At 64.5% G+C, this 56,905-nt stretch carries 54 protein-coding genes (2 of these 54 only partly in view); 30 read left to right on the top strand and 24 right to left on the bottom strand.

Annotation, left to right across the window (positions count from 1 at the left end; genetic code table 11):
* Both BM222_RS06450 and BM222_RS06445 read right to left on the bottom strand, forming a co-directional pair.
* Window positions 1-77, bottom strand: the 5' end (the start) of a protein-coding gene (locus BM222_RS06450) for a tRNA1(Val) (adenine(37)-N6)-methyltransferase (RefSeq protein WP_092227451.1). Its footprint begins 691 nt before the window's first position; the window shows 77 of its 768 coding nt (coding positions 1-77); it begins with the start codon at window positions 75-77; the stop codon falls past the left edge of the window.
* On the bottom strand, window positions 70-297 hold the full coding sequence (locus BM222_RS06445; RefSeq protein ID WP_092227450.1) for a putative signal transducing protein: 228 nt from the start codon (window positions 295-297) through the stop codon (window positions 70-72). The genes BM222_RS06450 and BM222_RS06445 overlap by 8 nt, the downstream gene beginning before the upstream one ends.
* A 131-nt stretch (window positions 298-428) precedes the next feature.
* Here BM222_RS06445 and BM222_RS06440 point away from each other — a divergent pair, with 131 nt between their 5' ends.
* The 5 genes from BM222_RS06440 (at window position 429) to BM222_RS06420 (ending at window position 5,104) form a co-directional block, all read left to right on the top strand.
* Window positions 429-1,436 carry a polyprenyl synthetase family protein gene (locus BM222_RS06440; protein ID WP_028175606.1) on the top strand — a complete coding sequence of 336 codons (1,008 nt, stop codon included), beginning with the start codon at window positions 429-431 and terminating at the stop codon, window positions 1,434-1,436.
* Window positions 1,437-1,777: 341 nt separating this feature from the next.
* Entirely contained in the window at window positions 1,778-2,293 is a 516-nt protein-coding gene (locus BM222_RS06435) for a winged helix-turn-helix transcriptional regulator (RefSeq protein ID WP_092227449.1), read from the top strand.
* Window position 2,294: 1 nt separating this feature from the next.
* Window positions 2,295-3,557 carry a beta-ketoacyl-ACP synthase II gene (fabF, locus tag BM222_RS06430; RefSeq protein ID WP_092227448.1) on the top strand — a complete coding sequence of 421 codons (1,263 nt, stop codon included), beginning with the start codon at window positions 2,295-2,297 and terminating at the stop codon, window positions 3,555-3,557.
* A gap of 43 nt (window positions 3,558-3,600) precedes the next feature.
* A complete protein-coding gene (locus BM222_RS06425; protein WP_092227447.1) occupies window positions 3,601-4,233 on the top strand; it encodes a LysE family translocator in 633 nt (210 codons plus the stop codon).
* Window positions 4,226-5,104, top strand: a complete 879-nt coding sequence (locus BM222_RS06420) for an alpha/beta fold hydrolase (protein ID WP_092227446.1) — start codon at window positions 4,226-4,228, stop codon at window positions 5,102-5,104. Before BM222_RS06425 ends, BM222_RS06420 begins: the two co-directional genes overlap by 8 nt.
* On the opposite strand, the gene BM222_RS06415 is transcribed toward BM222_RS06420, so the two are convergent.
* The 3 genes from BM222_RS06415 to BM222_RS06405 all read right to left on the bottom strand — a co-directional run bounded on the left by BM222_RS06415 (window position 5,101) and on the right by BM222_RS06405 (window position 9,799).
* Window positions 5,101-5,985, bottom strand: coding sequence for a 4-(cytidine 5'-diphospho)-2-C-methyl-D-erythritol kinase (locus tag BM222_RS06415; RefSeq protein WP_092227445.1), 885 nt, complete (start codon window positions 5,983-5,985; stop codon window positions 5,101-5,103). The two genes, BM222_RS06420 and BM222_RS06415, sit on opposite strands and share 4 nt — an antisense overlap.
* Before the next feature lie 38 nt (window positions 5,986-6,023).
* Window positions 6,024-7,820 carry a tetratricopeptide repeat protein gene (locus tag BM222_RS06410; protein WP_092227444.1) on the bottom strand — a complete coding sequence of 599 codons (1,797 nt, stop codon included), beginning with the start codon at window positions 7,818-7,820 and terminating at the stop codon, window positions 6,024-6,026.
* A gap of 317 nt (window positions 7,821-8,137) precedes the next feature.
* A complete protein-coding gene (locus BM222_RS06405; RefSeq protein WP_092227443.1) occupies window positions 8,138-9,799 on the bottom strand; it encodes an electron transfer flavoprotein-ubiquinone oxidoreductase in 1,662 nt (553 codons plus the stop codon).
* Between the two features lie 136 nt (window positions 9,800-9,935).
* Here BM222_RS06405 and BM222_RS06400 point away from each other — a divergent pair, with 136 nt between their 5' ends.
* A complete protein-coding gene (locus BM222_RS06400) occupies window positions 9,936-10,739 on the top strand; it encodes a uracil-DNA glycosylase (RefSeq protein WP_092227442.1) in 804 nt (267 codons plus the stop codon).
* 13 nt (window positions 10,740-10,752) lie between these two features.
* Here the strand turns inward: BM222_RS06400 and BM222_RS06395 are convergent, their stop codons facing one another.
* The 4 genes from BM222_RS06395 to BM222_RS06380 form a co-directional block, all read right to left on the bottom strand.
* Entirely contained in the window at window positions 10,753-12,261 is a 1,509-nt protein-coding gene (locus tag BM222_RS06395) for a glycosyltransferase family 39 protein (protein ID WP_092227441.1), read from the bottom strand.
* A 100-nt stretch (window positions 12,262-12,361) separates the two neighbouring features.
* Window positions 12,362-13,156 (bottom strand): ribonuclease HII, encoded by a 795-nt coding sequence (gene rnhB, locus BM222_RS06390; RefSeq protein WP_092227743.1) that lies wholly within the window; start codon window positions 13,154-13,156, stop codon window positions 12,362-12,364.
* Between the two features lie 77 nt (window positions 13,157-13,233).
* Entirely contained in the window at window positions 13,234-13,689 is a 456-nt protein-coding gene (locus BM222_RS06385) for a VOC family protein (RefSeq protein ID WP_092227440.1), read from the bottom strand.
* A 21-nt stretch (window positions 13,690-13,710) separates the two neighbouring features.
* On the bottom strand, window positions 13,711-14,874 hold the full coding sequence (locus tag BM222_RS06380) for a PA0069 family radical SAM protein (RefSeq protein WP_092227439.1): 1,164 nt from the start codon (window positions 14,872-14,874) through the stop codon (window positions 13,711-13,713).
* 211 nt (window positions 14,875-15,085) lie between these two features.
* Here BM222_RS06380 and BM222_RS06375 point away from each other — a divergent pair, with 211 nt between their 5' ends.
* A complete protein-coding gene (locus BM222_RS06375) occupies window positions 15,086-17,500 on the top strand; it encodes a phosphoketolase family protein (RefSeq protein ID WP_177243040.1) in 2,415 nt (804 codons plus the stop codon).
* A 5-nt stretch (window positions 17,501-17,505) separates the two neighbouring features.
* A complete protein-coding gene (locus tag BM222_RS06370) occupies window positions 17,506-18,705 on the top strand; it encodes an acetate/propionate family kinase (protein ID WP_092227437.1) in 1,200 nt (399 codons plus the stop codon).
* A gap of 204 nt (window positions 18,706-18,909) precedes the next feature.
* On the opposite strand, the gene BM222_RS06365 is transcribed toward BM222_RS06370, so the two are convergent.
* Window positions 18,910-19,749 carry an RMD1 family protein gene (locus BM222_RS06365; protein WP_092227436.1) on the bottom strand — a complete coding sequence of 280 codons (840 nt, stop codon included), beginning with the start codon at window positions 19,747-19,749 and terminating at the stop codon, window positions 18,910-18,912.
* Window positions 19,750-19,985: 236 nt separating this feature from the next.
* On the opposite strand from BM222_RS06365, the gene BM222_RS06360 reads away from it, so the two are divergent.
* Window positions 19,986-20,561 (top strand): glycosyltransferase family protein, encoded by a 576-nt coding sequence (locus BM222_RS06360; RefSeq protein WP_092227435.1) that lies wholly within the window; start codon window positions 19,986-19,988, stop codon window positions 20,559-20,561.
* Window positions 20,562-20,623: 62 nt separating this feature from the next.
* Window positions 20,624-21,553, top strand: a complete 930-nt coding sequence (locus BM222_RS06355; protein WP_092227434.1) for a bifunctional helix-turn-helix transcriptional regulator/GNAT family N-acetyltransferase — start codon at window positions 20,624-20,626, stop codon at window positions 21,551-21,553.
* Window positions 21,554-22,000: 447 nt separating this feature from the next.
* Here the strand turns inward: BM222_RS06355 and moaB are convergent, their stop codons facing one another.
* Window positions 22,001-22,564, bottom strand: coding sequence for a molybdenum cofactor biosynthesis protein B (gene moaB, locus BM222_RS06350; RefSeq protein ID WP_092227433.1), 564 nt, complete (start codon window positions 22,562-22,564; stop codon window positions 22,001-22,003).
* A gap of 99 nt (window positions 22,565-22,663) precedes the next feature.
* Complete coding sequence (gene ypfJ / locus BM222_RS06345) at window positions 22,664-23,605, bottom strand: KPN_02809 family neutral zinc metallopeptidase (RefSeq protein WP_092227432.1); 942 nt, start codon at window positions 23,603-23,605, stop codon at window positions 22,664-22,666.
* Between the two features lie 415 nt (window positions 23,606-24,020).
* Here ypfJ and BM222_RS06340 point away from each other — a divergent pair, with 415 nt between their 5' ends.
* Complete coding sequence (locus tag BM222_RS06340; RefSeq protein WP_092227431.1) at window positions 24,021-25,151, top strand: site-specific DNA-methyltransferase; 1,131 nt, start codon at window positions 24,021-24,023, stop codon at window positions 25,149-25,151.
* Window positions 25,152-25,271: 120 nt separating this feature from the next.
* On the opposite strand, the gene BM222_RS06335 is transcribed toward BM222_RS06340, so the two are convergent.
* A complete protein-coding gene (locus BM222_RS06335; RefSeq protein ID WP_092227742.1) occupies window positions 25,272-27,281 on the bottom strand; it encodes a HAMP domain-containing methyl-accepting chemotaxis protein in 2,010 nt (669 codons plus the stop codon).
* 82 nt (window positions 27,282-27,363) lie between these two features.
* The gene (locus BM222_RS06330; RefSeq protein ID WP_092227430.1) at window positions 27,364-27,813 is read right to left on the bottom strand and encodes a nuclear transport factor 2 family protein; all 450 of its coding nucleotides are present in this window, start codon (window positions 27,811-27,813) and stop codon (window positions 27,364-27,366) included.
* 92 nt (window positions 27,814-27,905) lie between these two features.
* Here BM222_RS06330 and BM222_RS06325 point away from each other — a divergent pair, with 92 nt between their 5' ends.
* Complete coding sequence (locus BM222_RS06325; protein WP_092227429.1) at window positions 27,906-28,820, top strand: LysR family transcriptional regulator; 915 nt, start codon at window positions 27,906-27,908, stop codon at window positions 28,818-28,820.
* Window positions 28,821-28,968: 148 nt separating this feature from the next.
* Here BM222_RS06325 and BM222_RS06320 read toward each other — a convergent pair whose 3' ends face one another.
* On the bottom strand, window positions 28,969-29,589 hold the full coding sequence (locus tag BM222_RS06320) for a glutathione S-transferase family protein (protein ID WP_092227741.1): 621 nt from the start codon (window positions 29,587-29,589) through the stop codon (window positions 28,969-28,971).
* A gap of 174 nt (window positions 29,590-29,763) precedes the next feature.
* On the opposite strand from BM222_RS06320, the gene BM222_RS06315 reads away from it, so the two are divergent.
* On the top strand, window positions 29,764-31,041 hold the full coding sequence (locus BM222_RS06315) for a flavin-dependent oxidoreductase (protein WP_092227428.1): 1,278 nt from the start codon (window positions 29,764-29,766) through the stop codon (window positions 31,039-31,041).
* A 265-nt stretch (window positions 31,042-31,306) separates the two neighbouring features.
* Here BM222_RS06315 and BM222_RS06310 read toward each other — a convergent pair whose 3' ends face one another.
* A complete protein-coding gene (locus tag BM222_RS06310) occupies window positions 31,307-32,329 on the bottom strand; it encodes a PIN domain-containing protein (RefSeq protein ID WP_092227427.1) in 1,023 nt (340 codons plus the stop codon).
* 246 nt (window positions 32,330-32,575) lie between these two features.
* Here BM222_RS06310 and BM222_RS06305 point away from each other — a divergent pair, with 246 nt between their 5' ends.
* From BM222_RS06305 to BM222_RS06295, 3 genes are all read left to right on the top strand, one after another.
* Window positions 32,576-33,409: a hypothetical protein gene (locus BM222_RS06305; RefSeq protein ID WP_092227426.1), complete on the top strand. Its 834-nt coding sequence runs from the start codon at window positions 32,576-32,578 to the stop codon at window positions 33,407-33,409.
* A 5-nt stretch (window positions 33,410-33,414) separates the two neighbouring features.
* The gene (locus tag BM222_RS06300; RefSeq protein WP_092227425.1) at window positions 33,415-33,825 is read left to right on the top strand and encodes a hypothetical protein; all 411 of its coding nucleotides are present in this window, start codon (window positions 33,415-33,417) and stop codon (window positions 33,823-33,825) included.
* 169 nt (window positions 33,826-33,994) lie between these two features.
* Window positions 33,995-34,501, top strand: coding sequence for a hypothetical protein (locus BM222_RS06295; RefSeq protein ID WP_092227424.1), 507 nt, complete (start codon window positions 33,995-33,997; stop codon window positions 34,499-34,501).
* A 125-nt stretch (window positions 34,502-34,626) separates the two neighbouring features.
* Here the strand turns inward: BM222_RS06295 and BM222_RS06290 are convergent, their stop codons facing one another.
* Window positions 34,627-35,046 (bottom strand): PaaI family thioesterase, encoded by a 420-nt coding sequence (locus BM222_RS06290; protein ID WP_092227423.1) that lies wholly within the window; start codon window positions 35,044-35,046, stop codon window positions 34,627-34,629.
* A 52-nt stretch (window positions 35,047-35,098) separates the two neighbouring features.
* Window positions 35,099-36,211: an A/G-specific adenine glycosylase gene (gene mutY, locus BM222_RS06285; RefSeq protein WP_092227740.1), complete on the bottom strand. Its 1,113-nt coding sequence runs from the start codon at window positions 36,209-36,211 to the stop codon at window positions 35,099-35,101.
* A 140-nt stretch (window positions 36,212-36,351) separates the two neighbouring features.
* Between mutY and BM222_RS06280 the strand changes: the two genes are divergently transcribed.
* The 8 genes from BM222_RS06280 (at window position 36,352) to BM222_RS06245 (ending at window position 46,090) form a co-directional block, all read left to right on the top strand.
* Window positions 36,352-36,849, top strand: coding sequence for a DUF721 domain-containing protein (locus BM222_RS06280; RefSeq protein WP_092227422.1), 498 nt, complete (start codon window positions 36,352-36,354; stop codon window positions 36,847-36,849).
* 127 nt (window positions 36,850-36,976) lie between these two features.
* A complete protein-coding gene (locus BM222_RS06275; RefSeq protein WP_177243039.1) occupies window positions 36,977-37,633 on the top strand; it encodes a DsbA family protein in 657 nt (218 codons plus the stop codon).
* Between the two features lie 216 nt (window positions 37,634-37,849).
* On the top strand, window positions 37,850-41,314 hold the full coding sequence (gene smc / locus BM222_RS06270; RefSeq protein WP_092227420.1) for a chromosome segregation protein SMC: 3,465 nt from the start codon (window positions 37,850-37,852) through the stop codon (window positions 41,312-41,314).
* Window positions 41,315-41,444: 130 nt separating this feature from the next.
* Window positions 41,445-42,425, top strand: coding sequence for a small ribosomal subunit Rsm22 family protein (locus tag BM222_RS06265; RefSeq protein ID WP_092227419.1), 981 nt, complete (start codon window positions 41,445-41,447; stop codon window positions 42,423-42,425).
* 134 nt (window positions 42,426-42,559) lie between these two features.
* Window positions 42,560-43,120: a LemA family protein gene (locus BM222_RS06260; RefSeq protein WP_092227418.1), complete on the top strand. Its 561-nt coding sequence runs from the start codon at window positions 42,560-42,562 to the stop codon at window positions 43,118-43,120.
* Between the two features lie 32 nt (window positions 43,121-43,152).
* Entirely contained in the window at window positions 43,153-44,388 is a 1,236-nt protein-coding gene (locus BM222_RS06255; protein ID WP_092227417.1) for a M48 family metallopeptidase, read from the top strand.
* Window positions 44,389-44,608: 220 nt separating this feature from the next.
* The gene (locus BM222_RS06250) at window positions 44,609-45,361 is read left to right on the top strand and encodes a P-loop NTPase family protein (RefSeq protein WP_092227416.1); all 753 of its coding nucleotides are present in this window, start codon (window positions 44,609-44,611) and stop codon (window positions 45,359-45,361) included.
* A gap of 60 nt (window positions 45,362-45,421) precedes the next feature.
* Window positions 45,422-46,090 carry a hypothetical protein gene (locus tag BM222_RS06245; RefSeq protein ID WP_092227415.1) on the top strand — a complete coding sequence of 223 codons (669 nt, stop codon included), beginning with the start codon at window positions 45,422-45,424 and terminating at the stop codon, window positions 46,088-46,090.
* A 95-nt stretch (window positions 46,091-46,185) separates the two neighbouring features.
* Here the strand turns inward: BM222_RS06245 and BM222_RS06240 are convergent, their stop codons facing one another.
* The 5 genes from BM222_RS06240 to petA form a co-directional block, all read right to left on the bottom strand.
* Window positions 46,186-46,725, bottom strand: coding sequence for an adenine phosphoribosyltransferase (locus BM222_RS06240; RefSeq protein ID WP_092227414.1), 540 nt, complete (start codon window positions 46,723-46,725; stop codon window positions 46,186-46,188).
* Window positions 46,726-46,734: 9 nt separating this feature from the next.
* Window positions 46,735-48,900: an anthranilate synthase component I gene (locus BM222_RS06235; RefSeq protein ID WP_092227413.1), complete on the bottom strand. Its 2,166-nt coding sequence runs from the start codon at window positions 48,898-48,900 to the stop codon at window positions 46,735-46,737.
* A gap of 226 nt (window positions 48,901-49,126) precedes the next feature.
* The gene (locus BM222_RS06230) at window positions 49,127-49,801 is read right to left on the bottom strand and encodes a dienelactone hydrolase family protein (RefSeq protein WP_092227412.1); all 675 of its coding nucleotides are present in this window, start codon (window positions 49,799-49,801) and stop codon (window positions 49,127-49,129) included.
* A gap of 149 nt (window positions 49,802-49,950) precedes the next feature.
* Complete coding sequence (gene fbcH, locus BM222_RS06225) at window positions 49,951-52,014, bottom strand: cytochrome b/c1 (RefSeq protein ID WP_092227411.1); 2,064 nt, start codon at window positions 52,012-52,014, stop codon at window positions 49,951-49,953.
* Window positions 52,015-52,076: 62 nt separating this feature from the next.
* On the bottom strand, window positions 52,077-52,607 hold the full coding sequence (petA, locus tag BM222_RS06220) for a ubiquinol-cytochrome c reductase iron-sulfur subunit (protein WP_092227410.1): 531 nt from the start codon (window positions 52,605-52,607) through the stop codon (window positions 52,077-52,079).
* 278 nt (window positions 52,608-52,885) lie between these two features.
* Between petA and BM222_RS06215 the strand changes: the two genes are divergently transcribed.
* From BM222_RS06215 to BM222_RS06185, 6 genes are all read left to right on the top strand, one after another.
* Complete coding sequence (locus BM222_RS06215; RefSeq protein WP_092227409.1) at window positions 52,886-53,344, top strand: tRNA (cytidine(34)-2'-O)-methyltransferase; 459 nt, start codon at window positions 52,886-52,888, stop codon at window positions 53,342-53,344.
* A gap of 19 nt (window positions 53,345-53,363) precedes the next feature.
* Window positions 53,364-53,996, top strand: coding sequence for a 7-carboxy-7-deazaguanine synthase (queE, locus tag BM222_RS06210; RefSeq protein ID WP_092227408.1), 633 nt, complete (start codon window positions 53,364-53,366; stop codon window positions 53,994-53,996).
* A gap of 14 nt (window positions 53,997-54,010) precedes the next feature.
* Entirely contained in the window at window positions 54,011-54,376 is a 366-nt protein-coding gene (locus tag BM222_RS06205) for a 6-pyruvoyl trahydropterin synthase family protein (protein ID WP_092227407.1), read from the top strand.
* A 4-nt stretch (window positions 54,377-54,380) separates the two neighbouring features.
* Window positions 54,381-55,280, top strand: a complete 900-nt coding sequence (hemF, locus tag BM222_RS06200) for an oxygen-dependent coproporphyrinogen oxidase (protein ID WP_092227406.1) — start codon at window positions 54,381-54,383, stop codon at window positions 55,278-55,280.
* The gene (locus tag BM222_RS06195) at window positions 55,271-56,011 is read left to right on the top strand and encodes an HAD family hydrolase (protein WP_092227405.1); all 741 of its coding nucleotides are present in this window, start codon (window positions 55,271-55,273) and stop codon (window positions 56,009-56,011) included. The genes hemF and BM222_RS06195 overlap by 10 nt, the downstream gene beginning before the upstream one ends.
* 251 nt (window positions 56,012-56,262) lie before the next feature.
* Window positions 56,263-56,460, top strand: a complete 198-nt coding sequence (locus BM222_RS06185) for a DUF2158 domain-containing protein (protein WP_092227403.1) — start codon at window positions 56,263-56,265, stop codon at window positions 56,458-56,460.
* A gap of 146 nt (window positions 56,461-56,606) precedes the next feature.
* Here BM222_RS06185 and BM222_RS06180 read toward each other — a convergent pair whose 3' ends face one another.
* A protein-coding gene (locus tag BM222_RS06180) for a hypothetical protein (RefSeq protein ID WP_177243038.1) crosses the window boundary here: on the bottom strand, window positions 56,607-56,905 show its end. Its footprint extends 313 nt past the window's final position; the window shows 299 of its 612 coding nt (coding positions 314-612); its start codon lies beyond the right edge, outside the window; the stop codon is at window positions 56,607-56,609.

The following is a 56,905-nucleotide window of genomic DNA, read 5'->3' as shown; positions in this document are numbered from 1 at the left end:
CCGGATCGCTTCTGCTTGAGGCGCAGTTGCCCGCCGAGAAAGGCGTCCTCGGTGAGATCTGTGACGACGTCAATCATCGCCGCGCAGTTCGTGGCTGAGCCCGGCCTCGGTCAGGAGTTGCCGGGCTTCGCTGGCGTCGTCCTCATGGACCAGGATTCGGCGCGGCAGGACGCCGAGCGAGCCCTCGATGATGCTCATGTTCTGGTCCAGCACCAGATGGTGGATGTTGGCGCCGTCGAGCAGCGCGCCGATCGCCGACACCAGCACGATATCATTGGTCCGAACCAGTTCACGCAAAACGAGCCTCCTGGGCTGAAAGGGGTTGAGCGGCAAATGTCAATGGTTCCACAGGCCTTGCCGCATCCCCGTCCAGTTTCTATTGTCTTTCCATCAGAATAGCCCCTCCGGGGCAAATATTGGAGACCGGCGTGGCCGTCATCGTACCTTTCGAAACCCCCGGCGCGTCGATCGAAGAGCTGGTTGCCCTTGTCGCCGGTGACATGGAGCGCGTCAACGCCACGATCCTCTCGCGGACCGGGTCAGACGTGACCATGATCCCGGAGGTCGCCAACCATCTGATCTCCTCGGGCGGCAAGCGGCTGCGGCCGATGCTGACACTCGCCATGGCCAACCTCGCCGGCTACACCGGCGACGGTCACATCAAGCTCGCTGCCTCGGTCGAGTTCATGCACACGGCCACGCTGCTCCACGACGACGTCGTCGACGAGAGCGAAATGCGCCGCGGCAAGCTCTCGGCACGCATGCTCTGGGGCAACGAGGCCAGCGTGCTGGTCGGCGACTTCCTGCTCGGACAAGCCTTCCGCATGATGGTCGAGGTCGGCTCGCTGCGCGCGCTCGACATCCTCTCCGCCGCCGCCGCCACCATCGCCGAGGGCGAGGTGATGCAGCTCGCCGCCGCCAAGAACACCGCCACCACCGAAGACGAATATCTCGCCGTGATCCGCGGCAAGACCGCCGAACTGTTCGCCGCGGCCTGCGAGGTCGGCCCTGTGATTGCCAACCGCCCGAAGGCGGAGCAGACCGCCTGCCGCTCCGTCGGCATGAATCTCGGCATCGCCTTCCAGCTCGTCGACGACGTGCTCGACTACGGCGGCAAGAGTGCAAAACTCGGCAAGAACACCGGCGACGATTTCCGCGAGGGCAAGATCACCCTTCCCGTCGTGCTCGCCTTCCGGCGTGGCAATGACACCGAACGCGCGTTCTGGATCAAGGCGCTGGAGCGCGGCGAAATCGGCGACAGCGATCTCGACCACGCCATCGGCCTGATGAACAAGCACCGCGCCCTCGAGGACACGCTCAGCCGCGCGCAGCACTACGGCGCCATGGCGGTCGATGCGCTGGCGCTGTTCCCGTCCTCGCCGATGAAGAGCGCGCTGGAGCAGGTGGTGGCGTTCTGCCTGGCACGATCGCATTAGGCTTTCGCGCTCAGGCGCGACTGCCGGGCAAACACTCTCCCGGGGTTCGCCGGGACGACGCCGTTGAGACAGGCACGACGGCATCAGCACCGTCATTGCGAGCGCAGCGACGCAATCCAGAATCCCACCACGGAAAGACTCTGGATTGCTTCGCTCCGCTCGCAATGACGGCGTATGTCGCGGCTCGCTCACGAGTGTGCATCTGAACGCAGCCACAGCTCTGATCACGGCAGCGGCTCTCGCCAGAGCAACAGCCTCACAGTCGCGGCCCCTTCAACCCGCAGCCGACCGCTGCCCAGCAGTAACTTGCTTTTTGCAAGCCACTCACCTACCTTTCCCTGATGCAACCCAAGTCCCCCTCGATCCTGGAATGCCCGGTCGGCCGTGCCGTGGAGACGGTTGGCGAGTGGTGGAGTATCTTGATCCTGCGGGACGCGTTTCAGGGTTCGACGCGGTTTGACGAGTTCGAGCGCAATCTCTCCATTGCGCCGAACATCCTGTCGCGGCGCCTGGCCCATCTCACCAAAGCAGGCATGTTCGTCCGCCGCCGCTATCACGAGCGGCCGCCACGTTACGAATATGTGCTGACGGACAAGGCGCGGGATTTCTTCCCCGTCATCGCCACGCTGCTCGCCTGGGGCAACAAGCATCTCGCGCCGAAGGGCGAATCCATCCTGCTGGCGAACCGGGACGATCGTCGGCCGCTCGATCCGATCGTGGTCGACGCCGCCGACAGGCAACCGATCACGCTCGCCAATTCGGTGGTGATCGCAGGGCCCCACGCAAGCCGCCTGATGCGGCGTCGGCTCACCTCGCTGAAAGCCATGAACCCGGCGGTCGCGCCGGCTGGAGACTGACATGCGTCGTATCGTCGTCACGGGAATGGGCGCGGTGTCGCCGCTCGGCTGTGGTGTGGAGACATCCTGGCGCCGGCTGCTTGCCGGACAGAGCGGACTGCGTCCGCTGCCCCAATGGTCGGAGGCGCTGCCGGCCCGCATTGCCGGACTCGTGCCCGACAAGGCCCAGGATGCGGTCGGCGGCTTCGACGCAGCGCAGGCCGCCGCGCCGAAAGATCAGCGCAAGATGGACCGCTTCATCCTGTTCGCATTGCTCGCCACCGCAGAAGCGGTCGCCCAGGCTCAATGGACGCCACAGGATGCGTCATCGCTGCAGCGGACCGCGACGGTCATCGGTTCCGGTGTCGGTGGCTTTCCGGCCATGGCGGAGGCCGTGCGCATCACCGAGCAGCGCGGCCCGCGTCGGCTGTCGCCGTTCACGATTCCCTCGTTCCTCGCCAACCTCGCGGCTGGCCATGTCTCGATCAAATACGGCTACAAGGGCGCGCTGGGCACGCCTGTTACGGCGTGTGCCGCCGGCGTGCAGGCAATCGGCGATGCCGCGCGCATGATCCGATCAGGCGAAGCCGATGTCGCGATCTGCGGCGGCGCGGAAGCCTGCATCGATATCGTCAGTCTCGGCGGCTTCGCGGCGGCACGTGCGCTGTCCAGCGCGTTCAACGACACCCCCGCTCGCGCCTCGCGCCCGTTCGATCGCGATCGCGATGGCTTTGTCATGGGCGAAGGCGCCGGCATTCTGGTGATCGAGGAGCTGGAACATGCGCTTGCGCGCGGCGCCACGCCGATCGCGGAGATCGTCGGATATGGCACCACCGCGGACGCCTATCACATGACGTCGGGCCCACCTGATGGCGACGGTGCCCGCCGCGCCATGGAGATCGCACTGCGCCAGGCGCAGCTCGCACCTTCCGATTTGCAGCACCTCAACGCGCATGCGACCTCGACGCCGGCCGGCGATGAGAGCGAACTCGGCGCCATCGCTGCGCTGTTCGGCCGCAACCGCAGCATCGCTGTCAGCGCGACCAAATCGGCCACCGGCCATCTGCTCGGCGCGGCCGGCGGGCTCGAGGCGATCTTTACCGTGCTGGCCTTGCGCGACCAGATCGCGCCGCCGACGCTCAATTTCGAGAACCCGGATCCCGGCGCGGACGGTATCGACATCGTGGCAGGCAGCGCGCGGCCGACGCCGATGCAGCATGCGATCTCGAACGGATTCGGCTTCGGCGGGGTGAACGCCAGCGCGATCTTCCGCCGCATAGGCTAGCGGGCAGGCTTGCAATCACGCTGGCCATTGCTACGACAGCAGGATGAGCGATACGAACTTCTGGCTATTCCTGGGCGCCGCCCTCATCATTGCCGCCATTCCCGGGCCCGGCATCTTCTACGTCGCGGCGCGAGCCTTGTCGCAGGGGCGCGCCAGCGGGTTTGCCTCGACAGCCGGCACCGCGCTGGGCGGACTGGTTCATGTCGTCGCCGGCAGCCTCGGCATCTCCGCCATCATCCTGGCCAGCGCCGAGCTGTTTGCCGCCGTCAAATTCGTCGGCGCGCTCTATCTGGTCTGGCTCGGCATCAAGACCTTTCGCAGCGGCGGCCGAGTGCTGCCGCTCGCGAGCGAGCCCGTCGGCGACACCAGGGCGTTCCGCGACGGCATGCTGGTCGAGGCGCTGAACCCGAAGACCGCGGCGTTCTTTCTTGCTTTCATTCCGCAATTCCTGGATCCCGCGGGAGCGAGTCCCACGCTGCAATTCATCATGCTCGGCGCCATCTCGGTGACGCTGAACACGCTCGCCGATATCATCGTGGTGCTCATGGCATCGGCGACCCGCACGCAATTGATCGGACGGCCGCTTCTGATGCGCCGTCTCACCCAAGGCTCCGGCGTCTTCATTGCAGGCCTTGGCCTGTCTCTTGCGCTGGCGCGGAGGCCGGCGAATGGCTGACACCCCGCAAAGCCGCTTCTACGAGTCCCACGGCCTGCGCTTGCATTATGCCGACTGGGGCAATGTGGAGGCACCGCCGCTGATCCTGATCCATGGCGGCCGCGATCATTGCCGGAGCTGGGACGCCATTGCCCGCTCGCTGCAGCCGAATTTTCATGTGATCGCGCCCGACCTGCGCGGCCACGGCGATTCCGACTGGACCAAAGGCGGCAGCTACGCGCTGACCGAGTATGTTTACGATCTCGCCCAGCTCGTCCGCAGCATCGCGGCACCCCAGGTGACGCTCATCGGCCATTCGATGGGCGGCATGGTGAGCCTGATCTTCTCTGGATCATTCCCCGAACTGGTCTCGAAGCTCGTCGTGCTCGACGGTGTGACGATGCTGCCGGATTCACCCAAGCCGCCGGCGCATGAACGCATCGGCAGATGGGTCGGCCAGCTCGACAGACTGCACGACCGCACACCGCGCCGCTATGCGACGCTCGACGACGCGGCCGCGCAGATGGTCTTGCACAACAAGCGCCTCAGCCGCGACCTCGCGCTTCACCTCGCAACGCACGGCGCGCGGCAGAACGAGGACGGCACCTATAGCTGGAAGTTCGACCCCTACCAGCGCGCCTCGGCGCCGCACCGGCTCTGGCCGGACGACCATGTCGCATTGTGGTCGCGCATCGCCTGCCCGACGCTGCTGCTCAAAGCCGGCGAAAGCTTTCTCGCCGGCGCAAAGGTGGCTGGCCTGGAGCAATATTTCCAGCGGGCCCGCATCGCAACCGTCGCGGGTGCCGGACACTGGCTGCAGCATGACAAGCCGGAGGAGGTGCTGGGCGAGATCAGGCGGTTTCTCGGGCTTTCGGAGGACAGCGGCGCCTAGCTCAGCGTCCCCGCATGCACCCACCAGCCGGGGTGGTCGCGCCGAATCTTCTCGGCGGCGGCCTGTGCATCACCGGGCACGCCATAAATCGCGAAGCATGTCGCGCCGGAGCCGGACATGCGCGCGAGCTTGACGCCAGTGGAGTCGCGCAGAGCTTCGAGCACCGCCCCGATCACGGGTTCGATCCGCAGCGCAGGGGCTTCGAGATCATTGGCGACGGTTTCGAGAACATCGACCCAATCGGCGATCGATCCGCCGGCCTCCGGCCACGCCGGAGCTTCAAGCACATCGGTCACGCCGACCAGCAATTCGCCGTTGCGCAGGCCCAACTCCTTGAACACGTCCTTGGTCGCGACCGGCACGCGTGGATTGACCATCACGCACGGCATGCTCGGCAGCGCCAGCGGCAGCAATTGCTCGCCGACGCCGGTCATGTCGCAGGCCCGCGAGAGCAGGCACACCGGCACGTCGGCGCCGGTCGCAAGCGCGACCTTCTGGAGCCTGGGATCATCGAGCGGCAGATCGTTGAGGCGCGCCAGCAGGCGCAGCGCCGCTGCAGCGTCGGCCGAACCGCCACCGATGCCGGCCGCAACCGGCAACACCTTGTCGAGCGCGAAAGCGCCGAGCTTCAAGTTCGGCACGGCATCGGCCAGCAGCTTGGCTGCCTTGAACACGAGATTGTCGGATGTCTCGCCGCAGGCTGCCGCGAGCGGTCCCGTGGTGGCAAGCCTGAGCTCACCGCCCGGATCCAGCGTGAGCCGGTCGGCACAGTCGGCAAACGCGACCACGCTTTCGAGATCATGATAGCCGTCGGCGCGACGGCCGACTACGCGAAGGCTCAGATTGACCTTCGCGCGCCCTTCTTCCACCAACGCCGGCATCGGCGATACGCCCCCAGTTACGCGTCCAATGACTTTGATCAACCGCCCTTGCCGTCGTCTTTCTTCTTCTCCGCCTGCGCGGCCGAAGAGTTCGACGTGTCATCGGTCATGCCATTGGCGATCTTGGCCTCGATCTTCGGCAGCTCCTCCGGCTCCGGCTTGAGATCGCGGGCATGTGCCCACTGGAATTTGGCCTCGAGCGTGCGGCCGACGCGCCAATAGGCATCGCCGAGATGGTCGTTGATGGTGGGATCCTCGGGCTTCAGGTCGATGGCGCGCTCGAGGTTCTTCACGGCCTCTTCGTAGTTGCCGATGCGGTAATAGGCCCAGCCGAGAGAGTCGACGATGTAGCCGTCGTCGGGACGCTGCTCGACGGCACGCTTGATCATCTTCATGCCTTCGTCGAGATTCACCCCCTGGTCGATCCAGGAATAGCCGAGATAATTCAGGACATGCGGCTGGTCGGGTTGGAGCTCGAGCGCCTTCTTCATGTCGGCTTCGGCCTTGCCCCACTCCTTGGAGCGCTCCTCGCAAATGCCGCGGTAGTAATACCAGACGCTGTTGGCCTTGTCGTTGCCGGCAGGCAGCACGTCGATGCCTTGCGAATAGGTCGCCCCGCAGTCGCCGAACTTCTTGCGGCCGCGTTCGAGATTGCCAAGCGCCATGATGGCTTCGAGGTCCTTGGAATCCTCTGATATCACACCCTTGAGGATCTTGATCGCCTCGTCGGTTCGGTCAGCGGAATCCAGGTCGATGGCGAGCTGGATCTGCGCATTGCGCTTCAAGGGCGAGCTCGACGGCACGCGCTCATAGATCTTGATCGCCATCTGCGGCCGCTTCACCGATTCATAGAGGTCGGCGAGCGAGAGCAGGGCCAGCGGATGCGTCGGCTGGAGGTAGAGCGCGAGCTGGAGATAGACCAGCGCCAGATCTTCGCCGCCGCGGCGGGTCAGGGTGGCGCCGATGCCGTACAGCGCCTCGGCCGCACCGGCCTGCGCGGAATCGACCAGCGGCGGCAGCTTCTTGCCGGCCTTGGTCTCGCGCAGACCCTCCACGATCAGCGGATGACGGGCGAGCTTCTTGTCGAAGGCCTCATAGACGGCGGTCGCCGAGGCCGCGTCCTTGTTGCGCGAGAGCCAGCGCGCATAAGCTTCGCTGACGCGCAGCATGGAATCGTCGAGCTTGTAGGCGCGCTCGAAACGGACGCCTGCGTCCTTCTCCTTGCCGGCGTTCTCCAGGATCATGCCCGCGTGCAGGTCCTTGAACAGCGGATACCATTCCGGACCCGCCAGCTTGTCGATGGACGCAACTGCGCCCTTGGCATCGCCCGCGCCATAGGCGGCCCAGCCGGACAGCAGGGTCGCGACGAGATCGGTGATCGGCCCGCGAATCGACTGGTTGATGTTGCTCTGCGCGCTCGGATATTTCTTCAGCTTCAAATCGTGCACGCCGACCACGAGGCGCGCGACGCGATTGGTCTTGTCGATGGTGAGGATGCGCTCGGCAAGCTTGACCGCTTCCTCGATGTCGCCATCGTCGACCGAGGAGATGAAGGCGCGGTCGAGCAGCTCGTTGTTCTTGGGATCGGACCGCAGCGCGGAGCGATAGAAGGCGGCTGCGGAGGCCGCGTCGCGCTCGACGCTGGCGTGGCGGGCGGCGAGATAGCTGCCGGCCGTGGTGAGCGACTTCAGATCGTTTCGGCTCGGAAACTGTGCCGCCGTGTCGGCCGGATGATCCGGCGTCTGCGCCAGCACCGCGCCTGGGACCGCCAAGATCGCGGAACCCGCAAGGGCGATGGCAGCAGCAGTCCAGCGGTTGAAACGATTTGAAAACATCAGGGCTCGCCTTGAGTTGGTAGTGCCTGGGTTTGAAGCAAAAGGCCGTCTCGCGCGCACGCGGCCGGCGACACGGGACCCGGAACCGTCGGGTCCGGACAATGCCGCTTTTGGCGCTTCACCGCAAGGATTCGGACCGGGCGATCCCCTCCGCACGCCCCGAATCGGTCAAGTCACCGTTCCAAGTGACGCTCAAGAGAGCCCCAAGACGCCGCTACTATGGCCTTATCGTGGCCGGGGGTCCCCGTGATGCTCCCGTTCTCACGCGAACGTGCGCTACACCACCCTTCGGACCTGTTTGGCCGCTGGGCGCGTCCTTACATCGCCTCGTAGTTCGGTCCGCCGCCGCCCTCCGGAGGGACCCAGGTGATGTTGCCGTTGGGGTCCTTCACGTCGCAGGTTTTGCAGTGGACGCAGTTCTGCGCGTTGATCTGGTAGCGCAGGCTCCCGCCTTCCTCGACCCACTCATAGACTCCGGCCGGGCAATAGCGATTCGACGGACCGGCGAACACATCATGCTCGGAGGTCTTCTGCAGGTTCATGTCCGTCACCTTCAGATGGACCGGCTGATCCTCCTCATGGTTGGTGTTGGACAGGAACACCGACGACAGCTTGTCGAAGGAAATCTTTCCGTCGGGCTTCGGATAGATCTTGGGCGCGTGCTGCTTGGCGGGATCGAGCGTCGAGCGGTCGGGCTTCGCATGCGATTGCGTGCCGAACAGCGAGGTGCCGAACAGCGTGTTGAACCACATGTCGAAACCGCCGAGCGCAACGCCGAGCACGGTGCCGAACTTCGACCACAGCGGCTTGACGTTGCGGACCAGGAACAGGTCCCTGCCGACCGACGAGGAACGCCAGGCGTTCTCGTAATCGATGATCTCGTCATTGGCGCGATCAGCCGCGAGCGCGGCTGCGACATGCTCGGCAGCCAACATGCCGGTGCCCATCGCATTGTGCACGCCCTTGATGCGCGGCACGTTGACGAAGCCGGCCGCGCAGCCAACCAGCGCGCCGCCGGGGAAGGTCAGCTTCGGCACCGACTGATAACCGCCTTCGGTGATGGCACGCGCGCCGTAGGCGAGGCGCTTGGCGCCTTCGAAGGTACCGCGGATCGACGGGTGCGTCTTGAAGCGCTGGAACTCGTCGAACGGCGACAGATACGGATCATCGTAGTTCAGATGCACGACGAAGCCGACGGCGACCAGATTGTCGTCGTAGTGATAGAGGAACGAACCGCCGCCGGTCTTCAGGTCGAGCGGCCAGCCGAACGAATGCTGGATCAAGCCCTTCTGATGCTTGGCTGGATCGATCTGCCAGACTTCCTTGAGGCCAATGCCGAACTTCGGCGGCTCGCTCTTGGCATCGAGCGCGAACTTGGCGATCAGTTGCTTGCTCAGGCTGCCGCGCGCGCCTTCGGCAAACAGCGTGTACTTGCCGAGCAGTTCCATGCCGCGGGTGAAGGAGTCCTTTGGCTTGCCGTCGCGGCCGATACCCATGTCGCCGGTCGCGATGCCCTTCACCGCGCCCTTTTCGTCATAAAGCACTTCGGCGGCGGCAAAGCCCGGATAGATCTCGACACCGAGCGCCTCGGCCTTGCGCGCCAGCCAGCGGCAGACATTACCGAGCGAGCCGATATAGCAATGATGGTTGTTCATGAGCGGCGGCATCATGAAATTCGGCAGCTTGATCGCACCGCCGCCCGTCATCCAATAGAAGCGATCGTCCTTGACCTGCGTCTTCAGCGGGCAATCCGCATCTTCGCGCCAGTCCGGGATCAGCTTGTCGAGCCCGGCCGGATCGATCACGGCGCCGGAGAGAATGTGTGCACCGACCTCGGAGCCCTTCTCCACCACGACGACGTTGAGATCGGCATTGATCTGCTTCAGCCGGATCGCCGCGGCCAGGCCCGAGGGGCCGGCGCCGACGATGACGACGTCGAATTCCATGGATTCGCGCGGGGGAAGTTCTTCGGTGCTCATCTGATCTCAGCCCTTGAGACGGTTCCTTGTCATTTGCGCCCCCTTGTTTCCGATTTTTCCGGGTAGGACAACCACGGAAATGCGTTCCGCTGGGATGCAAGGCGTCCTAAGATGAACTAATAGTCTGACTTTCCCAATGATCCCCGAGCCCGCACCCACCGTTCGAGAGCTTCTTGCCTTCTATCTGGAGGCCGGCGTCGACTGTGCGCTCGCAGAGCAGCCCATCGACCGCCTGGCGGAATTAGATGCCCCGCCGCCTGCTGCTCGCGCTGCGCCGGCCGAGCCTCCGCGGCCTGTCGCCGCGCCTGCGGTGATGCGCGGCGAGGCCGCACCGGCGCCTGACGTCGCGATCTCCGCCGCGCGCGAGGCTGCCCGCACCGCGCCGACCCTCGAGGCGCTGCGCGAGCTGATGCAGCACTTCGAGGGCTGCGCGCTCAAGCACACGGCGACGCGGCTGGTGTTCGCCGACGGCAATCCGCAAGCGCGCATCATGTTCGTCGGCGAGGCACCGGGCCGGGACGAGGACATCGAGGGACTGCCCTTCGTCGGGCGCAGCGGCAAACTGCTCGATTTGATGATCGGCGCCATAGGCCTCAACCGCAGCACGGCCTACATCAGCAATGTCATCCCCTGGCGGCCGCCCGGCAACCGCACGCCGACGCCGCAGGAGACGCAAATCTGCCTGCCCTTCATCCAGCGTCATATCGAGCTCGTGAATCCCGACGTGCTGGTGACGCTCGGCAATCCCTCGACGCAGACATTGCTGTCGACGCGCGAAGGCATCATGCGAACGCGCGGGCGCTGGTTCGAGTACGAGACGGGCACACGCGCCATCCGTGCGCTGCCGACGTTCCATCCTGCCTATCTCTTGCGGTCACCGTCGTACAAGCGGCTGGCCTGGCAGGATCTGCGGGCAATCGCGAAGGCGCTGGCGGGCTAGCAAGCGCTCGTACTCACGTCGCCTTCGGCCGCACAATGGCCCAGCCGATGCGCAACAACTGCTGGCGTCCGTTGACAAGCCATTCGAAAGCCCGCGGCACTTCGGGCACGATGCCGGGGAAGCGCGCGAGGATGTCGGGCGGCGGGGTGCCGGCGGTATCGGACGCGCGCCAGACCACGACGCCGCCACTCTCGCTGAACTTTGCCTGTGACATCCACGGCGTACGCGCAGGATCAGCATCGATGAAGAGATGCGGCCGGCCGGAATGCAGCGTGATCAGGCTTGCAAGCTGCGTCTCGCCGGCGACCGCGCGCAGGCGATGGTTGGTCCGGCGGGCAAAGCTGTCGTCGAAGAAGTCGGAGATCGCACGGGCCGGCATCGAGGTCGCGATCTCGCCGGTGCCGCTCCAGGGCAGGAACAGCACGGCCAGCACGACGCCGACAGCCGGTGCCACGACGGCCGCCGCCCACACCGTGCGCAGCATACGAGCGCGGCGCATCGCGATGAGATCGCCTGATACCACGACCGTCGCGAGACCCGACATGATCAACACGATACCGGCGCCGCCGACGACGGCATCGAGGCCGAACAGGCCTGCGGCCAGGACGCCGCCGAGCGCGGGCGCCAGCGCAAAGAAATAGACGAAGTTGCGGGCCAGCGGCTCGACAGGCGGCCGGTAGATGATAGGCGCGTCCTCGCACTTGCCGGCGAACAGGGGGGTGTTGAGGAAGGTCAGCACCGGAACTGCGATGGCGCCGAGCACGAGGCCGCCAAGCAGCCAGGCGGCATGGATCGCACGGGCGCCGATGTCGGCCACTTGCGGCAAGGCTGGCAACGCAAGGGTCTCGGCGCGCGTCAGCCAGACCGCATAGGGTAGCGCCAGCACGGCGACGACGATGACGGCAAACAGCGGGTCGAGCGCGCGCAAGGTCCTGCGGCCGCCGGCGGTCGAGAGTGCGAACACGACGAGCAACGCGAGCAGGAAGATCGCGGCCGGCGTGGTCAGGAGCAGCAGGCCGGCCTCGATCGACCAGGCGAACCAGGCATTGCCGCGGCGCTGGCCGATGATCTGCCAGGAATGCAGCAGCAGCAGCGTCCACAACGGCCGGGCCAGCACCAAAGGTCCGAAGTCGAGCGCCGACGAGGAAAAGGCCAGCAGCGTCATGGTCAGAAGGACGACGAGCACCGCCTGCTGGCTGCCGACGACGGCGCGTGCGAGGTGGTAGAGCGTGATGAAGGTCGCGATCTCGCAGATCTCGGCCAGGACGTAGACGCCGAACATATGGCCCCCCGCGGCCCGGTAGGCGATGTCGGCGAGCCAGATTGATAGCGGCGGCCCCAGATCGGTGCCGACCTGGTATTCCCTGCCGAAGGCCAGCAGGGTCGCGAGGCTGCCCGGCGGGCTGCGATAGAACAGCAGCGCCACCAGCAACCACATCGCAGCTTGAAGCAGCACGGCAATCCAGACGATCAGCCGCGGCCGGGCGCGAATGAGCTCGATGACCAGGGAGGTAAACCGCATGCAACGCCCGCAAGATGCAGCCAACCCGTCCAGCCGGCCCCTATTCACTCACACCTGTTTTGATAAAGGGCGACACGCGTCGTGGCAACGACCGTCTCGTCTAGAGGCCCGCGGAAGCATCGATTTCAACTGTCGTCTCGACCTGCACCTCGATCGCGGTGAGATCGAACAGTTCCCGCTCGGGCACGACTGTCCAGGGCATGTGCTTGGCGCGTGCGGCGGCGACCGGGGCGAAGAAGCTGCGGTGGTGAACGGTCGGTCCGAGGCGGTTCAGCGCGTCGAGATGGTCGGGGACCCCATAGCCCTTGTGCTGCTCGAACCCATAGCCGGGGCAATCCTGCGCCAGCGCACACATCAGCCGGTCACGCGTCACCTTGGCGACGATGGAGGCGGCTGCAATCGAGAGTACGATCCCATCGCCGCCGATCACGGCCTGGCAGTCGCAAGGCGTGTCGAGCCGGTCGCGGCCATCGACGAAGACGTGCTTCGGCGCCTCTGGTAGAGCGACCACGGCGCGCTTCAGCGCCCAGAGCGAGGCACGCAGGATGTTGTCGCGGTCGATGCGCGCGGGCGAAGCGACGGCGACCGAGACTTGCGCGGTGGCGCAGATCTTGTCGAACAGCTTTTCGCGCTCTTCCACAGTCAATCGCTTGGAATCGTCGATGCCGCGCGGGATGCGGTCGGGATCGAGAATCACCGCGGCCGCCACCACGGGGCCGGCGAGCGGCCCGCGGCCGGCCTCGTCGCAGCCCGCGATCGGCCAGACGCCGCGCTTGATCAGCGCGCGCTCGCGGCGGAAGCTGGCTTTGGCAGGCGGCGCCTTGGCCGCCTTTTGGGCCACCTCGCTCTGCGGCGCATCTTTGGCCGGCGTCTTACTGGACTTGTCCCGAATCATGGCCGGGATCGTGCGGAAGCCGGCCCGCCCGCGCAACCGGGAACCCCAGACAATTCCCGTTATTCAGATGAACCGCCCTACTCCGTCAGATGCACGCGCCTGTCGTCGCCGACCTCGATGCCGGGCGCCACGACGACCTCCCAGGGATGGCCATCGGGATCGGCAAAATAGCCGGAATAGCCGCCATAATCGGTCTCGTGCGCAGCCTTCAGCAAGACCGCGCCCGTCCGAAGCGCAAACGACAGCACGGCATCGACCTCCTCGCGCGAGGCGCAGTTCCAGGCGAGCGTGACGCCGCGGAACGTCGTCGGCCTTGGCTGGTCCGGCAGTCTGGCGTCGTCGGCGAGCTGGCTCCACGGAAACAGGCCGAGCACCGGGCCGCCGGTGTCGAAGAACGCCACGGCCTCTCCCGTTACCTTCAGCCGGCGCGAAAAACCGAGCGCAGCGTAGAAGGCGATGCTGGCGCGGATGTCACGCACACCCAGCGTGATCACCGTCAGCCGCGGCACGGGAGCCGGCAGTTCCTTGCTCATCACACACCTCGCTCGTCCCGCTCAGAACAGGCTGAGCTGCTCGCCGTTCAGCTTCGGCCGCGCAAAATGATCCGTGGTCAGCTTCGAGCGGCGCTTGTTGAGCCCGAGCCGGTCGCAGGCGATCTCGAAGCGGCGGCCGATGGTCCACGCCATCGGGCCGGTCCCCTTCATGCGCTCGCCCCATTTCGAATCGTAGTCGCGGCCGCCGCGCATGTCGCGGATCAACGTGAAGACGTGGCGATAGCGGTCCGGATAATTCGCCATCAGCCATTCGCGGAAGAGATCGCGCACCTCGAGCGGCAACCGCAGCAGCACGTAGGAGGCTTCCTTGACGCCGGCATGCGTGGCGGCATCGAGAATGCGCTCGATCTCGGAATCGTTCAGCGCGGGGATCACGGGCGCGACCATCACGGTGGTGGGAATGCCGGCCTCCGAAAGCTGCTTCAGCGCCTCCAGCCGCTTCGGCGGCGTCGAGGCCCTTGGCTCCATGGTGCGCGCCAACTTCGGATCGAGCGAGGTCACCGAGATCGCGACCTTGGCGAGGTTGCGCTTGGCCATGCGGGCGAGAATGTCGATGTCGCGCACCACCAGCGCGGATTTGGTGACGATGCCGACGGGATGGCCGGTGCGCTCGAGCACTTCGAGAATGCCGCGCATGATTTTGCGCTCGCGCTCGATCGGCTGATACGGATCGGTGTTGGTGCCGATCGCGATCATCCGCGGCTCGTAGCCTGGGGCCGCGAGCTCCTTCTCGAGCAGAACCGGCGCCTCGGGCTTGGCAAACAACTTCGACTCGAAGTCGAGCCCCGCCGACAGGCCGAGATAGGCATGCGTCGGCCGCGCGAAGCAATAGACGCAGCCGTGCTCGCAGCCACGGTAGGGATTGATCGAGCGATCGAAGCCGATGTCGGGAGAATCGTTGCGGGTGATCACCTTGCGCGAGGTGTCCACCGCGACCGTGGTCTTGAACGGCGGCAACTCTTCCAGGCTCTGCCAGCCATCGTCGAAGGCGACGCGGGCCTCGGCCTCATAGCGGCCGCTGGCGTTGGACTGCGCGCCCCGCCCGCGCCTGCGCACGCGATCGATGGCGACGCCAAGCTCGGGGAAATCAGAAGGCGCACCCGCCGGCTCGGAGGGCGCCGTGACCGGCGGGTGCTTGAGAGCAGAAGACGATGCTGGACTCATGCGATCAGGATAGCACGCCAAAAGAACAAATCAAGAACAAGAATCGAAAACGCGAAAACAACCCCATGCACAGTAGCGCTGCCCAAAGTTCGGGCGCGCGCCTTTGACCTCACGCAACACCGCGTGACCTCGCTCCGGTTCTCTGCAGGAGAAGGATCGATCTCGCCGGAACCCGGTTGGTGACGATCCCCTGGTGAAGGTCGGCAGGATCATGACATCTCAGCGACAACAGGCTGCTGCAAGCAGCGACCTCGATCTCCTTGATCGCTACTGGCGCGCGGCGAACTATCTCTCTGTGGGGCAAATCTATCTTCTGGACAATCCGCTGCTGCGCGAGCCGCTGGTGCCTGCCCACATCAAGCCGCGCCTGCTCGGCCATTGGGGCACGACGCCGGGGCTGAATTTCATCTACGCCCACCTCAACCGCGTCATCCGCGCGCTGGACCTCGACATGATCTATGTCTGCGGTCCCGGCCATGGCGGCCCGGGCATGGTGGCCAACACTTATCTCGAAGGCAGCTACAGCGAGATCTATCCTGATATCGGGCGCGATGCGGAGGGATTGCGGAAACTTTTCAGGCAGTTCTCCTTCCCCGGCGGCATTCCGAGCCACGCGGCACCGGAAACGCCAGGCTCGATTCACGAAGGCGGCGAGCTCGGCTATGCGCTGGTGCACGCTTATGGCGCGGCGTTCGACAATCCTGATCTGATCGTGGCCTGCGTCGTCGGCGACGGCGAGGCCGAGACCGGCCCGCTCGCCGCGTCCTGGCATTCGAACAAGTTCCTCAATCCAGCGCATGACGGCGCGGTGCTGCCGATCCTCCACCTCAACGGCTACAAGATCGCCAACCCGACCGTGCTCGGCCGGATGCCCGACAGCGAGATCCGCGAGCTCTTCCGTGGGCTCGGCCACGAGCCGCTGTTCGTCGAGGGCCACGATCCCAAGCTGATGCACCCGGCCATGGCAGATGCGCTCGACCTTGCGCTCGCCAGCATCCGCTCGATCCAGCAGCACGCCCGAGACGGCCGCAAGACCATCGAGCTACCGCGCTGGCCGATGATCGTGCTGCGGAGCCCGAAGGGCTGGACCGGCCCGAAGGAAGTCGACGGCAAGAAAGTCGAAGGCTTCTGGCGCGCCCATCAGGTGCCCGTGGCGAACTGCCGCGAAAATCCAGCGCATCTGAAGATTCTCGACGACTGGATGCGCAGCTACGAGCCGGACAAGCTGTTCGACAAGAGCGGCGCGCTCGTTGCCGAGCTTCAGGCGCTCGCACCCGAAGGCAACAGGCGCATGGGCGCCAATCCGCACGCCAATGGCGGGCTCCTCAAGAAGGAGCTGAAGCTGCCGGACTTCCGAGAGTTTGCAATCGAGGTGCCGAAGCCCGGCGGGGTCACGGCGGAAGCGACGCGCGAGCTCGGCAAGTTCTTGCGCGACGTCATCCGCCTCAACGCGGGGGAACGCAATTTCCGCATCATGGGCCCGGACGAGACCGCCTCAAACCGGCTCGATGCCGTGTTCGACGCGACCGAACGCGTCTGGATGGAGCCGACCGTGCCTTACGACGTCCATCTCGCGCAGGACGGCCGCGTCATGGAGGTGTTGAGCGAGCATCTCTGCCAGGGCTGGCTCGAGGGCTATCTCCTCACCGGCAGGCACGGCTTCTTCTCGTGCTACGAGGCCTTCATCCACATCGTGGATTCCATGTTCAACCAGCACGCCAAATGGCTGAAGGTGACGCGGCACCTGCCGTGGCGGCGGCCGATCGCCTCGCTGAATTATCTCCTGACGTCCCACGTCTGGCGCCAGGACCATAACGGCTTCAGCCACCAGGACCCTGGCTTTGTCGACCTCGTTGCCAACAAGAAGGCCGATATCGTCCGCATCTACCTCCCGCCTGACGCCAACACGCTACTGTGGATCGCCGATCACTGCCTGCGCACCTACAACCGCATCAACGTCATCGTCGCCGGCAAGCAACCGGCGCCGCAATGGCTGTCGATGCAGGAGGCCGCAACGCATTGCGATGCCGGCATCGGCATCTGGGCATGGGCCGGCACCGAGGACGCGAACGGCGAGCCCGACGTGGTGATGGCCTGCGCCGGCGACGTGCCCACGCTGGAGACGCTCGCAGCCGTCGACCTGCTGCGCAACGCGCTGCCGGATCTCAGGATCCGCGTCGTCAACGTCGTCGACCTCATGACGCTGCAACCGAACGAGCAGCATCCGCATGGCCTGAGCGATCGCGACTTCGACAGCCTGTTCACGAAGGACAAACCGGTCATCTTCGCCTATCACGGCTATCCCTACCTCATCCACCGTCTCACCTACAGCCGCACCAACCATGCCGGCATGCATGTGCGCGGCTTTGCCGAGGAAGGCACCACGACGACGCCGTTCGACATGGTCGTGCTCAATGGACTCGACCGCTACCACCTCGCGATCGAGGCGATCGAACGCGTGCCTGATCTGGTCACCAGAGCCGCGCATGTGAAGCAGCAATTTCGTGACAGACTGATCGAGCATTCGCGCTACGTCCGCATGCACGGCGAGGACATGCCGGAGATCCAAACATGGATCTGGCAGAACAGTTCCGGCGGCACCACACCGGCCGAAGCCGGCGATTGACCGCCATGTCCGATCTGGTCCTCGTCTTCAACGCCGGCTCGTCGAGCATCAAGTTCGGCCTGTTCGAGATTGTGCGATGCGAGCCCTCACTGCTTTGCAAGGGCCTGCTCGATGAGCATGAAACCAGGCCGCGACTGGTTGCGACGAGCCCAACGGGCGAGAGGCTGTTCGAGAAGCAACGGACGGCATCGGATAATGACGGTAGCCATCTGTTCGCGGATGTGCTCGCCTTCATCGAGGACCGTTTCGGCGAAGGTTGCTTGCGGGCCTTGGGTCACCGCATCGTCCATGGTGGTCCGGACTATTCGGGCCCCGTGACGCTGACCGACGACGTCTTTGCCAGGCTGGACGCGCTCACGCCGCTTGCGCCGCTCCATCAGCCGCGTTGCCTTGCACCGGTCCGCGCCATCAGGGCGACCCGCCCCTCCCTGATGCAGATCGCCTGTTTCGACACCGCCTTCCATCACGGCCTGACGCCGCCCGCGAGGCGCTTCGCGATTCCGAAGCGCTATGAGGCGCGCGGGCTGCGACGCTACGGCTTTCATGGGCTCTCCTTCGAATATGTCGCGGGCCGGCTCGCCGAAATCGCGCCGGAGCTTGCCGCCAAGCGCGTCGTCATTGCCCATCTCGGCAATGGCGCAAGCCTCTGCGCACTCCACGGAGGCCGCAGCCTCGATACCACGATGAGCTTGACGCCGCTCGACGGCCTGGTGATGGGCACCCGCTGCGGCACGATCGATCCCGGCGTGCTGCTCTATCTGCTGCAGCACGAAAAGATGTCGGACGAGGATTTGCAGCACCTGCTCTACCACGAGTCAGGCCTGCTCGGCGTCTCCGGTCTCTCCGCGGACATGCGCACGCTGCTCGCAAGCAGCGAGTCCGGAGCACGGGAAGCCGTCGATCTCTTCACCTTCCGTGCGGCGCAAGAGATTGCGGTGATGGCGAACACGCTCGGCGGACTGGACGGTCTCGTCTTCACCGGCGGCATCGGCGAGCACGCCAAGGAGATCCGCAGCGCGATCGGGAGGCGGCTTGGTTGGCTGGGTGTGTGCATCGATGATGCGGCGAATGATGAGGGGCGCGAACGCATCAGCGGTGACGATAGCGCTGTCGAAGTGTTTGTCATTCCAACGAACGAGGAACTGACGATCGCGCGGCATTGCGTGGCGATGGTGCGAACCGAAGCCCAAGGCATGAAGGAATGATCGATCCGGTTACCCTTCTCCCCTTGTGGGAGAAGGTGGCGCGAAGCGCCGGATGAGGGGTATCTCTCCGCGATCACACATGCAAGTGAATGCGCGGAGAGAGACCCCTCACCCCAGTGAACCCGCATCTGCCGCCGGTGCTGCCCTCTCCCACAAGAAGGGGAGAGGGCATAACAATGCGCTGCTTGCTCGCAGGTTCGGCGCTCAGTGCATCCCCGCAAAAATCTGGAAACACCCGATCGCGACCTCGATCACGATCAGCACCACCACCGCAATCTCGAGACGGAGCGAGCGTTGGGTGTCGATGATATCGGTCAGCGCATCGGCCGTCTCCGCGATGACGGTGATCTTGCGCTCGAGCGTGTCGAGACGCTCCTTCAGCTCATATTCGTCTTCGAGTCGGGCGTAGAGGCGGTCGAGCTGCGGCTTCTCCCAGAGCGCATCGGGCTTCTCGGCGACGGCGACGCGGCCGGCGACCCGCTGCTGGACCAGCAGCGCATTGCCGATCAGTTGCAGAATGCCCTTGCGCCGCCGTGAGGTCCGCCCCTTCTCGGCGAGCTCCCGCGCGAAGGGCTCGATGACATCGAAGACCGCAGCGACACGCCGCTCGTCGCGCGCGAGCGAGGTGCTCTTGGCGAGCGCGTCGGCGATCAGCAGCAGCCGTTCGTCGGAAAATTTGGCGAGGCAGATCGGCCCGCCGGGCTGGATCGCTTCGGCGTTTTCGTCCTTGCAGAGCTGCGCCTGCGCGGTCTCCTCCTCGATAGGGCTGAACTCGCCGGTGATACGGGACTTCAGGCTGTCGAGCAGCACCTTCTCCTCGGAAGGAAGTAGGCCGATCAGCACCACGACGCCATAGCGGAAGATCACGGCAAGGCCGGCATGGACGCGAAAGGCGGCGGGCGTCGAGGACACCAGCGTGCCGAGTTCGAGGTTCGACGCGTTGATGCGTTCGCCCAGCATCACGGCGCGGATCCGCAAGGTCGGCGCGACGTCCGGCGTCGGCGATGTTGGCGTGGTGCCAACGGGAAGTTGATCGACGTTCATAGACACATCTCGCTCGGCGAAAGGCGCAGTTTGAAGTTCACGAACACTGGATTCGCCGAAACATTCGGCAACATCGCCACCCTACGCGCGACACATTCAGCTGCGATAGACGAGCGGCCGTTCACCATCGCACGACGATCTGCTCGCGGAAAGTTGCGCTCGGCAACGCCGCGTGTTTATGACAGGATCATAACAAGCTACGCTTCTCCCGAAGTGCTGATATCGAAGCCTCAATCATGCTGAGTGTCATCATACCGACCGAAGGCGTCGAACAGACGGCGGTCGCAACTCTCGCCGCCCTGGTACCCGGCGCGGCGGCCGGCATCATCAAGGAAGTTCTGCTGGTCGACGGCACCCGCAATGGCGTCATCGAGCGCGTTGCCGACGTCGCGGGCTGCCGGTTCATCGGCTACGAGGGATCTTCGCAAGGCGCAGCCCTTGCCGCCGGCGCGCTCCAGGCGCGCTCGCCCTGGCTGATGTTCCTTCGCGCCGGCGCCGTGCTGGAGACCGGCTGGATCGAGGAGACCACCCAGTTCATCCAGGCGGTCGCGGCCAGCGGCCGGGATCGTGCGGCCGTGTTCCGCTACGCCCGCTCGCCTTACGCCGACACCGACTTCGGCGACTTTCTGCGCGCCATGGCGCGCAAGCTGATCGGCCCCCGCGGCGACCAGGGGCTTCTGATCGCGCGTGATCATTATGACCGGATCGGCGGCTATCCGCCGCAGGCCCATCATTCCGAGGCCCAGCTGCTCAGACGGCTCGGCCGTTCCTCCCGGACGCTGCTGCGCAGCCGGATCGTCATGGTGGGATGAGCGCATTCAATACTTGCCAAGGTCAAATAATTGTTTGACAATGGCAAGTATCGAGGTGTCTCATGGCCATTGACGGTTTCGCCGACCAGATCGCGGCAATTCGCGCCTTCAACCGCTTCTATACCCGCAAGCTCGGTGTGCTCGACCAGCACCTTGGAAGGAGCCCGTTTTCACTCAGCGAGGCTCGCGTCATCTATGAGCTGGCGCATCGCGACGACGTTTCGGCAAAGGAGATCGGCAACGAGCTTGGTCTCGATCCCGGCTATCTCAGCCGCATCGTCCAAAACTTCGAGGATAAGGGGCTCATCACGCGACGGCCCCTGCCTGTGGATCGCAGGCAATACCAGCTCAGTCTCACCGCCAAGGGCCGCGAGGCCTTCGCCGAGCTGAACCTGAGCTCGCAAAACGAGGTCGCCGCGATGCTGGCTCGGCTTCCGGCCGGTGATGCAACGCGGCTCACGCAGGCCATGGCGACCATCGAGACCGTGTTGGAGCAACGTCGAAGCCAACCCGCTTCCGTCGTGCTGCGCAGCCATCGCGTCGGTGACATGGGCTGGGTCATCTCCAAGCAGGGCGCCGCCTATGCTGCCGACTACGGTTGGGACATCAGCTACGAGGCACTGGTCGCCGAGATCTGCGCACAGTTCATCAAGAGCTACGACGCCGCCCGCGAGCATTGCTGGATCGCGGAAGTCGGTGGCGAGCCGGTCGGCTCGATCTTCCTGGTGAAGGCGACCGACGAGATCGCCAAGCTTCGGCTGTTGCAGGTGGAGAAGAAGGCGCGCGGGCTCGGCGTCGGTCGCGCACTGGTCGAGCAATGTCTCCAGGGCGCGCGCGAGCGCGGCTACAAAAGAATGACGCTGTGGACGCAGAGCATTCTGGTGGCGGCACGCAGCATCTACAAGAGCGCCGGCTTCGAGCTGGTCGCGACGCAGCCGCATCACAGTTTTGGGCACGATCTGGTGGGCGAGACGTGGGAGCGGGATTTGTAGCTGCGCGATGCCGGCGCACTCTCGTAGGGTGGGTTAGCGTCGCGACGGCGCGAAGCGCGGTCGCGATGCGTAACCCACCTCTTTGGTTTCCGCGGCGACGGAAGTGGTGGGTTACGCCCCGCGGTCTGCGCTTCGCGCAACCGCAGGGCTAACCCCACCTACGATGCTGGTCGCGACGCAGCCGCACCACAGTTTCGGGCACGATCTGGTCGGCGAGACGTGGGAGCGGGATTTGTAGCTGCGCGATGCCGGCGCACTCTCGTAGGGGCGGGTTAGCGTCGCGACGGCGCGAAGCGCAGTCGCGATGCGTAACCCACCTCTTTGGTTTCCGCGGCGACGGAAGTGGTGGGTTACGCCCCGCGGCTCTGCGCTTCGCGCAACCGCAGGGCTAACCCCACCCTCCGATACCGAGCGCTTGGTTGCGAATGATGCTCGCCGCAAGCGCCCCTACACCGTCGCACCCTGCGCTTTCGGCCTTCGCAGATGCTCATCCAGCCGCGGCATGATCTCGACGAAATTGCACGGGCGCGTGCGATAGTCGAGCTGGCTTGCGAGGATGCCGTCCCAGCCGTCGCGACAGGCGCCGGGCGAACCGGGCAGGCAGAAGATGTAGGTCGCAGCCGTCACGCCGGCCGTGGCGCGGCTCTGAATCGTCGAGGTGCCGATCTTGGCGTGGCTCAGCATGTGGAAGGCGATGGAGAAACCGTCCATGCGCTTCTCGAACAGCGGCTCGATTGCCTCGGGCGTCACGTCGCGCCCGGTGAAGCCGGTGCCGCCGCTGGTGATGACGACGTCGACGCCCGCATCCGCGATCCAGCGGCGGATCACGGCGCGGATCGCCTCGACATCGTCGGTGACGATCTCCCGCGCGGCAAGATGATGGCCGGCCGCGGTGAGCCGATCGACGAGCGTCTGGCCGGATTTGTCATCGGCGAGCGCACGCGTGTCGGAGACGGTGAGCACCGCGATGTTGAGCGGGATGAACGGCTTGGATTCGTCGATGGAGGCCATTTTCGTTGCACCTTCTCTCCTTCCCACCGCCGTCATCCCGGGACGAACGCACTTGCGTTCGCCCCGGGATGACGCCACTGCGTCCGTGGCGCGAAACCGCTACGGCCCGCCGCCGCCGAACGTGTTACAGGCTTGCAGCGTGCCCTGCTGATAGCCGGTCATGAACCACTGCTTGCGCTGCGCGGCCGAGCCGTGGGTGAAGGAGTCAGGCACCACGCGTCCCGTGGCCTGGCGCTGCAGCGTATCGTCGCCGATCGCGCTCGCTGTGGTCAGGGCGGCATCGATGTCGCCGGCCTCGAGGAAATTCGGACGCTTCTTCGCCTCGCGATTGACCCAGATGCCGGACAGACAATCGGCCTGGAGCTCGACCTTCACCTGCAGCGCATTCGACTCGGCCTTGCTGCCGGCCTGCTGCTGCAGCCGCGTCACCTTCGGAATGATGCCGAGCAGGTTCTGGATGTGATGGCCGGCCTCATGCGCGATGATATAGGCAGTGGTGAAATTGCACGCCGACTTGCCGGAGCAGCCGCGGAAGCGCGTCTCGACCTCGCGGAAGAACGAGGTGTCGAGGAAGATGGTACGATCAGGCGGGCAGTAGAACGGCCCCATCGCCGACTCGGCCCGGCCGCAGCGGCCGCCATTGGTGACGTTGCGGAACAGCACGACCTTCGGACCGGTGTAGGACTGTCCGCTGGCCTGGAAGATCTCGCTCCAGCGATCGTCGATCTCGCCGAGGATGCCTGAGATCATGCTGCCCATCTCGTCGGTCGGCGCGCCGCGCTTGGCCTGGCTCGACGGACGGTCGCTCTGGTAGCTTGGCGCCTGGCCGCCGCCGGTGAGGATCTCGGCGCCGCCAATCAGGATGCGGGGATCGATGCCGAAGGCATAGCCGACCAGACCGAGCACGATGATGGTGCCGATGCCGAGACCGCCGCCGCCCATCGGCAGGCCAAACCCGCCACCGCCGCCGCCAATTCCTCCGCCACCATCGTCGCGACGATCCTCGATGTCGTCGCTGCGGCGGAAATCATCGTAGCGCATGGCGGGCTTCCCTCAAGATCGGCAATGATACGGCGTGGGCACGCGGAAACGCAAAAACCTCAACGCGCCACATAGCTAAAATTTCCATTGCGTTAATCAATATCCCGCTCGGCAATTATTGCCTAGTGCGAGGGCCTGCGACGCCAGCAATTTTTTCCGAGGGCCGAGCATTTTTTTCCGAGAGAATTTTGCAGCGATTGGCGGATTCAACCACGCCCGCAACGCGAAGAAATACGAAACACACTATGAAATACGGCAAATGCGCTCAGCTTCTCGCGTGCAACACGCGATGCGGGGCCTGCTCGCGAAAGCGGCGAGTTAAGCCGATTTTTACTTTGCGGCTTCATTGTAACGGTCAGTCGGTTGTTTGGTCCCGCGTCGCCGACAGCGTCGCCTGAGTCAGAGTTCTTGAGTCATGGTAGTGTCGCGTCGCGGGGCGTCTGCAAAGGCGCCCCGCACAAATTTTGAGTCTCCGTCGCACAGCATCGTCATCGGTGATTGCGTGGCCGAGATGTCGAAGCTCCAGGCCGGCTCGGTCGATCTCGTGTTCGCCGATCCGCCCTACAATCTCCAGCTCAAGGGCGATCTCAAGCGCCCCGACGAATCCCATGTCGATGCCGTCAACGACGACTGGGACAAGTTCGACTCCTTCTCGGCCTATGACGATTTCACGCGCGCCTGGCTGCTGGCCGCGCGCCGCGCGATGAAGCCGTCGGCGACGATCTGGGTGATCGGCTCCTATCACAACATCTTCCGCGTCGGCGCGATCATGCAGGACCTCGGCTTCTGGCTCCTGAACGACATCGTCTGGCGCAAGTCGAACCCGATGCCGAATTTCCGCGGCCGCCGCTTCACCAACGCCCACGAAACCATGATCTGGGCCGCGCGCGACGAGAAGGCCAAGGGCTACACCTTCAACTACGAGGCGCTGAAAGCCGCCAACGAGGACGTGCAGGCACGTTCCGACTGGCTGATCCCGCTCTGCACCGGTGAGGAACGCCTCAAGGGCGCCGACGGCAAGAAAGTGCATCCGACGCAGAAGCCGGAAGGCCTGCTCGCACGCGTCCTGCTGTCATCGTCCAAGCCCGGCGATCTCGTCATCGATCCCTTCAACGGCACCGGCACCACCGGCGCCGTCGCCAAGCGCCTCGGCCGCTCCTATATCGGCTTCGAGCGCGACCAGACCTATGCGAAGGCCGCCGAAGCGCGCATCGCCGCGGTCGAGCCGCTGCCGGAAGAAAGCCTCGCCCCGTTCATGACCGCGCGCGAAGCGCCTCGCGTGGCGTTCTCCGAGCTGATCGAGCGCGGCATGATCATGCCCGGCACGAAACTGTTCGACGCCAAGAAGAAGCTCGGCGCACTGGTTCGTGCCGACGGCGCCATCATGTTCGGCGACAAGGTCGGCTCGATCCACCGCATGGGCGCGGTGGCGCAAGGCGCGCAGGCCTGCAACGGCTGGACGTTCTGGCACGTCGAGACCAAGAAGGGGCTCAAGCTGATCGACGAGCTCCGCGCCGAGATTCGCGCCGGCATGGCGGCGGAATAGCGACGCTCCCCACCCTACGGCACCTGCCAAGACGCGAGCTGGTCTGCGCCGTTCGCAGAGACCGTACGGCCATCTCGCCGGTTGCGCGCACGCGCCGGCCTTTTCGTCGTTGCTTGAGCTTCAGGCGGCGTGGACCGAGTTCAGGAATTTTGCCACCTCGACCTTCAGCCGGTTGCTGTCCGAAGACAGCGAGCGCGCCGCCGTGAGCACATGCGAGGAGGCCGAGCCGGTCTCGGACGCACCGCGCTGGACGTCACCGATATTGGTCGAGACGCGCTGGGTGCCATGGGCCGCCTGCTGGACGTTGCGGGAGATCTCTTGCGTGGCGGCGCCCTGCTCTTCCACGGCGGCGGCAACGGCCGACGAGATTTCCGAGAGGCGCTCGATGGTGCCGCTGATCTCGCGGATCGAACCGACTGACTCTTCCGTGGCGGCCTGAATGCCGGAGACCTGCTGGGCGATCTCGCCGGTGGCCTTTGCGGTCTGCTCGGCCAGCGCCTTCACCTCGGAAGCGACCACGGCAAAGCCGCGGCCGGCTTCGCCCGCCCGCGCCGCCTCGATGGTGGCGTTGAGCGCGAGCAGATTGGTCTGGCCGGCGATGGTGCTGATCAGCTCCACGACGTCGCCGATGCGGGCGGCCGCCTTGGAGAGCTCGCCGACGCGGGCATTGGTCTTCGTCGCCTGCCCCACGGCCTCGCTGGCGATGCGGGCGGATTCCTGGACCTGACGCGCGATCTCGCTCACGGAGGAGGACAGCTCTTCGGTCGCCGAGGCAACGGCATGGACGTTGGCGGAGGCTTCCTGCGAGGCGGAGGCGACTTCCGTCGACAGGTCCTGGGCGCGGGTCGCGGTCGCGGTCAGCGTCCCGGCGGAGACTTCGAGCTCGCTCGAGGCCGACGACACGGTGTCGACGATCTCTCCGACCGCCTGCTCGAACTGGTTGGCGAGCCGGACCATGTCCTTCTTGCGATCCTCGGCCTGCCGCGCCTCGGTCTCGGTCTGCTCACGGCGCAGCCGCTCGGTGTCGATCATGTTGGTCTTGAACACGTCGATCGCCTTGGCCATGTCGCCGATCTCGTCCTTGTTGCCGCGCCCGGGAATCTCGGCCGCGAGATCGCCGCCGGCGAGACGCCCCATCGCGCGCGTCATCGCGGTCAGGGGCCCGACGATGCTGCGGGCGATCAGGAAGGCGACGATCGCGCCGAACAGAACGGCGAGCCCACCTGCGGCCTCCTGAATCCATGTCGTGCTGGCGATGACGCCTGCGGCATTCGTCCGCGTGTTCCGGGACTCAGCCGTGAGTTCGGAATCCGCCACCTTGAGCTTGTCGATGCTTGCGGCGATCAGGGGCGCAATGTTGTTGCGGAAAGTCTCGTCGGCCACAAGGATCGCGGCGGACGTCGCTTCGAACGCCGCCTGGTAGGCGGTCAGCGAGGTCTTCACCGGCGCGAGCGCAGACTTGACCTGCTCGGGCAGACTGGCCTCCTGCAGCGCCGCGATCCGCTGCTGCGCCCGCTCCGTATTGGCTCTGAAGGTCGAGGTTGCCTTGGAATCGCGCATGGCGAGGAAGCGCCAGCTCGCGAGACGAGCCTGCAGGATCTTGGATTCGAGGTCGGCAACGGGCCCCGTGATCTCGGTATCGTGGGTCCCGTGCGCTGCAATGGCCAGCTTGCCGGCATAGGTGTTCAGTTCCTCGCCACCGGGCAGCAGGGCGGCCTTGCCTTTCGTCGTCTCCTTGACCGCGGCGCCCATACGCTCGCGCAGCGACTGCAGCTTGGTGACATCGCCAATCAAACCATCGTAGATCTTGCGCCGCTCCTCCGAGAACGACTCCGCCGATTGCGCTTTGAGCAAGGCGACCATCTCCGCCTCGTGTTCTGCGGCCTCCTTGAAGGCGGGCTCGTTGGCATCGTAGATATAGCGCAGATTGGCCCGCTGCAGCGCCTGAAGATGGATCGATATCTCCCGTACGCGCGCTGCATGGTCCGAGAAAGCCGACATTCGCGCGACCTGGTCCTGGACGGCCCACAAGTTCCAGATCGCAACCAGGGCCATGACCAGCCCCACCACGGCAAGTGCCGTAAACCCGGCGTAAAGACGTCCCCGGATCCTCAAACGAATGCCCGGCATGATGCCGCCCCCAAAGAATTTCGAGCAGCCGAACGCCCCCACGGCGACTCGCGCTCCGCGGCAGCACCATGAAGTACACTTGTTAATGGTATCCTTCTTGATCGGGCCGGGCTTGCGGGAACCGGCCAAGCGCCGTCTCGGTCAGGACCGAGTCGCAGTATTCGCGGACCTCCTTGATCTTGCCGTCCTCCAGGCGGAACACGAGGCAATAGTCGTTGTCGTAGCGCACGCCCTCGGGCGTGACGTTGTCGCCCTTGGCCTCCACCACGACGATGTCGCCATCGGCGATGAAGCGCTCGGCGATCGTGCGCGTGCGGTCGCGCAGGCGGGAGCGGACGTAGCCGTGCAGATCGTTGAGGATCGCGTCCTTGCCCGCGAAGGTCCGCGACCAGGAATACTGACCGGTGACGATCCATTTGGCGTCGTCGGCGAGGCTTGCGGTGAACAGGGCGCGATCGCGCGCCGACGGATCGGGGTTGGCGGCGGCGGCGAAAATATCCTGCATCAGTTTCTTGTTGGCGTTCGCGCTCATGGCGGCATCTCCTGATGAGTGGCAACCCGGAGAACATCGCTGCGCAACGAGAATTCTTCAAATCGATAGTAGATATGATATCTATTCACTTCATGAATTTGAATTCGCTCGACCTCAATCTATTGACCGCGCTCGACGCGCTGCTGCGCGAGGCCAATGTCAGCCGTGCCGCGATGCGCATCTCGCTGTCGCAGCCGGCCACGAGCCATGCGCTGCAGCGCCTGCGGGACATCTTCGGCGATCCGCTGCTGGTGCGTACCGGCGCGCGGATGGAGCTGACGCCGCGGGCGCAAGCGCTGCGCGCGCCGCTGGCGCAGGCGCTCGACCAGGTGCGCGGGCTGTTCGTGCCCGATGAGTTCGACGCCGCGCGCAGCGAACGGCCCTTCCGTCTGATGATGCCTGACCTCGCGGTGGAACTATTGATGCCGCCGTTGATGGAGAAGGTCACGCGCCTTGCGCCCAACGTCCGCATCGACGTCGTGCCGTGGCGGGGACCGGCGATCTTCCATGCCGAGTTCGCCCGCACCATCGATCTCGTGATCTCGATCGGCAACGCCTTCAAGGGCTTTCACCGCCAGCTGCTCTACACCGACAGCGACGCATTGGCGGTGCGGCGCGGCCATCGGCTCGCGCCGAAGCTGAAGCGGCGCGAGACGTTCCTCGCTGCGCGCCATGTCGGCGTCGTCATCCGCGGCAATGCCGAGGATCTGATCGACACCTGGCTGCGCGGCAAGGGCATCGAGCGGCATGTCTCGCTGGTGGTGCCGAGCTATCTCGAAGCGCTGCACGTCGCCGCGCGCACCGACCTCGTCGCCTTCGTGCCGCGCCGGCTGATCGCGGCGCTGGCGAAGCAGCTCGGGCTCGTCACGGTGACGCCGCCGCTCGATCCCGGGATCGACGAGCAGTTCATGTTCTACCCGACGCGGGCGCAGATGGATCCCGGCTCGATCTGGTTGCGGCGGCTGATGCTGGAGACGGGACGGGAGCTGGAGAAGCAATCTTCGTAGGGTGGTTAGCCGTGCGGATTGCGCGAAGCGCAAACCGCTTGGCGTAACCCACCACCGCTGTCTCCGAGGAAATCAAAGAGGTGGGTTACGCCGAGCACATGCGCTTTGCGCATCTGCTCGGCTAACCCACCCTACGAGACCTGCGCTCTCACGCCTTCTGCGCGTCCATCACCTTGCGCACGGCGGGACGGTCCGACATGCGCCTGAAATGATCCGCGATCTTCGGCGTGGCGTTGATGTCGACGCTGTCGCCCTCGAGCCAGGTGGAGAGCGTGTAGAGATAGGGGTCGCAGACCGTGAACTGATCGCCCATCACCCAGGGGCCCCTGAACATCCTCTGCTCGATCAGGGAGAAGCAGGCGGCCATGGTCTTCGGCACCATCGCCTTCATATCGGCGAACGAGCTTTCCTGCGTCGCCCAGCGCGCGCCGCGTATCCTGTGGGCATGGTTGATGTGTACAGTCGAGCAGAGATAGGAGTTGAACGACTGCGCTTGCGCAAACTCGAAGGGATCGTCGAGCGGCGCCAGTTTCGCCTCCGGGAAGATTTGCGCGATGTAGGCCAGCATCGCCGGCGTCTCGGTGAGGACGCCGCGGTCCGTCACCAGAGCCGGCACGCGGCCCTTCGGATTGATGGCGAGATATTCAGGGCTGTTCTGCTGGTTGTCCTTGAAGCTCAGCCTTTCAGCCGTGTAGTCCGCGCCGACCTCTTCCAGGGTGATGTAGGTGGCGAGCGCGCAGGTGCCGGTGGCGTAGTAGAGCTTGAGCATGTCGAACCTCATGGGAAAGCCGGAAGTTAACGGCTGTGGACCGTCAGGTCCATAGCACGGCTGCTCTTCGCAGTTGCCCACCGCCGCCCGCCTGTGCCAAGACGCCTGCAATTGAAGTCGCCTGCAATTCAAGACGCCTGCAATTCAAGACGCCTGCAATCGGAGGGGTTTGTCATGACGGTACTCATCGCCGGCGGCGGCATCGGCGGGCTGACGCTTGCGCTCAGCCTGCATGGAATCGGCGTTCCCGTAAAAGTGTTCGAGAGCGTGGCCGCGCTGAAGCCGCTCGGCGTCGGCATCAACGTGCTGCCGCATGCGGTGCGCGAGCTGATCGAGCTCGGCCTGATGGACAAGCTCGATGCCAGCGGCGTGCGCACCCGTGAGCTCGCTTACTTCTCCAAGCACGGCAAGCCGATCTGGAGCGAGCCGCGCGGGCTGGAAGCCGGCTACAAATGGCCGCAATTCTCGATCCATCGCGGCACGCTGCAGCAGCTTCTGCTCGACACGGCAATCGAGCGGCTCGGCCGCGCCAACATCCTCACCAGCCATCATCTGACGGGCTGGACCGACACGGCCAATGGCGTCCGCGCCGACTTCGTCGACAGGGCAACCGGCAAACCTGCCGGGACCTACGATGGCGCGATCATGATCGCCGCCGACGGCATCCATTCCGCCGCGCGAGAAAAACTCTATCCCAACGAGGGACCGCCGATCTGGAACGGCCGCATCCTGTGGCGCGGCGTGACGCGGTCAAAGGCCTTCCTCAGCGGCCGCACCATGATCATGGCCGGCCACGAGATCCTGAAATTCGTCTGCTACCCGATCTCGAAGGAGCCGGACGCATCGGGCGACCATCTGATCAACTGGGTCGCCGAGCGCCACATGCCGCCGACCTACCAGTGGCGACGCGAGGACTATAACCGCACCGCGCGGCTGGAAGAGTTCCTGCCCTGGTTCGAGAGCTGGCAGTTCGACTGGCTCGACGTGCCCGGCCTGATCAGGAACTGCCCGCACGCCTATGAATATCCGCTGGTTGATCGCGATCCGGTGTCGCAATGGACTTTCGGCAAGGTCACGCTGATGGGCGATGCCGCGCATCCGATGTACCCGATCGGCTCGAACGGAGCCTCGCAGGCGATCCTCGATGCCCGCACCATCACCCGCGAGATCCTGGCGCACGGCCCGACACCGGCGGCGCTGCAAGCCTATGAGGCCGAGCGACGGCCGGCGACCACTGATCTCGTGCTGCTCAACCGCAAGAACGGCCCGGAGCAGGTGATGCAGCTCGTCGAGGAGCGTGCGCCCGACGGCTTTGAGGTCGTCACCGACGTGCTGTCGCAAAAGGAGCTGGAAGACATCGCCGCCAACTACAAGCGCGTCGCGGGGTTCCAGGTCGAAGCGCTGAATGCCAAACCGCCGATCGTGAGCAGGGACGCGCGCGTGGGGGTGTGAGTTTTCTGCACGGAGCGAGATGCCAGTTGATGCGCCCTCGCCCCTTGCGGGAGAGGGCAGCGACGCTGGTGGACGCAGACTCACTTGGGTGAGGGGTTCTCTCCGGAATAACACTCTTGCATTTGAACTTGCTGAAGCAATCCCTCATCACGCGCAGCGTCCGGTGACTAATGAGCACATCTGGCAAATGACCCCGTCCTGTCTCCGCGCGAGAAGCAGCTTCTAAGGCGCATCGCGGCTAATGCGAGCTGCCCTCTAAGGAATACTACCGGAACGAGCGCCAACTAATTTCATCAATGCTGACCCGCACCTTTTGACCGACCATCGAGATGGATTCAAATTCTAAGAGACCCGATGACTGATCAAAACGAACGATGACCTCCGGGTAAACCAATTCCGTGCGAGTTTGTGATATTGAGTGGACAGAACTGGGTTCGTATTCATCAAGGCCGTAGTAAGAGCCCTCAACCTCGACTTCGATGTCAAGGGAGACCTCTACCTCGATTTCTGGCTCGCACGTGAAGGTCTGCCCATCCTGATCCAAGATATTCAGCGAGACGACACTGGCTGAGTGGACATCGGTTATACGCGCCGCCACGATGTTGGCTCGATCACCTCTGTTGTAGCGGCTGTATTCCACGTCAGAGGCCTTGATTTCGTCAGCTACTCTGTCGCTCAGGTAATCACTCTTGCTAAGAGCTTCTTCGAGCGCGTCGTGCAGCTCTTTTGAAACAGTTGCTTGAGAGATTATTTCCGCAATTGTTTCGGAATGATAGAGAGGACCAGAATCGGAGCAACATCCTCGCAAGTCAGGATCGTCGGAAACGACGTAAGCTGTCGCATTGCGTTGCTGGCACCAGCTACGGATGGATGCAACTGAGATCGCGTCCGGGAATTCAGCCTTCTTTTTTGTACTGAACGGAGGTCGTCGAGCGAAGTAGTCGTCAAGAACGGATTTCACATCGGAAATCAACGGCACGTTCACGGCGCTGGTGCGCTTTAAAAATGCATCGAAGGCCGCCTCTAGTGAGGCTAGCGCGGCTGTTTGATCTTTCAAATTTTCGATTGCTGACCAAGCTCCCAGTTGCTCCAAGATGCCGCTATGCTTGGTCACCGAGGAGCTTGCTTCAGCGAGCAGTTCTCGGAGTTGGGACTTAACCTCTCCAATAGTTATGTCAGTCACTAGGAGTCGGAGGTGGCCTGCCTTCGCAAATTCGGCGAGCTTTGACAAAGTGCGCCCGTTCCAGTCGAAGCGAGCTTTCCGCAAGGCTTGCGTATCTACAAACACGAACCTTGTCCGTAGATTCGGGCGTACAATTTTACTCCCCGGCACAGATTCATTCACTGGAGCTTTTGCCTTTCAGGACCGCGTTCTCGCTCGGCTGCTTACTTCGCCAAACCCGCGCCATGCACCATGCGACCGCGTGAGCCTTTTGATCATCCGACTCAAACCTAAGACCATCGTCGATCATAGCTTTTTGCGCGTGTTTGGGGTATACCGCAACCGGCATTTCTTTAGGGGGAAATCGACTTCATGGCGCGGCGCAAAACGGATGCGTTACCCCACATCGTTCTGAACATTGAAACTAAACGGCCGATTGAACTAGGCGATTTTGTCTCTGCATTTTCCTCCATCGCGAGCCAGTACGAAAAGTTCGTGCGGTCCGACTATCCGGAGCTGGCGGGCGACGCCAAGATCTACGTGCGCGAGGTCCGCGCTGGATCCATTGAGGCCGATCTAATCCCGTGGGCGATGCAGGGATTGAGCGCCGTCGTCAACGTAATCGAGCAAATCCAGATCGTCGAAAAATTCGTGCGCAACTATGGCGCAGTGCTCGGCAAGTATCTCGGCGGCACCAAAGAACTCGAGGCCACGCGCTCGGATCTCAAGGACTTTATGGGATCGGTCGTCGCTATTGCCAACGATCCAAACGGCCACGCGACGCTGAAGGCCGTCGTTTTCGAGGATGGCAAGAAAAAGGTGCGAGCTGCATTGTCGTTCGACACCTCGCAAGCGAGAGAGGCGCAGCGACAGATCGAGGACCAGAAACTCCAACTGGAATCGTCATCGACGACCGCTGATCATCAGCGCGTGCTGATGACCTTCAAGCAATCCAACGTCAAAGACTCCGTTATGGGCAAACGAACCGGCGAGCGCGTTGCAATCGAGGACATTTCGTCACGCGATTTGCCGCTGATCTATGCATCGGAGCTGGCCGAGCAGCGGATCAAGCACGAGGTGCGCGAAGCCGACGACAACGTCTACAAGAAAGGGTTCATTGTTGACGTGAACGTCCAGCTTTCCGGTGGCCGCCCTGCCGGTTACCGCGTCACCAATCTGCATCAGGTAATTGACTTGCCGGAATAACTGACATGGCGCTCACTGACATTCAGCTTTTCACCGCGTGCATGGACTTCACGCTGCACCATACCCATGAATCGGAGCAGCAGACCTTCAAAGAATTGGAGACCAGCGGCGCAACGCGGTTGATCAACGCTTTGCGCGTGTTTCGGCTTCAGCGAGCCGTCCTAGCCGTCGGTATGTTCTCGATGTTCGAGGCCCTGCTGCAATCCAAACTAAAATGGAAGGACCCGGTTGTCCAACTTGACGACCACCTTTGCGCCCACGGCATGAAAGAACTTGCTTCGGCAATCACTGACTACAGGCTTGCCATCAACACACTCAAGCATGGCGAGGGCAGGAGCCATAAGGACATTCTCGCGAGAGCCGATAAGCTCGAATTTAAGGTTCGCGCCAGCGGCGACCATTTCTACGGCAGGTGATGTCACCGACCTCGGGACCCTTGTAGACGTTGACGACACGTTCGTGCGCCGTTGTGCGGAACTGATTGAGCAAGCATCAGAAGCAATTCGCGATCAGCTCGACGCCGCCAACTAGTCTTCTCGGAGCCCGCAGGTTCGACCGTCTCGCCGCCCATAGCAGGAAGGGCCAATGAAGCCAGAGAACTGGATCGCCATTTACGCCGCAATTGTCGGCACCGCAGCCCTTATCCTGAACTTTCGCGCGTGGTTTGAGAAGCGAGTGAGGCTGAACTTATATTTGATCGCAGACGCCGTTCTCATCGGCGACAACCAAGAGGAGGATGAGAAGGGCCTAATGGCCGTGACCGTTATCAATCGAGGCGGCCAGACGACCACGTTAACTCACCTCGTCGTTCTGCGATTTGACAATCGATGGAAGCGATGGCGAGTGAGGCCTTCCAAAAGCTACTTCATCCCAAATCCGCGGGTCGGTGGCACAGGCACAATCCCGTTTGAGCTTGAGCCCGGCAAGAAATGGATGGGGGCCGCACGCTCTCGACCAGACGTAGTGACCGACGTCCGCGACGGCAGCTACTACATCGGAGTGTACGCGACGCACCGAGATCGGCCGTACCTCATCCATATCCCGAAACCTCGTTCTAAGTTGCCATCCGGCACAAAAACGCTGCCCCAGTAAGTCGCACATCTGTTTTTTACACTGGCCATCCACCCAGCGAGCTGCCGATTGATTTTGCTTGGCAATTCCCGTTATTGACTTTCGCGCAAGGGGAGAAGGAAGTGGAGCGCGTGACTAGCTCTCAGTCACTTCACCACCCGCGCCGCCTCCAGCAACCGCTCGCTTGCGCTCGCCGTGGCCAGCATTGTGCCGTCTTCCGCCATCAACTTCGCTTCGACGAACGCGATCGTCTTGCCGAGCTGCGTCACCTTGGCTTCGCCGATGATCGGTCCGGGCTTTGCAGGGCCGAGAAAGTTCACCGTCATGCTGATGGTCGTGGTGTAGAGCCGGCCCTCGCTCATCACCAGCACGGCCGGGCCCATCGTGTCATCGAGCATGGCGGAAAGCATGCCGCCCTGGATGAAGCCGGCCGGGTTGCAGAACTCAGGCTTGCCCTCGAAGCCGAGCCTGATCCAGCCGTCCTCGGGACGGGCATCGAGCAGGCGCCATCCGAGCAGCTCGGCGCAGGGCGGCCTCTTGAAATTGTCGAGCGCAGTCTTGACCATTGGCAGCCTCCGTTTCGCGCGCTAATAGCGCAGCGCTGCTGCCAGCGTGTTGTCAGGACGATCGGCCCGACGACAGCGCGTGCGCAATCACCTTGCGCATGACGTTGGGCAGCGCCTCATCCGCCAACGTCGCGATCGGCACCCAGCGCATGCCCTTGGGCGCGCGCGTGCGCGCTCCGGCCTTCGCGGTGTAGACCACGAGCTCCAGCGGGAAATGCGTGAAGACGTGGGTGACCACGCCGAGCTTGCGCTGCCAGCGCGACAATCCCTTCAGTTCAGGCGCCTGCTGTTTTGCCGCCGCGTCATCTTGTTCGGCGCGCCATTCCGAGCCGGGTACTTCCGTCATGCCACCGAGCAAGCCCTTTTCAGGCCTCGAGCGGACCAGCAGCTCGTCGCCGCGCGTGACGACGAAGGCGGCGCCACGCCGCAACGTTCCGCTCTTCTTCGGCGCCTTGCGTGGAAACGTCTCCTGCGTTCCCAGCGCGCGCGCCGTACAATCATCAGTGAACGGACACAACGCGCAGGCGGGCTTCTTCGGCGTGCAGATCGAGGCGCCCAGATCCATCAGCGCCTGCGCACTGTCGCCGGCGCGGGAGTTCGCCAGCAGCGTCGCCGCCAATTGCCGGATCAGTGGCTTGGCCTGCGGCAGCTCTTGCTCGACCGCAAACAGGCGCGACACCACCCGCTCGATATTGCCGTCGACAGGCATGGTGTGGCGATCGAACGCGATCGCCGCAATCGCTGCCGCGGTGTAAGGACCGATGCCCGGTAGCGCACGCAGCCCCTCCTCCGTATCGGGAAAGACACCGCCATGCTCGCGCGTCACCGCCACCGCACAGGCATAGAGATTGCGCGCGCGCGAATAATAGCCGAGCCCGGCCCACATCCGCAGCACGTCATCCTGCGAGGCGTTTCCCAACGCCGTCACCTCGGGCCAGCGCGCGAGGAATTTTTCGAAGTAAGGGCCGACCGCCTTCACCGTGGTCTGCTGGAGCATGATTTCGGAGAGCCAGACGCGGTAGGGATCGGACGTTTCGCCGGGCGCCGCGCGCCAGGGGAGCTTGCGGCGATGACGGTCGTACCAGGCGAGCAGCAGTGTGGGGCGGGCCGAAACGACCGACAGAACTGGTTCCGACGTGGCCTTGAGGGCGGATTTCGGGCTCATGCCGTCAGTGTAGCGACCTGACACCGATCTCTCCACGTCAGGCCCGCGCTTGTCGCGGGCATCCACGCCTTTCTTCGCAGGAAGAACGTGGATGGGGGCGAAGCGCATGCCGCCAGAGCGCTAAAGTGCTATAAGGGCCCATGTCCAAATTCGGCCCCATCTTCAAACCTGGCCCTATCAGCGCCAAGCCGCTCGGGACCCTGCTCAACGACGTCTTTGCCGAGGCCTACGCCAAGCAGGGGTTTGCCGCGCGCGAGCTGGTGACGCGGTGGGAGCAGATTGCGGGACCGGAGATTGCCGCCCATGCCGAGCCGCTGAAGATGCAATGGCCCCGGCCGGTCGAGGGCCAGCCGCAGGAGCCGGCGACGCTGGTGCTGCGGGTCGAGGGCCCGATGGCGCTGGAGATCCAGCATTCGGCCGACGTGATCCTGGAGCGGGTCAACCGCTTCTTCGGCTGGAGCGCCGTCGGCAAGCTCGCCTTCCGCCAGGCCCCGCTGTCGCGTGCCCGGCGCCCGGTGCGGCCTGGCCCGCCGGACCCCAAGGCCGTCGCCAAGGTGGCGGAAAGCCTTGGGGCCATCGAAGATGAAGAACTGAAGACGGCGCTGGCGCGGCTCGGAGCCGCCATCAAGCGAAATTGAGCCTCATTCCCTGGCTAATCTGGACCCGTCCTTGCCGCTCGCCATTGCCTCAAATCTCGTTTCAAGCTAGCGACAGGCCGTCCGGATGGGAACTTCGGGCAAAGACCAGCCAATTCGGGAGCCGACCTTGATCATCACCCGCCGCGCCTTCACCACGATGCTGTCGCTGACCGGTCTTGCCGCGCTCGCCGGGCTCTCGCCGCTGCGGTTCATCTCGGAAGCAATGGCGCAGTCCGCGGCCGATGTTGCCAAGCCGGTGTCGCTCCCCGACATGGCGCTGGGTCCGAAGGACGCCGCCGTCACCATCACCGAATACGCCTCGATGACCTGCCCGCACTGCGCGGCCTTCAATGAGCAAGTGTTCCCCAAGATCAAGTCGGAATACATCGACACCGGCAAGATCCGTTACGTCTTCCGCGAGTTCCCGCTCGACATCAAAGCGGCCGCCGGCTCGATGCTGTCGCGCTGCATCGCCAAGGACGACGCGGCCAAGTACTTCGCCGTGACCGACATGCTGTTCCGCCAGCAGAGCGACTGGGTGGTGAAGAACACCACGGAGACGCTGACGCGGATCGGCAAGCAGGCCGGCCTCACCCAGCCGCAGGTCGAAGCCTGCCTGAAGGACCAGTCGCTGCTCGACAAGATCGCCGCCGACCAGAAATATGCCAGCGACGTGTTGAAGGTCGATTCGACGCCGACCTTCTTCATCAACGGCGAGAAGATCAAGGGCGAGGCCTCGTTCGAGGAGTTCGCGAAGAAGATCAACCCGCTGCTGAAGAGCTGATTCGCTCGTCAAGATCCTGATTCGCATCTCGAAAGCCGTATCTTTCCCCGCATAAATCCCTTGGGAAAAGCGGCTTTCGCAGGTTGCCCTCGCGGCACACCGCGGCCATTGTCCGCCGCATGAGGCGCCCCGCGCGACTCGCCCAGATAGCGACATTGCCTTCCATGGTATTGTCCGGGCAAGGGGATTCGCGCCTGCCAACAGAGATGCGTGCTTATGAAAATCACCCGCCTGCGCCTTCACGGCTTCAAGTCTTTCGTTGAGCCCACGGACTTCGTCATCGAGCCCGGCTTGACCGGCGTGGTCGGGCCCAACGGTTGCGGCAAGTCGAACCTCGTCGAGGCGTTGCGCTGGGCGATGGGCGAAACCTCGTACAAGAGCTTGCGCGCGGCCGACATGGACGCGGTGATCTTCGCGGGCTCCGGCAACCGTCCGGCGCGCAACTACGCCGAAGTGACGATGACGATCGACAATGCCGATCGCACCGCGCCTGCGGCGATGAACGACAGCCAGCTGCTTGAAATCTCCCGCCGCATCGAGCGCGAAGCGGGCTCGGTGTACCGCATCAACGGCCGCGACGTGCGCGCCCGCGATGTGCAGATCCTGTTCGCGGATGCCGCGACCGGTGCACGTTCGCCGGCCCTGGTCCACCAGGGCAAGATCGGCGAGATCATTCAAGCCAAGCCCGAGCAGCGCCGCCGCGTGCTGGAAGACGCTGCCGGCGTTGCCGGCCTGCACGCCCGCCGCCACGAGGCCGAGCTGCGGCTGAAGGCGGCCGAGACAAACCTCACCCGCGTCGAGGACGTGATCGGCCAGCTCTCCGGCCAAATGGAAGGCCTGAAGAAACAGGCCCGCCAGGCCGTGCGCTATCGCGAAGTCGCGGCCAAGGTCCGCAAGGCCGAAGCCACGCTGTTCCATTTGCGCTGGATCGGCGCCCATGCCGACGTCAATGAATCCGGCCAGACCCACGATCTCGCCGTGCGCGAGATGGCTGAGCGCACCCAGCACCAGGCTGAAGCTGCGCGCATCCAGGCGATCCGCGCCGCTGAAATGCCGGCGCTGCGCGATGCCGAAGCGCGCGCCGCCGCCGGTCTTCAGCGCCTGACCAATGCCCGCGAGCTGCTCGATCGCGAGGAAGAGCGCGCCAAGGAGCGCGTCGCCGAGCTCGAGCGGCGCCTCGCCCAGTTCGAAGGCGACATTTCTCGTGCTCAGCAACAAACCATGGACGCCGACGTCGCGCTGCAGCGGCTCGACACGGAGGACGCCGAGCTCAAGGAAGAGATCAAATCGCGCGTCGAGAAGCGCTCCGGCGTCGACGAGCGCGTCGGCGAAGCCGAGGCCGTGCTGAGCGAGACCGAGCAGCAATTCGCCGAGCTCACCACCGCGCTCGCCGACCTCACGGCCAAGCGCAATCAGCTGGAGGCCAACGTCCGCACCCACCGCGACAAGCTCGCCCGTCTCGACCAGGAGATCGCGAATGTCAGCGCCGAAGAGCAGAAGCTCGCGGCCGACACCGGCGGCTTTGGTGACCTCGACGAGCTGACCGCCATGGTCGAGACCGCCGAGCAGACCCTTGCGGCATCGGAAGCCGCGGCCCAGGCAAGCGAAGCGGCGCATGTCGCCGCACGGCAGACGCTGGAATCCTCGCGCTCGCCGCTGGTCGAAGCCGACAAGCGCGTGCAGCGGCTCGACACCGAAGCGCGCACGATCTCCAAGATCGTCAACGGCGAGACCAAGAATCTGTGGCCGCCGATCATCGACGGCATCACCGTCGACAAGGGTTTTGAAAAGGCGATCGGCGCCGCTCTCGGCGACGACCTCGACGCGCCCGTCGATCCCTCGGCGCCGATGCGCTGGACCAATGCCGGCGTCACCGACGGCGATCCGGAGCTGCCCGAAGGCGTCACCCCGCTCGCAAACCACGTGCAGGCGCCGGCCGAGCTGACACGCCGCCTGGCGCAGATCGGCGTGGTGCCGCGCGAGCGCGGTGCCGAGCTGGTTCCGCAGCTCAAGACCGGCCAGCGGCTGGTCTCGCCGGAGGGCGACGTCTGGCGCTGGGACGGCTTTGTCGCCGCCGCCCACGCCCCGACCGGGGCCGCACGGCGCCTTGCCGAACGCGCCCGCCTCGTCGACATCGAGAACGAGCTGGAGCAGGCCCGCATCGACGCGCAGATCAAGCGTCAGGCGCTTGAAAATGCCGAGTCCGAATTGCAGATGGCCGCCAGCACCGAAGGTGCGTCCCGCGAAGCCTGGCGCGCCGCGCAGCGCGAGCTGAACGTCGCGCGCGAGCGCCATGCCACCGCGGAGCGCGAGATCAGCCGTCATGCCGCGCGCAAGGCGACGCTGTCGGAAGCGCATAGCCGCCTCGCCGCCGACCGGGCCGAAGCCGAGGCTGCCTATGAATACGCCGAGGCCGGCATCAGCGAGCTGCCCTCGAGCGAGGACACCGAAACCCGTCTCGCCGCCGTCCGCAGCGACATCGAAGGCCAGCGCCGCATCGCAGCCCAGGTCCGCGCCGAAGCGCAGGCCCTGGCGCGCGAGGCCGAGCTGGCCGACCGCCGTGTCCAGGCGATCCTCGCCGAGCGCACCGAGTGGCAGAACCGCAAGGAAAGCGCGGCCTCCCACATCGACACCATCCAGGCGCGTATCGCCGAGCTCACGATCGAGCGCAGCGAACTCGAAAACGCGCCCGCTGTGTTTGCTGAAAAGCGCAGCGCGCTGATCACCGAGATCGAATACGCCGAGAACGACCGCCGCATGGCCGCCGACGCGCTCGCCACTGCGGAGACCGCGATGGCCGAGACCGATCGCGTCGCCAAGCTGACGCTCGAAGCGCTCTCCAGCTCCCGCGAGGCCACGGCCCGCGCCGAGGAGCGCATGGAAGGCGCGCGGCGCCGGCTCGAGGACATCGAGCGCGAGATCCGCGACATGCTGGAAGTCGAGCCGCAGGCGGTCGCCGGCCTCGCCGAGATCGAGCCGGGCGCGGAGCTGCCGCCGCTGCATGACATCGAGGAAGACCTCGAAAAGATGCGCCGCGACCGCGAGCGCCTGGGCGCCGTCAATTTGCGCGCCGAGGAAGAGCTCCGGGAGGTCGAGACCCAGCACACCGGCCTGGTCACCGAGCGTGATGACCTGGTCGAGGCCATCAAGCGGCTGCGCCAGGGCATCCAGAGCCTCAACAAGGAGGCGCGCGAGCGGCTGCTGACCTCGTTCGAGGTCGTCAACAACCACTTCAAGCGCCTGTTCGTCGAGCTGTTCGGCGGCGGCGAGGCCGCGCTGCATCTGATCGAGAGCGACGATCCGCTCGAAGCCGGTCTCGAAATCATCGCCAAGCCGCCGGGCAAGAAGCCGCAGACGCTGTCGCTGCTTTCGGGCGGTGAGCAGGCCCTGACCGCGATGGCGCTGATCTTCGCGGTGTTCTTGACCAACCCCTCGCCGATCTGCGTGCTGGACGAAGTCGACGCGCCGCTCGACGACCACAACGTCGAACGGTACTGCAACCTGCTGCACGAGATGACCAGCTCGACCGACACGCGCTTCGTCATCATCACGCACAACCCGATCACGATGGCGCGGATGAACCGGCTGTTCGGCGTCACCATGGCCGAGCGCGGCGTCTCCCAGCTCGTCTCGGTGAGCCTGTCCGAGGCGGTGGACATTCTCGACCAGAACGTGGCGTGACGCTGCGGTCGTTCCACACCCATTGACGTCATCATCCGCGAAGGCGGATGATCCAGGACGCCGCGGCACCTCGGTCGACGGCGCTGTCTCGGAGTACTGGATGCCCCGCCTTCGCGGGGCATGACTGCGGATGATGATCGCACCCACCCTCCCCACCGAACTCAAGGCCGCGCTCGACGCCAGGCTGCAGGGTTTTTCGCGCAACGACGCCGCGCAGCGCTCGCAGAAAATCTCGACCACCTATCGCGCCGGTGGCGGCTCCGGCACGATCAAGTCCGAAGCTGATGCCCTCGCTTATGCGCTGGCGCGGATGCCGGCAACCTACGCCGCCGTCGCCGCAAGCCTGAGCGCGTTCGCCGAAATCGCGCCAGGCTTCGCTCCGGAAACCCTGCTCGACGTCGGCGCGGGTCCGGGCACCGCAAGCTGGGCTGCCGCAGAGGCCTTTACGTCACTGCGGGATTTCACCCTGCTCGACGCCAACGCCACACTGAGCCGGCTCGCGCTCGAACTCGCGCAGGACAGCACGCGCCTGTCGGATTGCCGCTATCTGCCCGGCGATGCGGTCACGAACCTCGCCGAGGCCTCGCAAGCCGATCTCGTCGTCGCGAGCTACGTCATCGGCGAGCTCGGCGAGAGCGACCAGCGCAAGCTCGCGGAGACAATGTGGGCCAAAGCGCGTCACGCGCTGGTCGTGATCGAGCCCGGCACGCCCGCCGGCTATGCCCGCATCCTCGCGCTGCGTCAGCACCTGATCGCGGCAGGCGCCCATGTCGCCGCGCCCTGCCCGCACGAAAAGCCCTGCCCGCTCGTCGCGCCCGACTGGTGCCATTTCAATCAACGCCTGCCGCGCTCGCAAGCGCATCGCCAGATCAAGGGCGCCGAGGTGCCGTTCGAGGACGAGCGCTTCATCTATGTCGCGCTGACCCGCTCCCCACCGGCAATCCGCGCCGCACGCGTGCTGGCGCCGCCCGATGTCGGCAAGGCCGAGATCACGGCAAAACTCTGCACTCGCCACGGTGTCGAACTCGCCAAGATCCCGCGGCGCGACAAGGCCGCTTACGCGGGCGCCCGGCGGTGGCGCTGGGGCGACGCCGTCCGGTCCGAAAGTTAACCTCGTTGCCCGCTGTTCCCTTGAACTCGGATGGCTCCCGATCCGACCAAGTCTTACCTTCCCTCCCCGCGGGGCTCTTCCCGGGCCCGTTTTAGTTTAGGCTGTCCGCTCCAATTTCCTTCCAGGAGTTCTCCATGTCGACCGGCTGGATCGTTCTCGGCGTCATCGTCGTCCTCGTGCTGTTCGCCTTCAGCGCCTACAACCGGCTGGTGGCGCTGGGACAGCGCGTCGGCCAGGCCTTTGCCGATGTCGACGTCCAGCTCAAGCAGCGTCATGACCTGATCCCGAACCTGGTCGAGACCGTCAAGGGTTATGCCGCGCACGAGCGCGGCACGCTCGACGACGTCATCAAGGCGCGCAATTCGGCGATGTCGGCACAAGGGCCGGCGCAGGTGTCCGCCGCGGAGAACCAGCTCTCCGGTGCGCTGGGACGGCTGATCGCGCTGTCGGAGGCCTATCCCGACCTCAAGGCCAACGCCAATTTCCAGCAGCTCGCATCCGAGCTCTCCGACCTCGAGAACAAGATCGCGGCGAGCCGCCGTTTCTTCAACAACGCTGTCCAGGAATACAACACCGGCATCCAGCAGATGCCGGCTGCCCTGTTCGCCGGCATGTTCGGCTTCACCAGGAACGACTTCTTCGATCTCGGCGCCAGCCGCACCGAAGTCGAGGCTGCGCCCCAGGTGAAATTCTGATCTGAGCCGATCGGCCGGCAGGACAACGCGTCATGGCCGCGTATGGTCTCTACACGCACATCGCCTCGAACAAGTTTCGTTCGATGCTGCTGCTCGCCGGCCTGTTCGCGCTGGTCTATGTGCTGGTTTATGCCGGCGCATTGGTCGCCGAGGTCGTCATCAACGGCAACCAGACCGCCGCCTATTATCTGAGCCGCGCCTTCCACGACCTCTTCGTCGCCTTCCCCTTTGCGACCGCTGGCGCGATCGCCTGGATCGTCATTGCCTATTTCTTCCACCAGTCGATGATCGACGCGGTGACCGGCGGCCATGACGTCACCAGGCAAGAGGAGCCGCGGCTCTACAATCTGCTGGAAAACCTCTGCATCTCGCGCGGCATCACCATGCCGAAGCTGAAGATCATGGACTCTCCGGCACTGAACGCCTTCGCGACCGGCCTCAATCCGCGGCAATATGCCGTCACCGTCACCACGGGTCTGCTGAAGGCGCTTGATGACCAGGAGATCGAGGCGGTGCTCGGCCACGAGCTCACCCACATCAGGAACGGCGACGTGCAGCTGATGGTGGTCGCCGTGATCATCGCCGGCGTGGTCGGCTTCTTCGGCGAGTTGTTCTTCCGCCTGTTCACCAATCTGAGCTGGAGCTCCGGCGGCGGCTCGCGGTCGTCAGGTTCTTCGCCGTCGTCGCGCTCGTCCTCGTCGTCGAACGACAACAAGAATTCCGGCGGCGGCGCGATCATCGTCATCATCATCGCCGTCGTGCTGATCGTGGTGGCCTGGCTGGTGTCGCAGGTGGTCAAGCTCGCGCTGTCGCGCTCGCGCGAATATCTGGCCGATGCCGGGTCGGTCGAGCTGACCAAGAACCCTGACGCCATGATCTCCGCGCTGCGCAAGATCGAAGGCCGTGGCGAACTGCCCGGCGCGACCTCCGCGGTGATGGAGCTGTGCCTGGACAATCCGCGCGAAGGCTTTTCAGATCTGTTCGCGACCCACCCCTCGGTGCAGTCCCGCGTCGAGGCGCTGGTCAAATTCGCCGGCGGCCATGATCCCGGTCCGCTGCCACCGCCATCCGCGGAGACGGAACAGCCCACCGCGGATCAACCGGAGGCGCAGGCCGATCCGCAAGACGCCCCACCGCCGCTGCCGCAAGGACCGTGGAACGGTGCAGGCGGCCGAGCCACGCCACCGCCCGTCCCCGCGCCGGGTACTTCCGGAACCGCGGCCGGCGATCCCATTGGGAATTCTATGGGACCCTGGGGCCGCCACTGAGCGTCTCGAAGACTACCCTTGGGAAAAACTCCGGGAATCGCAGCAACCGCGTCCGAGAGATTTGAATTCTCCCTTGTTTCTGCCATGTTCGCGCCCAACAGCAGACTCGGGACAATCCTTGGGATGCATCGCTGGAACGTCCTTGGGGCATTCCTTGAGACATCGATTTGGGGCCCGGCCGATTGCGACCTCGCGATCGGGGGCGCGTGAGGGGACAGCAATGGCAAAGCCGGCAGTGGTTGTGGTGGGCGCGGACAAGGGCGGGGTCGGCAAGACCACGGTGTCACGTACCTTGCTCGATTATTTTTCCGCCAACAACGTGCCGACGCGCGCCTTCGATACGGAGTCGCCGCGGGGAACGCTGAAGCGCTTCCACCCTGACATCACCGAGATCGTAGACATGACGACGACCGCGGACCAGATGAAGATCTTTGACACGCTCAACGCTGTCAGCCCTTCGGTCACCGTGATCGACGTGCGCGCCGGCCTGCTCTCGCCCGCGCTCGCCTCGCTGCGCGACATCGGCTTCCTCGATGCCGCCAAGGCCGGGCAGATCACTTTCGCCGTGTTCCACATCCTCGGACCCTCGATCGCCTCGCTCGAGGAAATCGCGGAGACGGCCGGCTTCATGTCCGGTGCGAAATATTTCCTGGTGAAGAACTTCATCAACGACACCCAGTTCTTCCAGTGGGACCAGGCGACCTACAATTCCTACTTCCACCGCATCAAGGACGCGACCGAGCTGACCATCCCGAAGCTCAACGAAATGGCCTATGAGCAGGTCGAGGTGTCCTCGGTGCCGTTCCTGAAATTCGTCGCCAACAAGGGCATCCAGGACGAGGCAGCGAACTACTCCTTCGTGCTGCGCGGCTATGTCCGGCACTGGCTGGCCAACGTCTGGAGCGAATTCGACCGCATCCGCCTCACCGACATCGTCGGCTCGAAACCCGTCACCCGCAACAGCGAAAAATAGTTGCGAAGGCCGGGCTGATACGGCTGGATTGGGCGTTGACTTGGCCTGATATAGCAGCCGATGCCAGCGACGCCCGTTTACATCATCTGCTCGCCCCGCCCGCAGGTCGGAAAGACGCTGCTGGCGCGGCTATTGAGTGAATTCCTGCTGCTCAAGAACGGCAACGTCGCCGCCTTCGACGTCAATCTGAAGGAGCCGTCGCTGCTCGATTACCTGCCGAAGGTCACTGAAACCGCTGATGTGATCGATACCTACGGCAAGATGCAGCTGATGGACCGCGTCATCGTCGACGACGGGCTCGCCAAGGTCATCGACCTCGGCTTCCACGCCTTCGACGAGTTCTTCAAGATGACCGACGAGATCGGCCTGCTGAAGGAGGCGGCACGCCGGCATGTCGCACCTCAGATCCTGTTCCTCGCCGATACCGACCGTGTCTCGGCCCGCAGCCACGAAATGCTGCGCGGGCAGATCCCGCGGATGAACCTGATCACCGTCGACAACGAGTTCATCATTCGCGGCGAGCTGCCACCCGCGATGGAAGGCGGCCGGCTGTTCCGCCTGCCCGCGCTGCCCGGCTTCCTCAAAACTTATATCGACCGGCTGAGCTTCTCCTTCACCGGCTATCTGCGCCATGAGAAGGATTCCTCGACCGAGTTGCACCAGTGGATCCGGCGGAATTACCTCGCCTTCCGTGAGCTCGAGCTCAGCCTGATCCTGCAGCGGCCCTGAAGATTTTATCCGGGTGATATATTTACACCGACCGTCCCTCGCCCAGCCTCCAGGCCGCCTGAAGGCCGAGGCGATCTGACGATCGCCACGATTTCTCAATGCCCTTCGAACGTCATCAGCGTGCGCACCGGCACGTCCATGGCGCGCAGCTTGGCGGCGCCGCCGAGGTCGGGCAGGTCGATGATGAAGCAGGCGGCCACGACATTGGCGCCGATCTGGCGCAGCAGCTTCACTGCGCCTTCCGCGGTGCCGCCGGTGGCAATGAGATCGTCGACGAGGATGACGCGCTCGCCGGGCTGGATCGCGTCGATATGCATCTCCATCTCGTCGATGCCGTATTCGAGCGAGTAAGCGATCCGCACGGTGGTGTGCGGCAGCTTGCCCTTCTTGCGGATCGGCACGAAGCCGGCCGAAAGCTGATGCGCCACGGCGCCACCGATGATGAAGCCGCGCGCCTCCATGCCGGCAACCTTGTCGATCTTGTTGCCGGCCCAGGGATTGACCAGCTCGTCGACCGCACGACGGAAGGCGCGCGCATCCGCGAGCAACGTCGTGATGTCGCGGAACATGATTCCCGGCTTGGGATAATCGGCGATGGTGCGGACGCTCGCCTTCAAATCGTGCTCAAAGGTCATTGGTGCCTCTCAATTGACCGGCGCATCCAGCCGGAACGCATTCTCGACAATCCTCAAGCCCACCTCATTGCCGAGCGACATCAGCGATTCCGGGTGGAATTGCACGCCGGCAACCGGCAGGGTCTTGTGCTCCAGCGCCATGGCAACACCGTCCTCGGTGCTGGCGGTGACGTCGAGCACATCAGGCATGCTGTCGCGCTCGACGAAGAGCGAGTGATAGCGGCCGATGACGATCTCGTTCGGCAAATTGCGCATCAGTCGCCCGCCACGCACCTGGACCCGCGAGGGCCTTCCGTGCGCCGGATGCGTGAGCTGGCCGAGCTCGCCGCCGAAATATTCGCCGATCGCCTGCACACCCAGGCACACGCCGAACACCGGCAGCCTGTTCTTCAGCGCCGCGTCGATCGTCTTCTTGATGGCGAAATCCTCAGGACGGCCGGGGCCGGGCGACAGCACCAGCAAATCCCACCTGGTGTGCTCGAGCATCGCGAGCGCATGCACATAGCGGACCACGGTGACGCTGGCGCCGACTTGGCGGAAGTAGTCGGCGAGCATGTGAACGAAGCTGTCGTCGTGATCGATCAGCAGCACCCGCTTGCCCGAACCGGTGGCGTCAGGTGCAAACGCCGACAGCGGTTTCGGCGGATCGCCGCGCAGTGCCTGGAACAGCGCTGCCGCCTTGACCTGGCATTCCCGGTCTTCCGCAGCGGGATCAGAATCGAACAGACAGGTGGCGCCGACGCGGACCTCGGCGAGACCATCCTTCATGCGGATGGTGCGGATGGTGAGACCGGTATTGATGCTGCCGTCGAAGTTCACGGCGCCGATCGCGCCGGCGTACCAGCGCCGCGGCGAACGTTCGTGATCCTCGACGAACTGCATCGCCCAAAGCTTGGGCGCGCCAGTCACCGTCACTGCCCAGGCATGGGTGAGGAAAGCATCAAGGGCGTCGAAGCCGGGGCGCAGCATGCCCTCGACATGATCGACGGTGTGGAAGAGCTTCGAGTAGGTCTCGATCTGCCGTCGCGCCAGCACCTTGATCGTGCCGGGCACACAGACGCGCGCCTTGTCGTTGCGGTCGACGTCCGTGCACATGTTGAGCTCGAACTCGTCCTTCTCCGAGTTCAGCAGCTGGCGGATCTGCTCGGCATCGCCAATTGCATCTGTGCCGCGCGCGATCGTCCCTGAGATCGGGCAGGTCTCGACGCGGCGCCCGTCGGAGCGCACGAACATTTCCGGCGAGGCCGAGACGAGGAATTCGCCATCGCCGAGATTCATCAACGCGCCGTAAGGCGACGGGTTGATGACGCAAAGGCGCTGGAACACTTCGGCCGGCGAGCGCTCGCAGGGCTCGGCGAAGAGCTGGCCCGGCACCGCTTCGAACAGATCGCCGCGGGCAAAGGCCGCGCGCGCGGTCTCGACGGTGGCCTGATATTCGCCGGGCGCGTGATCGGCAAACCCCTGACGTCCCGTCTTCACATATGGGCTCTCGGCCGTCTCGCGCGGCAGGCCTTCGGTCGATTGGCCCTTCCAGGCGAAATCGTAGCTCAGCACCACGCCGCGAGCGGTGGCACGGTCATAGGCGAGCAGACGATCAGGAACGTAGAGCACGATATCGCGCTGGTCGTCCTCGCGCGGGCGCTTCTGCACGAGGTCCTCGATCTGGAACACCAGATCGTAGGCGAAGGCGCCGAACAGCCCGAGCAGCCCGTCATCATTGGCGGAGAAGCTGGCAATGAGATCGCGCACCAGCGACATCACGCTGGCGCGCCGCGTGCGCTGGTCTTCCTCAACCGGCGCTTCGCCGCGAATGATGTGACCGGCCAGGCGCGTGGTCGTTTTCTCGGAGATCACGACACAGGGCTCGCGCAGCACCTCCGCAAGGAAGGCGATCAGCACCTGCCCGCGTTCGTTCAGCGCTTCGAGCTTGAAATTGACGCCTGTGGTCTCGAGCTTGAGTGGCGGGTCGGAGAAACCGAGATCAAAGCTCTCGTAACGGCCCGGTACGGTCGTGCCCGAGGACAGCACCACGCCGCGGCGGCGGTCGAGCAGGTTGACGAGATCGTCGAGCCTGGAGGCGCCACCGGTGAACTGTTCGGCCACGCGGGTGATCGCGAGACCGCCGCGGGTGACGTAGTCGCTTCTGGCCGGGAGGGCAAAGACTGTCCTGTTCATGTCGTCCTCTTACGAAACTTGCCGAGGGAACGCCACACAGGACAAACGATCAGGCCGCCGCGCTGTGCTGGCGACCTCGGACGATTTTGAGAGAATAAATCGCACCGGCCACCTCTTAGGAGGTGCGCCACCAACGACGGAATGGGCGGGCTGCGGTGCTCATGGGCGGATACTCACCATGGCGCGGGGGCGGCGTCAAGGGTGGCCGCCGCCGCAACCCCGGCGACTACCCCAAGTGCTTCCTGAAAAACTCCGTCGCCCGGCCCCAGGCGAGTTCGGCGGCTTCGCGGTCGTGTACGGCCTGGCGTTGTTCGTTGACGAAGGCGTGCTCGGCGTCATAGCGGAATAGCTCCAGCGACTTGCCGGCGGCCTTCATAGCCTTCTCGAAGCCGTCGACCAGCTCCGGCGTGCACCAATCGTCCTTGTTGGCGAAGTGGGCCTGGAGCGGGATCTTGACGTCGGCGGGCTTGGCCGCCTGCTCCGGCGGAATGCCGTAGAACACGACACCGGCGGCAAGCTCCGGCACATGCACCGCGCCGATGATGGTAACGGCGCCGCCGAGGCAGAAGCCTGTCAGCCCGACCTTGGCGCCGTTGCGCGAGAGATATTGCGTGGCGCCGCGCACCGTCTGCGTGGTGGCATCCATGAAGTCGAGCGAGTTCATTTCTTTGCCGGCGGCGTCCGAGTCGTGATACGGCACCACCTTGCCCTTGTAGAGATCGGGCGCCAACGCATCGAAGCCCGCAAGCGCGAAGCGGTCGCACAGGCCCTTGATCTGGTCCGACAGGCCCCACCATTCCTGGATCACGACCACGCCCGGCGCGTTGCCGCGTGCAGCGTTGGCGAGATAGCCGGAGGCATCCTTGCCGTCCGGACGCTTGAAGGTGATGGTGGTTCCCATGGTGTCCTCCGATGGTTTCTGAGGGAGAGGCTGGCGGTATTTTGGCGGCTGGGCACGCGATAGGCAATCGCATCGAACAACACACGAGCGTGTCCAATAAAAAAGCCCCCTTGCGGGGGCTCCTTCATTCTCGTTTCGCGTCAGGCTGCTCAGTGCGAGTCGGCCCAGACCTTCTTCTTGGTGAAGTACATCAGGAACGCGAACAGGATCAGGAACACGAACACCTGGAGGCCGAGGCGCTTGCGCGCTTCCATGTGCGGCTCGGCGGCCCACATCAGGAACGTGGTGACGTCGTGAGCGTACTGCGCAACCGTCGTCGGCGAGCCGTCGTCATAGGTCACCTGACCGTCGCTGAGCGGCTTCGGCATCTTGATGGCGTGGCCCGGGAAGTACTTGTTGTAGTACGAGCCCTCCGGGATGGTCACGCCTTCCGGCACCTTGTCCTCGAAGCCCTGGAGCACGGCGGCGACATAGTCGGGACCCTGCTCCTGGTACTGGCTGAAGAAGTCGACGATGAACATCGGGAAGCCGCGGCCATAGGAACGCGCCTTGGTGATCAGCGACAGGTCGGGCGGCGCAGCGCCGCCATTCGCCGCACGAGCCGCCTGCTCGTTCGGGAACGGCGAGGGAAAGTAGTCGGCCGGCCGGCCCGGGCGCTCGAACATCTCGCCCTGATCGTTCGGACCGTCCTTGATCTTGTAGTCGGAGGCAAACGCCGCCGCCTGCGCCGCCGAATAGCCCGGACCACCGGCTTCCGCGAGGTTGCGGAAGGCGACGTAAGACAGCGCGTGGCAGTTCGAGCAGACTTCCTTGTAGACCTTCAGGCCGCGCTGGAGTGCACCGCGGTCATAGTGGCCGAACGGGCCAGCGAACGACCAATTGTTGCCCGGCGGCTTGGTGCCGCCTTCCTCGGCGCGGGCATCCTGCACGGTGCCGACGAACAGCGCACCGGCAGCGACGAGCGCGACCGCGATCGAGGCGACGGCCTTGCGGCTCTTGGCAAGGATCGCTTCCGAGATCGAGTTCGGCACCGGCCGCGGAGTCTCGATGCGCGACAGCAGCGGCAGCACGATCAGGAAGTAGGCGAAGTAGCAGACCGTCAGGACCCGGCCGGCGATCACGTAGATGCCTTCCGGCGGCTGCGCACCGAGATAGCCGAGCAGGATGCAGACCACGACGAAGATCCAGAAGAACTGCTTGGCGAGCGGACGATACTTCGACGAACGCGTCCTCGCGCTGTCGAGCCAGGGCAGGAAGCACAGGATGATGATCGCCGAGAACATCGCGATCACGCCCGCGAGCTTGTTCGGAATCGAGCGCAGGATCGCGTAGAACGGCAGGTAATACCATTCCGGCACGATGTGCGGCGGCGTCACGCCGGGGTTCGCCGGAATGTAGTTGTCGGCATCGCCGAGATAGTTCGGCATGTAGAAGATGAACCAGGCGTAGAGCAGCAGGAAGCAGGCGACGCCGAAGCCGTCCTTGATGGTCGCGTGCGGCGTGAACGGCACCGTGTCCTTTTCCGTCTTCGGCTCGACGCCGTCAGGATTGTTCTGGCCGGCGACGTGCAGTGCCCAGACGTGGAGCACGACGACGCCCGCGATCAGGAATGGCAGCAGATAGTGCAGCGAGAAGAAGCGGTTCAGCGTCGGATTGCCGACCGAATAGCCACCCCACAGCAGGGTCACGATACTCTCGCCGACGTAAGGAATGGCCGAGAACAGATTGGTGATGACGGTGGCGCCCCAGAAGCTCATCTGGCCCCAGGGAAGCACGTAGCCCATGAAGCCGGTTGCCATCATCAAGAGGTAAATGATGACGCCGAGGATCCAGAGCACCTCGCGCGGCTCCTTGTAGGAACCGTAATAGAGGCCGCGCAGCATGTGGACGTAGACCGCGAAGAAGAACATCGACGCGCCGACCGCATGCATGTTGCGCAGCAGCCAGCCATAGTTCACGTCACGGACGATCAGTTCCACCGACTTGAAGGCGAGATCGGCATGGGGCGTGTAGTGCATCGCCAGGATCACGCCGGTCAGGATCTGCATCCCCAGCATGAAGGACAGGATGGCGCCGAAGGTCCACCAATAGTTCAGGTTGCGTGGGGTGGGATAGACGACGAACGAGGAATGGACGAGACCAAAGATCGGCAGGCGCCGCTCGATCCATTGCAGTGCCGGATTGCTCGGCTGGTAGTCGGATGGTCCGCTCATGATGCGATCCTGAGGAAATAAAACGACGAGACGGTTCGAGCTATCGGAGGCGGGTCCGAAGCTCAGCCGATCTGGATTTTGGTGTCGGAAACGAAAGTGTACGGCGGCACGGCCAGGTTCGCGGGCGCGGGCCCCTGGCGGATGCGGCCGGACGAATCGTACTGCGAACCATGGCAGGGGCAGAAGAACCCGTCGTAATTGCCTTCATGGGCGATCGGGATGCAGCCGAGATGGGTGCAGATGCCGATCACGACCAGCCACTGATCGTGCCCGGACTTGACCCGGGCCTCGTCGGACTGCGGATCGGGCAGGCTCGCCACAGGAACGGCGCGCGCCTCGTCGATCTGCTTCTTGGTGCGATGGCTGATGTAGATCGGCTTGCCGCGCCAGAACACCTTGATGTCCTGCCCCTCGGCAACCGGGCTCAGATCGACCTCGATCGGCGCACCCGCGGCGATGGTCGAGGCGTCCGGATTCATTTGAGAAATAAAGGGCCAGAGCGCGGCCGCGCCCCCTACTGCTGCGGCTGCCCCCGTTGCAACGAATAAGAAATCACGGCGTGTCGGATGGTCCGCCGAAGACGCTGTCGTCACGATTCCAACCCTTTCTTCTTATGCAGCCGGTGGAACCACCCCAGGGGCCCCCAAGGTCCCCAGAACAGTCTGCCGGCGCCCGCGGCCCCCCGCGGCGGCAGAACTTCACTTGTCGCCGCCAAAACAAGGCGAAAACAGCAGTCCAGAATCGTTCTATTGGCACCCTTGCAGGGCGAGCGCAAGCCCGCTAACGGCGCGGGAGCGTGCAATGCACGAATTCCGCGGCCAGCGATGTTTTATTGAGACATTTCCGGCCCACAACCAACCCCGTAACGCCCATGCAGATCGCACTTTTCCAACCCGACATCCCCCAGAACACCGGGACGATTCTCCGCCTGTGCGCTTGTCTGGGAATCGCCGCCCACATCATCGAACCGGCCGGCTTTCCGGTCTCCGACCGGCATTTCCGCCGGGCGGGAATGGACTACCTGGACCATGTCAGTATTGCTCGCCACGATTCCTGGGCGAAATTCGAGGCATGGCGCGCAAGCCAAGGCACCCGCCTGCTGCTGTTCACCACCAAAGGCGCCACCGACTACCGCGATTTCCGTTACCAGACGTCGGACATCCTGCTATTCGGGCGCGAGAGTGCCGGCGTCACTGACGCGGTGGTCGAGGCTGCGGATGCGCGACTGGTGATCCCGATCACCGAAGGGTTGCGGTCGCTCAATGTCGCCATGACCGCGGCGATGGCTGCGGGCGAGGCGCTCCGGCAGGTCCGGAACCCGCAAGTTTAGAGATGACGAGGAGAGACCAGTGAGTTACGCGGTCAAGGAAATCTTCCTGACCTTGCAAGGCGAAGGCGCCCATGCCGGGCGCGCATCGGTCTTTTGCCGTTTTGCCGGCTGCAACCTCTGGAGCGGCCGCGAGGCCGATCGCGCCAGCGCCACATGTCAGTTCTGCGACACCGATTTCGTCGGCACCGACGGCACGCTCGGCGGCCGCTACGCCTCGGCGGTGGAACTCGCCGACACCATCGCCGCGCAGTGGACCGCAACCGCCGGCATCCGCTATGTGGTGCTGACCGGCGGCGAGCCGCTGCTGCAGGTCGATGACGCTCTGGTCGAGGCGCTGCACGCCCGCGGCTTCGAGATCGGCGTCGAGACCAACGGCACGCTTATCCCGCCTGAGGGGCTCGACTGGATCTGCGTCAGCCCCAAGGGCGGCAGCGAGCTGGTCTTGCGCCGGGGACACGAACTCAAGCTGGTCTATCCGCAGGCCCTCGCCGCGCCCGAGACGTTCGAGCGCCTCGCCTTCGAGCGGTTCTCGCTGCAGCCGATGGACGGGCCTGACGTCATCGAGAACACGGCGCGCGCGATCGACTATTGTCTGCGCCATCCGCAATGGCGGCTGAGCGTGCAGACGCATAAATCGCTCGGCATCAGATAGGGCTGAACGGACAGATGTGGGAATTGACGAAATCGTTCCGCTTCGAGGCGGCGCATACGCTGAAGGGAACGACCTTCGGTGAGGCGAGCGAAGAGATCCACGGCCACTCCTTCCGCGCCGAGGTGACGGTGCGCGGTATGCCGGACCCTGCGACCGGCATGGTGGTCGATCTCGGCCTGCTCCAGCGCGCCATCGAGGACGTGCGGTTGATGCTCGACCACAAGTTCCTCAACAAGATCGAGGCGCTGGGCGCACCGACGCTGGAGAACCTGTCGCGCTTCGTCTGGGAGCGGCTCGCGCATGTCGGCAAGCTCACCCGCGTCAGCATCCACCGCGACAGCTGCAACGAGAGCTGCACCTATTACGGTCCGCAAGGGTAACGACATGACATCGGCAATCGACCCGACCGTCATCGAAGACCGCAAAGCCCGCGCCCGGAGCTGGTTCGAGCATCTGCGCGACGACATCTGCGCGAGCTTCGAGCGGCTCGAGGACGATGCGCCGGAAAGCCTCTATCCCGGCGTGTCAGGCCGCTTCGCGCGCACGCCATGGCAGCGCACCGACCACTCTGGCGCAGCCGGCGGCGGCGGCGTGATGTCGATGATGTCGGGCCGCCTGTTCGAGAAGGTCGGCGTGCACTGCTCGACGGTGCATGGCGAATTCGCGCCCGAGTTTCGTGCGCAGATCCCGGGCGCGGCCGAAGACCCGCGGTTCTGGGCTTCCGGCATCTCGGTGATCGCGCACCTGCGCAATCCGCACGTGCCGGCGGTGCACATGAACACCCGCTTCGTCGTCACCACCAAGGCGTGGTTCGGCGGCGGTGCAGACCTGACGCCGGTGCTCGACCGCCGCCGCACGCAGGAGGATTCGGACACGCTCGCCTTCCACGCCGCGATGAAGGAGGCCTGCACGGGTCCGAACGGCGTTGCCGATTACGACAAGTACAAGAAATGGTGCGACGAGTATTTTTATCTGCCGCACCGGAAAGAGGCGCGCGGCGTCGGCGGCATCTTCTACGATTGGCACGACAGCGGCGACTGGGATGCCGATCTCGCCTTCACCCAGGACGTCGGCCGCGCCTTCCTGAAAATCTATCCCGACATCGTGCGCCGCAATTTCGCGACAAGCTGGACCGCCGAGGACCGCGAGGAGCAGCTGATCCGCCGCGGCCGCTATGTCGAGTTCAACCTGCTCTATGACCGCGGCACGATCTTCGGGCTCAAGACCGGCGGCAATGTGGACTCCATCCTGTCGTCGCTGCCGCCGGAGGTGAAATGGCCATGACGACGACGAAGCCCCTCCCCCGCGCGATGCTGATCGACATGGACGACACCATCCTGTCGGCCTATGGCCGGCCCGAGATCGCCTGGAACACGATCGCGGAAGAATTCGCCGAGGATCTCGCGCCGCTGCCGCCGGCGCAGGTCGCCACGGCCGTGCTGGCCTATGCGCGGCAGTTCTGGTCGACCGCAGAACCGGTCTGGCGGATGAAGCTTGGCGAGGCGCGGCGGCTCACGGTGCGCGGCGGTTTTGCCGCGCTCGCAGCGCGCGGCCATCGCGCCCTCTCCGACGATCTCGCCGATCGCGTCGCCGACCGCTTCACCAGCTATCGCGAGGAAGCGATCTTCGTCTTTCCCGGCGCGCATGATGCGATCGACGCCTTCAAGGCCCATGGCGTCAAGCTCGCGCTGGTCACCAACGGCGCTGCCGACATGCAGCGCGCCAAGGTCGAGCGCTTCGAGTTGACCCACCGCTTCGACCACATCCAGATCGAAGGTGAGCACGGCTTCGGCAAGCCCGAGGAGCGCGCCTATCTGCACGCGATGGAGGCGCTCGGCGTCACACCTGCGGACACCTGGATGATCGGCGACAATCTGGAGTGGGAAGTCGTGACGCCGCAGCGCCTCGGCATCTATGCGATCTGGCTCGACGCGCATGGCGACGGCCTGCCCGAGGGCTCGACAGTCAGGCCCGACCGCATCATCCGCTCGCTGACCGAGCTCGTGCCGGGCTGAAACGCGAAAACAACCCCATGCACAGTAGGCGCTGCTGCAAATTTGAGAGCTCTACGGATTTTTCGAAGAAGCATTGACCCGTCGGGCAAAACAGGGGCATGATGCCATCGTCGGGATGCTGGCGATGGAAGCCTGCCGCGTGAACTGCCTGCCGGCCCTTGCGCGCTATGCGCCTCTCCCCGCCCGTGTTCGGCTTGTCATGACAGATTGCTAGCATCGGTGCCGGGTCGATCAACACGAAAGGACACTCCATGGAATTGAAAGCCGGCGATATCGTCATGCTGAGATCGGGCGGCCAGCCGCTGACGGTGGCGGAGGTCAAGGGCGAGGACGTGCTCTGCCTCTGGATGGGCATGGAAGGCGATCTCTACCGCGAGACGCTGCCGCTCGCCACGCTCGTCCAGGTGGAAGAAGACGAGGAGGAAGAGGAAGACGAGGACGACGAGTAAATCCGTCGAGCCGCGTCCCGGCCGGTCCGGAGCCCTCCGTTCCGACACGCCTGATCTCCGCTCTCTGCCGATCCCAGCGACAGCGGAGATTGCCGGATGTTGCGGAAGGGCCGCCGCTTCAACGGAAGCGATGGGCCGATTGCAGACTACCAATCACCTACCGGCAGCAGCGACGTTCCGGCCCCCTCGACGAGCTTGAGACCCGGTGCGGGCTGATGCGGCCGGGTGAAAACGAAACGAGTTGCTGCCGGTATGTCCGCCCCGGCTCTGCCGTCTTGGCCGATGAGGATCAGTCCGGCTCCGCCATTTGCCACATTCAGAATGATGAGATCGCCGCCCCACGTCTTGATCGGCTCCATTCCGATGGTGAGGAATTCACCCATGGGCTGATCGAGATACTGGATGCGCAATTGCGGTCCCACCTCGGCCGCAGCAAGTTCAAGGC

The sequence above is a fragment of the Bradyrhizobium sp. Gha genome, assembly GCF_900113735.1.
Classification (GTDB): Bacteria; Pseudomonadota; Alphaproteobacteria; order Rhizobiales; family Xanthobacteraceae; genus Bradyrhizobium.
The sequence above is the reverse complement of the archived record's forward strand: the minus strand, read 5'-3'. Positions and strand labels throughout refer to the sequence as shown.

Coding starts and splice junctions, on each gene's coding strand:
- moaB (WP_092227433.1), bottom strand. CDS start 22,564: ATGGCCTCCATCGACGAATCCAAGCCGTTCATCCCGCTCAACATCGCG.
- BM222_RS06315 (WP_092227428.1), top strand. CDS start 29,764: ATGACGGTACTCATCGCCGGCGGCGGCATCGGCGGGCTGACGCTTGCG.
- BM222_RS06330 (WP_092227430.1), bottom strand. CDS start 27,813: ATGAGCGCGAACGCCAACAAGAAACTGATGCAGGATATTTTCGCCGCC.
- BM222_RS06415 (WP_092227445.1), bottom strand. CDS start 5,985: ATGCCGGCGTTGGTGGAAGAAGGGCGCGCGAAGGTCAATCTGAGCCTT.
- BM222_RS06360 (WP_092227435.1), top strand. CDS start 19,986: ATGCTGAGTGTCATCATACCGACCGAAGGCGTCGAACAGACGGCGGTC.
- BM222_RS06395 (WP_092227441.1), bottom strand. CDS start 12,261: ATGCGGTTTACCTCCCTGGTCATCGAGCTCATTCGCGCCCGGCCGCGG.
- BM222_RS06255 (WP_092227417.1), top strand. CDS start 43,153: ATGGCCGCGTATGGTCTCTACACGCACATCGCCTCGAACAAGTTTCGT.
- BM222_RS06265 (WP_092227419.1), top strand. CDS start 41,445: ATGATGATCGCACCCACCCTCCCCACCGAACTCAAGGCCGCGCTCGAC.
- BM222_RS06295 (WP_092227424.1), top strand. CDS start 33,995: ATGAAGCCAGAGAACTGGATCGCCATTTACGCCGCAATTGTCGGCACC.
- mutY (WP_092227740.1), bottom strand. CDS start 36,211: ATGAGCCCGAAATCCGCCCTCAAGGCCACGTCGGAACCAGTTCTGTCG.
- BM222_RS06355 (WP_092227434.1), top strand. CDS start 20,624: ATGGCCATTGACGGTTTCGCCGACCAGATCGCGGCAATTCGCGCCTTC.
- BM222_RS06410 (WP_092227444.1), bottom strand. CDS start 7,820: ATGTTTTCAAATCGTTTCAACCGCTGGACTGCTGCTGCCATCGCCCTT.
- BM222_RS06215 (WP_092227409.1), top strand. CDS start 52,886: ATGCAGATCGCACTTTTCCAACCCGACATCCCCCAGAACACCGGGACG.
- fbcH (WP_092227411.1), bottom strand. CDS start 52,014: ATGAGCGGACCATCCGACTACCAGCCGAGCAATCCGGCACTGCAATGG.
- BM222_RS06305 (WP_092227426.1), top strand. CDS start 32,576: ATGGCGCGGCGCAAAACGGATGCGTTACCCCACATCGTTCTGAACATT.
- BM222_RS06405 (WP_092227443.1), bottom strand. CDS start 9,799: ATGAGCACCGAAGAACTTCCCCCGCGCGAATCCATGGAATTCGACGTC.
- BM222_RS06240 (WP_092227414.1), bottom strand. CDS start 46,725: ATGACCTTTGAGCACGATTTGAAGGCGAGCGTCCGCACCATCGCCGAT.
- BM222_RS06370 (WP_092227437.1), top strand. CDS start 17,506: ATGTCCGATCTGGTCCTCGTCTTCAACGCCGGCTCGTCGAGCATCAAG.
- BM222_RS06400 (WP_092227442.1), top strand. CDS start 9,936: ATGATCCCCGAGCCCGCACCCACCGTTCGAGAGCTTCTTGCCTTCTAT.
- BM222_RS06300 (WP_092227425.1), top strand. CDS start 33,415: ATGGCGCTCACTGACATTCAGCTTTTCACCGCGTGCATGGACTTCACG.
- BM222_RS06325 (WP_092227429.1), top strand. CDS start 27,906: ATGAATTTGAATTCGCTCGACCTCAATCTATTGACCGCGCTCGACGCG.
- BM222_RS06290 (WP_092227423.1), bottom strand. CDS start 35,046: ATGGTCAAGACTGCGCTCGACAATTTCAAGAGGCCGCCCTGCGCCGAG.
- BM222_RS06365 (WP_092227436.1), bottom strand. CDS start 19,749: ATGAACGTCGATCAACTTCCCGTTGGCACCACGCCAACATCGCCGACG.
- BM222_RS06280 (WP_092227422.1), top strand. CDS start 36,352: ATGTCCAAATTCGGCCCCATCTTCAAACCTGGCCCTATCAGCGCCAAG.
- smc (WP_092227420.1), top strand. CDS start 37,850: ATGAAAATCACCCGCCTGCGCCTTCACGGCTTCAAGTCTTTCGTTGAG.
- BM222_RS06385 (WP_092227440.1), bottom strand. CDS start 13,689: ATGAGCAAGGAACTGCCGGCTCCCGTGCCGCGGCTGACGGTGATCACG.
- BM222_RS06340 (WP_092227431.1), top strand. CDS start 24,021: ATGGTAGTGTCGCGTCGCGGGGCGTCTGCAAAGGCGCCCCGCACAAAT.
- BM222_RS06335 (WP_092227742.1), bottom strand. CDS start 27,281: ATGCCGGGCATTCGTTTGAGGATCCGGGGACGTCTTTACGCCGGGTTT.
- BM222_RS06380 (WP_092227439.1), bottom strand. CDS start 14,874: ATGAGTCCAGCATCGTCTTCTGCTCTCAAGCACCCGCCGGTCACGGCG.
- ypfJ (WP_092227432.1), bottom strand. CDS start 23,605: ATGCGCTACGATGATTTCCGCCGCAGCGACGACATCGAGGATCGTCGC.
- rnhB (WP_092227743.1), bottom strand. CDS start 13,156: ATGATTCGGGACAAGTCCAGTAAGACGCCGGCCAAAGATGCGCCGCAG.
- BM222_RS06245 (WP_092227415.1), top strand. CDS start 45,422: ATGCCAGCGACGCCCGTTTACATCATCTGCTCGCCCCGCCCGCAGGTC.
- BM222_RS06420 (WP_092227446.1), top strand. CDS start 4,226: ATGGCTGACACCCCGCAAAGCCGCTTCTACGAGTCCCACGGCCTGCGC.
- BM222_RS06320 (WP_092227741.1), bottom strand. CDS start 29,589: ATGCTCAAGCTCTACTACGCCACCGGCACCTGCGCGCTCGCCACCTAC.
- BM222_RS06230 (WP_092227412.1), bottom strand. CDS start 49,801: ATGGGAACCACCATCACCTTCAAGCGTCCGGACGGCAAGGATGCCTCC.
- BM222_RS06205 (WP_092227407.1), top strand. CDS start 54,011: ATGTGGGAATTGACGAAATCGTTCCGCTTCGAGGCGGCGCATACGCTG.
- BM222_RS06435 (WP_092227449.1), top strand. CDS start 1,778: ATGCAACCCAAGTCCCCCTCGATCCTGGAATGCCCGGTCGGCCGTGCC.
- BM222_RS06260 (WP_092227418.1), top strand. CDS start 42,560: ATGTCGACCGGCTGGATCGTTCTCGGCGTCATCGTCGTCCTCGTGCTG.
- BM222_RS06250 (WP_092227416.1), top strand. CDS start 44,609: ATGGCAAAGCCGGCAGTGGTTGTGGTGGGCGCGGACAAGGGCGGGGTC.
- hemF (WP_092227406.1), top strand. CDS start 54,381: ATGACATCGGCAATCGACCCGACCGTCATCGAAGACCGCAAAGCCCGC.
- BM222_RS06425 (WP_092227447.1), top strand. CDS start 3,601: ATGAGCGATACGAACTTCTGGCTATTCCTGGGCGCCGCCCTCATCATT.
- BM222_RS06185 (WP_092227403.1), top strand. CDS start 56,263: ATGGAATTGAAAGCCGGCGATATCGTCATGCTGAGATCGGGCGGCCAG.
- BM222_RS06375 (WP_177243040.1), top strand. CDS start 15,086: ATGACATCTCAGCGACAACAGGCTGCTGCAAGCAGCGACCTCGATCTC.
- BM222_RS06235 (WP_092227413.1), bottom strand. CDS start 48,900: ATGAACAGGACAGTCTTTGCCCTCCCGGCCAGAAGCGACTACGTCACC.
- fabF (WP_092227448.1), top strand. CDS start 2,295: ATGCGTCGTATCGTCGTCACGGGAATGGGCGCGGTGTCGCCGCTCGGC.
- BM222_RS06195 (WP_092227405.1), top strand. CDS start 55,271: ATGGCCATGACGACGACGAAGCCCCTCCCCCGCGCGATGCTGATCGAC.